48 protein-coding genes and 3 pseudogenes (1 of these 51 running past the window's edge) are annotated in these 57671 nt (G+C 66.2%); 19 read left to right on the forward strand and 32 right to left on the reverse strand.

The genetic code is table 11. The features are described from left to right. The 4 genes and pseudogenes from MAAFP003_RS29990 to MAAFP003_RS27120 all read right to left on the reverse strand — a co-directional run. A pseudogene (locus tag MAAFP003_RS29990) lies at positions 1 to 804 on the reverse strand (hypothetical protein); the annotation flags it as partial. A 191-nt stretch (positions 805 to 995) separates the two neighbouring features. Next, complete coding sequence (locus MAAFP003_RS27110) at positions 996 to 2036, reverse strand: PPE domain-containing protein (protein ID WP_423790962.1); 1041 nt, start codon at positions 2034 to 2036, stop codon at positions 996 to 998. Then, positions 2023 to 2412: a type VII secretion target gene (locus MAAFP003_RS27115; protein ID WP_096290666.1), complete on the reverse strand. Its 390-nt coding sequence runs from the start codon at positions 2410 to 2412 to the stop codon at positions 2023 to 2025. The genes MAAFP003_RS27110 and MAAFP003_RS27115 overlap by 14 nt, the downstream gene beginning before the upstream one ends. A 479-nt stretch (positions 2413 to 2891) precedes the next feature. Then, complete coding sequence (locus MAAFP003_RS27120; RefSeq protein ID WP_096290667.1) at positions 2892 to 3611, reverse strand: FkbM family methyltransferase; 720 nt, start codon at positions 3609 to 3611, stop codon at positions 2892 to 2894. A 163-nt stretch (positions 3612 to 3774) separates the two neighbouring features. On the opposite strand from MAAFP003_RS27120, the gene MAAFP003_RS27125 reads away from it, so the two are divergent. The 5 genes from MAAFP003_RS27125 to MAAFP003_RS27145 are packed head-to-tail and all read left to right on the forward strand — an operon-like array spanning position 3775 to position 8031. Then, on the forward strand, positions 3775 to 4743 hold the full coding sequence (locus MAAFP003_RS27125) for a TauD/TfdA dioxygenase family protein (RefSeq protein WP_096290668.1): 969 nt from the start codon (positions 3775 to 3777) through the stop codon (positions 4741 to 4743). A gap of 13 nt (positions 4744 to 4756) precedes the next feature. Next, positions 4757 to 5599, forward strand: coding sequence for a DUF6065 family protein (locus tag MAAFP003_RS27130; protein WP_207768632.1), 843 nt, complete (start codon positions 4757 to 4759; stop codon positions 5597 to 5599). 14 nt (positions 5600 to 5613) lie between these two features. Next, complete coding sequence (locus tag MAAFP003_RS27135) at positions 5614 to 6597, forward strand: sulfotransferase family protein (RefSeq protein ID WP_096290669.1); 984 nt, start codon at positions 5614 to 5616, stop codon at positions 6595 to 6597. Between the two features lie 4 nt (positions 6598 to 6601). Next, positions 6602 to 7258: a hypothetical protein gene (locus MAAFP003_RS27140; protein WP_096290670.1), complete on the forward strand. Its 657-nt coding sequence runs from the start codon at positions 6602 to 6604 to the stop codon at positions 7256 to 7258. Continuing rightward, positions 7255 to 8031 carry a hypothetical protein gene (locus MAAFP003_RS27145; RefSeq protein WP_096290671.1) on the forward strand — a complete coding sequence of 259 codons (777 nt, stop codon included), beginning with the start codon at positions 7255 to 7257 and terminating at the stop codon, positions 8029 to 8031. The genes MAAFP003_RS27140 and MAAFP003_RS27145 overlap by 4 nt, the downstream gene beginning before the upstream one ends. Before the next feature lie 4 nt (positions 8032 to 8035). On the opposite strand, the gene MAAFP003_RS27150 is transcribed toward MAAFP003_RS27145, so the two are convergent. From MAAFP003_RS27150 to MAAFP003_RS27240, 19 genes and pseudogenes are all read right to left on the reverse strand, one after another. Next, entirely contained in the window at positions 8036 to 8626 is a 591-nt protein-coding gene (locus MAAFP003_RS27150) for a DUF4254 domain-containing protein (protein WP_165796516.1), read from the reverse strand. Next, on the reverse strand, positions 8619 to 9662 hold the full coding sequence (locus MAAFP003_RS27155; protein ID WP_165796517.1) for a glycosyltransferase family 9 protein: 1044 nt from the start codon (positions 9660 to 9662) through the stop codon (positions 8619 to 8621). Before MAAFP003_RS27155 ends, MAAFP003_RS27150 begins: the two co-directional genes overlap by 8 nt. Positions 9663 to 9685: 23 nt before the next feature. Then, on the reverse strand, positions 9686 to 10705 hold the full coding sequence (locus MAAFP003_RS27160; RefSeq protein WP_096290674.1) for a glycosyltransferase family 9 protein: 1020 nt from the start codon (positions 10703 to 10705) through the stop codon (positions 9686 to 9688). An 11-nt stretch (positions 10706 to 10716) separates the two neighbouring features. Continuing rightward, positions 10717 to 11502: a sulfotransferase family protein gene (locus tag MAAFP003_RS27165; RefSeq protein WP_096290675.1), complete on the reverse strand. Its 786-nt coding sequence runs from the start codon at positions 11500 to 11502 to the stop codon at positions 10717 to 10719. 53 nt (positions 11503 to 11555) lie between these two features. Further along, positions 11556 to 11903, reverse strand: a complete 348-nt coding sequence (locus tag MAAFP003_RS27170; RefSeq protein WP_243394239.1) for a YbaB/EbfC family nucleoid-associated protein — start codon at positions 11901 to 11903, stop codon at positions 11556 to 11558. A 148-nt stretch (positions 11904 to 12051) separates the two neighbouring features. Beyond that, positions 12052 to 13452, reverse strand: coding sequence for a type VII secretion protein EccE (gene eccE, locus MAAFP003_RS27175; RefSeq protein WP_096290676.1), 1401 nt, complete (start codon positions 13450 to 13452; stop codon positions 12052 to 12054). Between the two features lie 8 nt (positions 13453 to 13460). Beyond that, complete coding sequence (gene mycP, locus MAAFP003_RS27180) at positions 13461 to 14807, reverse strand: type VII secretion-associated serine protease mycosin (protein WP_096291455.1); 1347 nt, start codon at positions 14805 to 14807, stop codon at positions 13461 to 13463. Between the two features lie 156 nt (positions 14808 to 14963). After that, positions 14964 to 16814 carry a type VII secretion AAA-ATPase EccA gene (eccA, locus tag MAAFP003_RS27185; RefSeq protein WP_096290677.1) on the reverse strand — a complete coding sequence of 617 codons (1851 nt, stop codon included), beginning with the start codon at positions 16812 to 16814 and terminating at the stop codon, positions 14964 to 14966. Beyond that, the gene (gene eccE / locus MAAFP003_RS27190; RefSeq protein ID WP_096290678.1) at positions 16811 to 18364 is read right to left on the reverse strand and encodes a type VII secretion protein EccE; all 1554 of its coding nucleotides are present in this window, start codon (positions 18362 to 18364) and stop codon (positions 16811 to 16813) included. The genes eccA and eccE (MAAFP003_RS27190) overlap by 4 nt, the downstream gene beginning before the upstream one ends. Beyond that, positions 18361 to 19996 (reverse strand): annotated as a pseudogene (gene mycP, locus MAAFP003_RS27195) (type VII secretion-associated serine protease mycosin). The gene eccE (MAAFP003_RS27190) and the pseudogene mycP (MAAFP003_RS27195) overlap by 4 nt, the downstream one beginning before the upstream one ends. 5 nt (positions 19997 to 20001) lie before the next feature. Further along, positions 20002 to 21483, reverse strand: a complete 1482-nt coding sequence (gene eccD, locus MAAFP003_RS27200) for a type VII secretion integral membrane protein EccD (protein ID WP_279304565.1) — start codon at positions 21481 to 21483, stop codon at positions 20002 to 20004. Between the two features lie 11 nt (positions 21484 to 21494). After that, positions 21495 to 22523: a MinD/ParA family ATP-binding protein gene (locus tag MAAFP003_RS27205; protein WP_243394240.1), complete on the reverse strand. Its 1029-nt coding sequence runs from the start codon at positions 22521 to 22523 to the stop codon at positions 21495 to 21497. 35 nt (positions 22524 to 22558) lie between these two features. Then, positions 22559 to 23392, reverse strand: a complete 834-nt coding sequence (locus MAAFP003_RS27210) for an ESX secretion-associated protein EspG (RefSeq protein ID WP_096290681.1) — start codon at positions 23390 to 23392, stop codon at positions 22559 to 22561. 57 nt (positions 23393 to 23449) lie between these two features. Beyond that, positions 23450 to 23746 carry a WXG100 family type VII secretion target gene (locus MAAFP003_RS27215; protein WP_096290682.1) on the reverse strand — a complete coding sequence of 99 codons (297 nt, stop codon included), beginning with the start codon at positions 23744 to 23746 and terminating at the stop codon, positions 23450 to 23452. 43 nt (positions 23747 to 23789) lie between these two features. Next, the gene (locus MAAFP003_RS27220) at positions 23790 to 24113 is read right to left on the reverse strand and encodes a WXG100 family type VII secretion target (protein WP_096290683.1); all 324 of its coding nucleotides are present in this window, start codon (positions 24111 to 24113) and stop codon (positions 23790 to 23792) included. Between the two features lie 141 nt (positions 24114 to 24254). After that, complete coding sequence (locus tag MAAFP003_RS27225) at positions 24255 to 24761, reverse strand: pullulanase (protein ID WP_096290684.1); 507 nt, start codon at positions 24759 to 24761, stop codon at positions 24255 to 24257. A gap of 43 nt (positions 24762 to 24804) precedes the next feature. After that, positions 24805 to 26877 carry a serine/threonine-protein kinase gene (locus tag MAAFP003_RS30185; protein WP_096290685.1) on the reverse strand — a complete coding sequence of 691 codons (2073 nt, stop codon included), beginning with the start codon at positions 26875 to 26877 and terminating at the stop codon, positions 24805 to 24807. A 1093-nt stretch (positions 26878 to 27970) separates the two neighbouring features. Further along, positions 27971 to 28855 (reverse strand): annotated as a pseudogene (locus MAAFP003_RS29805) (serine/threonine-protein kinase); the annotation flags it as partial. 31 nt (positions 28856 to 28886) lie between these two features. Next, positions 28887 to 30329 (reverse strand): CCA tRNA nucleotidyltransferase, encoded by a 1443-nt coding sequence (locus MAAFP003_RS27240; RefSeq protein ID WP_096290687.1) that lies wholly within the window; start codon positions 30327 to 30329, stop codon positions 28887 to 28889. Positions 30330 to 30592: 263 nt separating this feature from the next. On the opposite strand from MAAFP003_RS27240, the gene MAAFP003_RS27245 reads away from it, so the two are divergent. The 8 genes from MAAFP003_RS27245 (at position 30593) to MAAFP003_RS27280 (ending at position 41742) form a co-directional block, all read left to right on the forward strand. Then, positions 30593 to 31324, forward strand: coding sequence for an NUDIX hydrolase (locus MAAFP003_RS27245; RefSeq protein ID WP_096290688.1), 732 nt, complete (start codon positions 30593 to 30595; stop codon positions 31322 to 31324). Next, positions 31321 to 33687 (forward strand): DUF6049 family protein, encoded by a 2367-nt coding sequence (locus MAAFP003_RS27250; protein WP_096290689.1) that lies wholly within the window; start codon positions 31321 to 31323, stop codon positions 33685 to 33687. The genes MAAFP003_RS27245 and MAAFP003_RS27250 overlap by 4 nt, the downstream gene beginning before the upstream one ends. A 141-nt stretch (positions 33688 to 33828) precedes the next feature. Beyond that, entirely contained in the window at positions 33829 to 37455 is a 3627-nt protein-coding gene (locus MAAFP003_RS27255; protein ID WP_096290690.1) for a lipid II flippase MurJ, read from the forward strand. 61 nt (positions 37456 to 37516) lie between these two features. Beyond that, positions 37517 to 38104, forward strand: coding sequence for an RNA polymerase sigma factor SigM (sigM, locus tag MAAFP003_RS27260; protein WP_096290691.1), 588 nt, complete (start codon positions 37517 to 37519; stop codon positions 38102 to 38104). Positions 38105 to 38151: 47 nt separating this feature from the next. Next, the gene (locus tag MAAFP003_RS27265; RefSeq protein WP_096290692.1) at positions 38152 to 38928 is read left to right on the forward strand and encodes a serine/threonine-protein kinase; all 777 of its coding nucleotides are present in this window, start codon (positions 38152 to 38154) and stop codon (positions 38926 to 38928) included. 94 nt (positions 38929 to 39022) lie between these two features. After that, positions 39023 to 40039 (forward strand): thioredoxin-disulfide reductase, encoded by a 1017-nt coding sequence (gene trxB, locus MAAFP003_RS27270; RefSeq protein ID WP_096290693.1) that lies wholly within the window; start codon positions 39023 to 39025, stop codon positions 40037 to 40039. Then, positions 40036 to 40389, forward strand: a complete 354-nt coding sequence (trxA, locus tag MAAFP003_RS27275) for a thioredoxin (protein WP_090597962.1) — start codon at positions 40036 to 40038, stop codon at positions 40387 to 40389. Before trxB ends, trxA begins: the two co-directional genes overlap by 4 nt. 132 nt (positions 40390 to 40521) lie before the next feature. Further along, positions 40522 to 41742, forward strand: a complete 1221-nt coding sequence (locus MAAFP003_RS27280; protein WP_096290694.1) for an N-acetylmuramoyl-L-alanine amidase — start codon at positions 40522 to 40524, stop codon at positions 41740 to 41742. Here MAAFP003_RS27280 and MAAFP003_RS27285 read toward each other — a convergent pair. The 9 genes from MAAFP003_RS27285 to rpmH all read right to left on the reverse strand — a co-directional run bounded on the left by MAAFP003_RS27285 (position 41739) and on the right by rpmH (position 48293). After that, positions 41739 to 42503 (reverse strand): acetyltransferase, encoded by a 765-nt coding sequence (locus MAAFP003_RS27285; RefSeq protein ID WP_096290695.1) that lies wholly within the window; start codon positions 42501 to 42503, stop codon positions 41739 to 41741. The genes MAAFP003_RS27280 and MAAFP003_RS27285 overlap by 4 nt on opposite strands. Positions 42504 to 42788: 285 nt before the next feature. Further along, positions 42789 to 43772, reverse strand: coding sequence for a ParB/RepB/Spo0J family partition protein (locus tag MAAFP003_RS27290; protein WP_096290696.1), 984 nt, complete (start codon positions 43770 to 43772; stop codon positions 42789 to 42791). A gap of 23 nt (positions 43773 to 43795) precedes the next feature. Beyond that, entirely contained in the window at positions 43796 to 44815 is a 1020-nt protein-coding gene (locus MAAFP003_RS27295; protein WP_096290697.1) for a ParA family protein, read from the reverse strand. Continuing rightward, positions 44812 to 45597: a 16S rRNA (guanine(527)-N(7))-methyltransferase RsmG gene (gene rsmG, locus MAAFP003_RS27300; protein WP_096290698.1), complete on the reverse strand. Its 786-nt coding sequence runs from the start codon at positions 45595 to 45597 to the stop codon at positions 44812 to 44814. The genes MAAFP003_RS27295 and rsmG overlap by 4 nt, the downstream gene beginning before the upstream one ends. A 69-nt stretch (positions 45598 to 45666) precedes the next feature. Further along, positions 45667 to 46233, reverse strand: a complete 567-nt coding sequence (locus MAAFP003_RS27305) for a Jag family protein (protein ID WP_096291456.1) — start codon at positions 46231 to 46233, stop codon at positions 45667 to 45669. A gap of 84 nt (positions 46234 to 46317) precedes the next feature. Continuing rightward, the gene (gene yidC / locus MAAFP003_RS27310; protein ID WP_423790963.1) at positions 46318 to 47367 is read right to left on the reverse strand and encodes a membrane protein insertase YidC; all 1050 of its coding nucleotides are present in this window, start codon (positions 47365 to 47367) and stop codon (positions 46318 to 46320) included. A 43-nt stretch (positions 47368 to 47410) separates the two neighbouring features. Further along, positions 47411 to 47773 (reverse strand): membrane protein insertion efficiency factor YidD, encoded by a 363-nt coding sequence (yidD, locus tag MAAFP003_RS27315; RefSeq protein ID WP_096290700.1) that lies wholly within the window; start codon positions 47771 to 47773, stop codon positions 47411 to 47413. Beyond that, positions 47770 to 48126 carry a ribonuclease P protein component gene (gene rnpA / locus MAAFP003_RS27320; RefSeq protein ID WP_096291457.1) on the reverse strand — a complete coding sequence of 119 codons (357 nt, stop codon included), beginning with the start codon at positions 48124 to 48126 and terminating at the stop codon, positions 47770 to 47772. The genes yidD and rnpA overlap by 4 nt, the downstream gene beginning before the upstream one ends. A gap of 23 nt (positions 48127 to 48149) precedes the next feature. Further along, positions 48150 to 48293 carry a 50S ribosomal protein L34 gene (gene rpmH, locus MAAFP003_RS27325; protein ID WP_003874369.1) on the reverse strand — a complete coding sequence of 48 codons (144 nt, stop codon included), beginning with the start codon at positions 48291 to 48293 and terminating at the stop codon, positions 48150 to 48152. A 623-nt stretch (positions 48294 to 48916) separates the two neighbouring features. On the opposite strand from rpmH, the gene dnaA reads away from it, so the two are divergent. The 6 genes from dnaA to gyrA all read left to right on the forward strand — a co-directional run. Next, the gene (gene dnaA / locus MAAFP003_RS27330; RefSeq protein ID WP_096290701.1) at positions 48917 to 50437 is read left to right on the forward strand and encodes a chromosomal replication initiator protein DnaA; all 1521 of its coding nucleotides are present in this window, start codon (positions 48917 to 48919) and stop codon (positions 50435 to 50437) included. Positions 50438 to 50974: 537 nt separating this feature from the next. Beyond that, positions 50975 to 52174, forward strand: a complete 1200-nt coding sequence (gene dnaN / locus MAAFP003_RS27335) for a DNA polymerase III subunit beta (protein WP_096290702.1) — start codon at positions 50975 to 50977, stop codon at positions 52172 to 52174. Then, the gene (recF, locus tag MAAFP003_RS27340) at positions 52175 to 53341 is read left to right on the forward strand and encodes a DNA replication/repair protein RecF (RefSeq protein WP_096290703.1); all 1167 of its coding nucleotides are present in this window, start codon (positions 52175 to 52177) and stop codon (positions 53339 to 53341) included. Further along, entirely contained in the window at positions 53338 to 53907 is a 570-nt protein-coding gene (locus MAAFP003_RS27345; RefSeq protein ID WP_096290704.1) for a DUF721 family protein, read from the forward strand. The genes recF and MAAFP003_RS27345 overlap by 4 nt, the downstream gene beginning before the upstream one ends. Positions 53908 to 54173: 266 nt before the next feature. Next, the gene (gene gyrB, locus MAAFP003_RS27350; RefSeq protein WP_096290705.1) at positions 54174 to 56204 is read left to right on the forward strand and encodes a DNA topoisomerase (ATP-hydrolyzing) subunit B; all 2031 of its coding nucleotides are present in this window, start codon (positions 54174 to 54176) and stop codon (positions 56202 to 56204) included. Between the two features lie 47 nt (positions 56205 to 56251). Beyond that, on the forward strand, positions 56252 to 57671 hold the 5' portion of the coding sequence (gyrA, locus tag MAAFP003_RS27355) for a DNA gyrase subunit A (protein ID WP_096290706.1). It continues 1100 nt past the right edge of the window; 1420 of the gene's 2520 nt are visible here — the first part of the coding sequence; it begins with the start codon at positions 56252 to 56254; the stop codon falls past the right edge of the window.

Consider the following 57671-nt stretch of genomic DNA (forward strand, 5'->3'; position numbering starts at 1 on the left):
CGTCGACGGCACCGCCGCGCAGATCATGGTGAGCAAGTCGTGGAAGCCGCCGGCCAACGCGCTGCAGGATCTGCTCGACCAGAAAACACCACCGCCGGTCAACATCCCGGATGGTCCCACCCCGTCACCGTCGCCTTTCCCGTCTCCGCGGCCCATGCCACCACCCCCCGGGGTGACGGGGGCCGGCGGTGGCATGGGCCGCGGAGACGGGAAAGGCGACGGTGACGGGGTGGGACCATCCGGGATGTTGACCGGCGGTGGTGTTTTCTGGTCGAGCAGATCCTGCAGCGCGTTGGCCGGCGGCTTCCACGACTTGCTCACCATGATCTGCGCGGCGGTGCCGTCGACGATGCTGACGTTGGCTCCGAGTGTGGTGGTGACCACCGTGTTGATCTGCTGGGTGCGCTCGGCTTCGTCCAGGCTGGAATCCTTCTCCAGGCTCTCGATCGTCCGATGCGCCTCGACCACGTTGTCGATGACGTCCGACTTGGCCTGCACGACTGTCTGGGCAACGTATTTGTGCCAGGTGATCACGGTGGCGAGACCGTTTTGCAGCGTCACCAATCCGTCGATCAGCGTGCCGAGTTGACTGTTGGCGGCTGCGGCCGCGCTACCCGACCAGGACTCGGCGTCGAAGAGCGCGGTCCGCTGCGACTGGCAGGCCTCCAACACGTCAGTGACCTGCCGCAGCACCTGGAGGTATTCCTGGGCGCGGTCGTAGTAGGCCTGCTCATCGACGTCGGGCCACCCGCCCGGGACGAGCATCTGCTCGGCATATCCCCCCGTTGGCTTGGTGAGGCCCATCAGCTACTCCTCGGCAAGGCGGGGCGCGCTGCATCGGTGCCGCCAATCGCGTGGGCGATAGCGGCTAGCAGGTTGCCGGACATCATGAGTAATAAGCGTAATCGAGGTCGGGACAGGCTAACTGCGCCAAAATTCCGGCTCGGCGACGACGAAAACGGGTGTGTCACCCGTGGTCGGACCGTCGTGTCGAGTCATTGCTTTTCGGACGGGCCCTTGCGTGGACGGTTACCGATCACGCCCTCGGTCCACGACCGCTCCTCGGTGTAGAGGGCGTCCTCGTCGGCTCCGGGTATGCGCTTGCCTTTGCCGCCGCCCTTGTCGCCCTGCCCGCCCATCGGCATGCCGCCCATTCCGCCGCCCGCGCCGCCGGCGCCCGGGAGCCCCTTGCCCAGGCCTGCGGTGGCCGGACCGGGGGCCGCGGCCGCAGCCGGGCGCGACGACGCTTCTCCCGCGCCCGCGGCATCTTGCAGCGGCATCTTGGGCATACCGCCCATGCCGCCGACGGACGCCGGCTTGATGCCTCCCGCGCCGCCCTTCGGGGCGCCTTGCTTCTGCATCGCCTTGTCCACCAGCGCCTGAGCGTCCGGGGTTGGCGGTGTTTGCGGCGTGCCACCGCCCAGCCCCGACGGCAGCGTCGGCATGGCCGGCATCATCGGCATGTTGGCCGACGGGTCGGTGGGGACGTTGATATCGGGGACATCCGGAACGTCTGGGACGTCGGCGGGATCGGGTATGAAATACGCGCCGAAAGGTGCGGTGGGGTTCGCCGGAGCCAGCGGAATTCCGCCGGTCGACATGTAGGTCTGCAACGCGGTCTCGGACCTTTTCTGCAGGTTCTTATACCAGTCAATAGCCATATACATGTACGGGCTTTTGTTCTGGACGTAGTACCTGTACCAATAGTCGCACTGCGATACTTCGTAGGAGGAAGGATGCTCGCCCTCCAGGCCGTAGGGTTCCCTCCCACCCCATTCGCTGCCGCCCGAGGCCCTGACTTTTTTGTGCGCGTCGGCGACCATCTGAGCTTGCTTGGCCAACGTCGTGAACTGCGTCACCATGCCGAATATCCACTGCTTCTGCTGCGTGAAGTTCGACTCGACGGACGCCCTCGCGTCGCCCTCCCAGTTGACGAACGGGCGGAAACGGTAGGCGAGCTGCTGGAATTTCAGCTGGTAGCTGTTCCAATCCGCGGCGAACGCGCGAAACGCCGTCCCCTGGTCAGGAGATTCGATATCCGTCGCGGCCGATGTAGTCCGGGTCGCACATCAGCGACACCTTGTCGTTCGCCGACACCTTCGCCGACGAGCCGCCGGACGTCCCGTCCATGTTGATCGCGTTGATGTCGTCGGCCGCGCCCTCGTCGGCCTCCTCGTATGCCTTGGCCGCATTTCGTAGGGACTTCGCCAGCGAACTCCATTCCCGCTGGCACGCTTGAACGTATAACCGCAACGAGTCCGCGTTGATCGCGATTTGCACGGCCGAATCGCGGACAAATGACAGAGCGCACGGCGCCTGCGGGTTGCCCGCGGGCATCTTCGGCAGCGGCGCCTCGATTTCGTCGGCCCGCGCCATGAGTTCCTGGTATTCGACGTTTACCGTCTGCGTCATATCGGCTCATTCTCCTCGTGCCCAAGCCATTGTGCTCGGTAGCTCACTTCCTCGGCAGCACCGGCCCGATCGGCGAGGTGCGCGGCCAAGGAATGCCAATTCTGTTGTGCCGCTATCTTTTTCGTTCGGCGCACGTGGCGCGGCGACGCTGTCGTCTGAAACGGGCGACCCGCATCGCCGTCTCGCCTTGCAGCAAGATGCGGTGCGATCACCGGCCACCTCTTTCGTCTTGCGAGGACATGCGGCGGTGCGGCGGTGCTCCGACCACGACCGAATGCAATCGTAATGCACCAAACAGGGCCCACGTGCACCGATTTCGCACCCGATCATTGCGGCTCTTGCGGATTCGCGGGCCTGTTTTCCGAGACGGCAGCCAGGCGGCCGACTCGATGACGTCGGATTCAGGTCGCCGACATCACCCGTTAAGCTCAGGTCCCCTGTCATTTACCCGCAGTCCATTTCTGCGGGCCGCTCGGCGGTCAATCATCGCCGCGGAAAAACACACCATCGGCTTGCAGCACCTGGCTCGTGCGGATGTCGATGAAACCGGGCACCAATCCCTTCAACATGAAACCCAGCGAGTCCATCAGGTCGAAAGCCTCTTGAATCAGCATTCCCCCGTCATAAAGGGGCTCGAACGACAGCTCTAATTCGACGCCGACACAATGGCTGTTGACGGTTGCGGTGCCGCCGTCGATCACTTGCTTCTCAAACCCCTGGACATCGATTTTGAGAAACGCCACCTCGTCTGGCGCCAAGACTTCCGATGCGACCGAGTCGAGCTTGGACACGGTCACGTCCTCAACGCCGATGTAATTTGCCCTGGGAAACAGGTCACGATGTCGTTGCAGCATCGGCAGGATGGAACTGCTTTCGCCCGCGTTGCCCGCGACATTCATCGAAATCGCTCCGTCGACATCACCCAGCGCACAGCGCCGGCAATCCCACCGCAGGCTCTTCGAGGCGTTGCGGTGCAAGCGGGTAAACGGCCCGGAAAGGGGCTCGAACGAAACGATGCGGCCGGCGAAACCCGCCTCACGCAGGCGCCCGGCATACTGGCCCGAATTGGCACCGACGTCGAGAACGACGTCGACGCCTCGGAATTGGAGTTCGTCCACGAATCTGCGCCGCCACTCCGATTCGGAATGGTAATTCAGCACCTCCTTCTCGGCCCGATTCGCGATCCAGTACAAACCCATTGCGTAACACTAACATTGGTCTATTCGGGGGCCTGTGTGCTTACGACAGGCGGCGGCCGCGGTCGGTGTCGTTATCCCCGAATCGCGATATGCCCCCGGAGCGGCCATTGATGGGTATATTTCGCATCGCCACGCCCATCCGCAATCAGGAGGGACCACCGCGATGGTAAGGCCGGCGGAAATCGCCCTCACCGTCACCAAATTGGGCACCCACATTGGTGCGCGCATCGATGGGGTGCGGCTCGGCGGTGATCTCGATCCGGGCGTGGTGGATCAACTGCACACGGCGCTGCTGCGTCACAGGGTGATCTTCTTCCGGGATCAGCACCACCTCGACGACGAGCTGCATTTCGCCTTCGCCAAGCGGTTAGGCGCGCCCATCCGGGTGTTCGGCGCCAATGCGATTCCCGATGGCCCACCCGGGGTGTCTGTGGTCGACTCTCAACGGGGTAAGGCAACGCGCTGGCACACCGACCACACGTTTACCCTCAATATCCCGAGGGCCTCGATCCTGCGTGCGGTGACCCTGCCCAGCTACGGCGGATCGACGTTGTGGGCATCGACCGCGGCGGCCTACGCGTCGTTGCCCGCGCCGCTGAAACAGCTCACCGAAAATCTCTGGGCACTGCACAGCAGTAACCGCTACGACCAGCTCGGCTACGTCGAGGGGGTGGGCGCCGTGTTGACGCCGGGTGGGACCCCCACCCCGTACCACGCGCTGGAAGACACCAACATGCTGAGCAATCAGCTGCAGGCCGCGCGCGACGAGGAATCCACCTTCCGGGTCGAACATCCGGTAGTGCGGGTGCACCCCGGGACCGGCGAGCGCACGCTGCTGCTCGGGCAGTGGGCGCGCGGATTCATCGGCCTCGAGAATTACGAGTCACAGACGCTGTTCGAGTTGCTGCAACGTCGTATCACGATGCCGGAGAACACTATCCGGTGGGATTGGCAGCCGGGTGATGTAGCGATATGGGACAACTACGCCACTCAGCACCGCGCGGTCGACGACTACGACAAGGAGTACCGCCTGATGCACCGGGTCGCGTTGATCGGCGAGGTACCGGTCGATATTCACGGGCGCCCCAGCCGGCAGCTCAGCGGTGGGACACCCGAATCGATAACGGACTAGGAAGCGGAATCTCATGTCAGCGCAGGAGTCCGGCGGTAGCGAGCTTGCCGCGAGCGATCGCGAACTCATTGCCTACGAGCTGCATAGCGGCCACGGAATCGAGTTGATCCCGGCTGCGCGCGATCGCGGCTGGATGGACTCGACGCACGACCGATTCGCCAATCGTTGCCTGCCCCTGCTCATGGCCAACCAGGCCGGTTGGCTTGTGCTGAATACCGCGCGCGTGCGGGCGCGGTGGAATGGCGGGCCGGGGCAGGACTCCATCGAGTTCGACCACGGCGACAGTGCGCCGACGTTTCGGCCGGCCAGTCACTTCGGGCACGGGATCATCACTTGGAGCCTGCCGTTCCTGTTCCGCACCCCACCCGGTTTCAACCTGCTGGTTCGGGGCCCGGCCAACTGTCCCAAGCACGGTATCGCGGCTCTGGAAGGACTTGTCGAAACCGACTGGTCGCCTGCGACTTTCACCCTCAACTGGAAGTTCACCCGGCCCCGGGTCTGGGCGACCTTCGAAGCGGACGAGCCGGTCGGCATGCTGGTACCGCAACGGCGCGGCGAACTCGACGCATTCGTGCCGAAGACGGTGTCGATCGCGGCGGCGCCGGACGAATTGCGCACGGCCTATCACACCTGGTGGCAGAATCGCCGCGCGTTCAATACGGATCTGCAGTATCGCGGGTCGTTCGCTCGCCAGGCGGGTTGGCAGAAAGACTACTTCCGCGGCAAGCTCCCCGACGGCTCGGCGGCAGCCGAACACGAAACCCGGATGCGCTTACGGCCTTTCACGCGCATCGAGGCGGAGATCACCGGATGGCCGGTTCCGACTCTGGTCACGCGCCCCGACCCTGTCCGCTGAAGTTTGGACAACTCATGGGCCGTACCGAACTCGCCGACTGGACGCCGGTCCGACTGGATTTCTCCGGTCCAGCCCCGGCGGTATGGTGGGCCGATCTGTCGGCCGAGCGGTTCACCGATCCCTTCTTCGACCAAACCGTCGCTCGCTGGGAATCCGGCCCGACCGCGCGGCCGTTGGTACGCACCGGGCTCGACGAGCTCGAGAGTCTCGACGGCGCAGCGTCGCTCGATCCGGCGGGCATGATCTTTCATCTCTCGCGGTGCGGATCGACCCTGGTGTCACGGCTGCTCGGCACGCAACTCGGCCTCGTCGTGGTGGCCGAGCCTTCACCGCTGAACTCGCTGCTCGGCCTCGATCCCGCCCACATCGACCCGGCCGACCTGGTCAAGACGGTGCGGCTGCTGGTGCGGGCGCTGGGCCGCCGCCATGGCGACGAATGCCGATTCGTGCTCAAATGCACGAGCTGGAACATTCTCCGCCGGGAGGTTCTGGCCGCGGCGTTCCCCGAAACTCCGTGGATCTGGGTCCAGCGAGACCCGGCTCGCGTCCTGGCCTCGCTTCTCGCCGAACCGCCGGGTTGGCTGCAGCCACCGGCCGATCTCGTTAAAGCCGCGCAGCTCTTCAAGATTGATCCGACTTTGGTGCCGACGATGGAGCATGCCGAGTTCGCCTCCCGCGCCCTGGCCGCGATGCTCGAGGCGGCGGCGACCCAACCAGCCGGGCGGCTTGTCCTCGACTATGCCGATCTGCCCGACGCCGTATGGACCCGCGCGGCACCGCATTTCGGGCTCCAGACCGGTGCGGGCGCGATCGAGCGCATGGCCGAGCAGTCCCGGTTCTACTCGAAGGACCCCACACCTCGGCCCTTCACCGGCGCCGAAGACCGCCCGGTGTCCGGTCCAACGCGCGAGATCGCCGAGCGATTCGCCGGACCGGGTTATCGCGGGCTGAACAGCCTGGACTTGACCCGAGCCGCACTCCCACGAGACGGGGGCTGACGAAATGGCGTTGTTGAGTGCCGACGTCGCTCTGGTGAGCCTCGGCATGTCGTGCCAGGGAGCAATCCAATTGCAGGTGCACCGTGCACTTGTGGCCGATATCGTCGGATCCGCTGCGGTCATCAAGCGCACGCCATTCGACTGGCTGATCTGCCCGCCGGCGACCGCGGCGACCATGATCGCCGGCGATCGGTACTACCCGGAACACGTCGCCGACTTGGAATGCTGCCCCGAAGCGCCGCCACGCTGGCCTGACGTGGGTGACTGTTATTTCTGGCATGAGCCGAAAAACCTTGCCTCCTGCCCCGGTTCATTCTCGGCCAAGTTTGCCCACACGTCGCAGACGCTCAGGGGCGTCCGCGAATTCACGCGCCGGATATTCTTCGTCGCCAACACCCAGGACAACCTTGCCGACGAAGTTCAGGCCGTCGCCGCCATCCCGTACGTTTTCACCGACGACGCGATCGACCGGCTCGCCGCGGCTGTTTCACAACGCTTTGACGCGGCGCTCTATGTGGTGTCGACGCCGACGCGCCACGAACTTACGACGTCGGCCAACCTGGATCGGTTGCTGCTGATGGACATCACCCCGGGGATTCGTGGCTCGGATTCGGATTGGGCCGCGGTCTTTCGCGCCATGCTGCGGCGGTCGGCTACATGAAGCTCGACATTCACCTGCAGACCCATTCCGACATCAGCGTGCACGGTGCACACCGCTACGTCGATGCGCCCAAAAGTGAGATCCTGCTCCGCTGTACGCAGTCGCTCGTCACGTCGATCAATCACGCCGAGGGCGACATTGTCTTGCGGGTCTTCGACGACCACTCGTCGCGCGAAGTCCTGTCGACGCTGCACCGGATACTCGAAACATGCAGCCATCCGGTCGAATTCATCGCACTCGATGATCGCGGGTACAACGCATCCTGTCTCTCCTCATTCTCCCGGGCGCGCGACGACGGCCGCGAACTGGTGTATCTCGTCGAAGACGACTACCTGCACACGCCCTCGGCGATCCAGGAGATGCTCGACGTCCACGTGTTGCTGCGGGAGAAGCTCGGCGGCGGTGAGGTCGCCCTGCATCCGTATGACGATCCGAAGAATTACTGGAGCCCGATATTCAGCCGGGAGGACTGTCGCGTCGTATACGGCACCAATAGGCACTGGCGCACCAACACGCATACCACCAATACCTGCTGGGTAGAGATCGAGACGCTGCGGCGAAACTGGGAGCTGTTCGAGCTCCTCGCCCGCTATTCGAGCACGCCCTATGGCCAGCGGCACCACATCTTCGAGGCATCGACGATCAATAAGATCTGGCGAGAGCAAGTCACTCTGTATACCCCGATACCCTCACTGGCACTGCATCTTCAGTACGAGGAACACATGGACCCTTACCTCGACTGGAGGCAATGGTGGGCAGGGGCGGCCTATTGACGCTTCAGGCGTCGTGGCGCTCGAACAGGTCGCAATAACTGCGTTGGGCTGCGGACTTGAACTGCCGGTACACCTTGAAGCGCACCTCTCCCGCCCGCATGCGTGCGAGAAGTTGCTCGAGCCCACCGAACAGGTCGCCGTACTGCTCGTCGAGCACGGCCAGGCGTGCGCCCGACTGGTCGTCACGGTTCGTGTGCACGATCCGCAGGGCAAGGACGGACAGCCGGTCGACGATGGTGCCGGGAGTTTCGGTGTGCAGCGGCGCGTTTGGGTTCAGGTCGACGCGATCAAGCACATTCGCGTCGATGTCTTCGATCGCCGCATTGCGCCGGGCATTGACGTCGTCGATGCACCGTTTCCGGCGCGCTACCTCCTGGTCGTCGGTGCCGGGCCGGCGAACGGCGTCTTCGTGGTGCCACAGCGCGAAGTTCAGCGCATGCAGGTGCAGCGCCTTCGCCGCGATGCCGTCCCGAATGGGAGCCTCGGTGGAGTCCTCGGTGTGCCACAGCATCGCGATGTCGTGGAACCGGCGCACGGCGGAGAGCAAATCCGCGCCCGTCGAATCGCGCAGGCCGCCGTCACCAGTCTCAGACATGCTCTGCCACAATATCTTCCAATGCCTCGAGCACTTCATCCACGGTGATTTCTGTCATGGTGCTCCGGTCGATGTGACGGTGCGGCCCGAATCGGAACCCCCATAGCTCCGGCCGGGTCGGCCCGAAAAGACCGACGCCGGGCACCCGCGCCAGATCGGCGGCGTGCAGCATCGCGGAGTCGACGCCGAGGAAAAGGTCCGCGTTCGCGACCATGCCCATGGCGAGGTCCAGCGGTAGCCCGAGATAGGGAAAGACGCGCTCGCTCTCGCGCCCGACGTTGAGTTCCTCGTCGCCCATCCCGACCACCCACGCCACGAAATCACGGTGCCGCGCCAGGAAACGGTCCAGCACATCGATGAACCTGGTTGCGGGCCAGCGCTTGTCTGTCCAGCCGGCGTCGGCGTGCACCACCATTACCTTGGTACCGGCGGGTAGGGCGGCGCGAATGGACCGGGCTTCGTCCTGCACGGATTGCGCGAGAGGCACGGGCTGGGCGTAGCTTTCGACGCGCAGCGACGGATCGAACAACCGGGCCAGCTTGAACGTCAGGTCGGCCGAGTGCGGCAGATCTCGCGGAACGATGATGTCGTAGTCGTCGTCGGTAGGGAAGCCGATACTCATGGTAGGAGCCAGGCGCCGCCACAGGGAACGGGCGAAGATATTCGACGGGATGTCCCACGGGATGGCGTTGATAAAGACGTCGACGGCGCCGATGTCGGACACCAATTTGTCGTAGTCGAGGGTCCGGCTTGCCTGCCGCCCTATCGGGGGTCCCCCCGGAGCCGTGCCGGTGATGTCGATCAAACGCGGGCTGACCGCATGGAAGCAGAGGTCGAACGCGTCCTTGGGGCAGATCAATGTGAGTGGCGCGGTGAACATTTCGGCCAGCGCGCGCAACGTGGGCAGCGTCAGGATGGAGTCCCCGAGCAGGGTGGAGAAGTACACCACCGGGGTGCGTGCCCGCAGCAGGTTGGCGAGCACGTCGGGCTCAACGTTTGACGTGCGGCCGCCTCGCAGAACTGTGATCTCGTTCAACCCGACCAACCTCCAGCGAGAGCTTAAACGGCCGGGCCATCGCGTCGCACCACAATGTCGTGGTCGACCAGGTCTTCCAACGCAGCCAGCACCGATTCCACGCTGATATCGGCCATTTTGGTCATATCGACGTGCCGGTGTGGCGCGAACCTGAAACCCCATTGCTTGGCGCGGGTCGCGCCGAAAAGCCCGACGCCGGGCACTCGCGCGAGATCGGCGGCGTGCAGCATGCTGGAATCAATCCCGACGAAAAGATCTGCGGTGGCGACCAACCCCATCGTGAGGTCGAGTGGCAGCCCGAGATGCGGGAATACGCGATCGCGGTGCCGGCCGACATTGAGAGGCTCGTGTCCCATCCCGACCACCCAGGCCACGAAGTCGAGGTGGCGCGCCAGGAACTGATCCAGCAGATCGATGAATCTGGTGACGGGCCAGTGCTTCTGCGTCCAACGGCTGTCCGCGTGCACGACAAGCACCTTGGCGCCGGCGGGGACCGCGGCCCGGATCGACCGGGCTTGCTCCTGCACGACCGCGGGGATGGGCACCGGCTGGGCGTAGCTTTCGATGCGCAGCGACGGATCGAACAGCTGAGCCAGCCTGAATGTCGAGTCCGCGGCGTGACAATCCCCGGTGCGGATCACAATGTCGTGGCCGGCGGTGGTGAAGCCGATGCTCGTCGTGGGCGCCAGACGTTGCAGGAGCGGGTGAATGATGATTTCGGACAGCGAGCTCCACGGCAGCGTGTCGATGAAGACATCGACCGGACCGATCTCCGCCGCTAGTTCGTCGTAATCGGGGGGACGTTCCGGACTTCCCGGCAATGGTGGTGGGCCCATCAGGGGCAGGCCCGTGACGTCGACCAGTCGCGAGCTTACCTCCCGAAAGCACAGGTCGAATGCGACCTTGGGGCAGATCAATGTGATTGGTGCACTGAACATTTCGCCCAGTGCGCGCAGGGTGGGCAATGTCAGCACGGCATCGCCGACATTGGTGACGAAACAAAACGCGGGTCTTTGCGCCTGCAGCAGTTCGCGTAACGCCATCGATGCCCTGTTCAGTTGTAACCGAAGCGCTGCGCCAGGGCATCGACGTGGGACCAGGCCGGGTCGTCGGCGTCGATGCGGGCCCGACTCGTTGGCGCCGGGCGAAGTGGCGCGAGGTTGCCGGCCTTCCACGGCAGCGGAGCGCCACCACGGTAGAACTGGTTGTCGCCGACCGTCTCGGGGGCATGATGAGCCAATGCGACCGCGGTGTCGGAAAAACTCAGACCCCACCGCTGCAGGGCGCGGTCGAGGGTCTGCCTGGGCCGAGCCGCAAAGGCTTCGTAGCGCAGCATCACCAATTCCGCGTCGTCATCCGTCAGCGGGTCCAGGGAACCTTCCACCAGCGTGAGGGCTTCGGCAACCGTGTCCTTGATCCAGAAGTCCAAATCGGTGCGCTGGTCTGAATCCCGGTGCAGCAGGTACGAATTCACCACCTCACGCGGATCTCGGAGCACGAACAGGAAGACAGCTTCGGGAAAGCATCGCCGCAGGATCTCCAGCCGCATCGCATACCTCGGGTTCTTCTCGCCCCAAACCGAGCAGGGCTCGGCAATTTCGCTCATGATCGCCCGCAGGGCCTGGGCCGGGTCGGTCTTTTCCTGCAAGCGGCGGCGATAATCCTGGTAGCGGCCGCGCTCGAGCAGGAAGGCCGCCAACGTACCCACGACCGGCCCCCCGGACCGGTGGACGTCGATCAGATCGATCTCGTCGAAGATCTTGACGTCTTCGTGGTCGTTGAGGAATTGGGTGACGATGGTCAACCCGGACCTCGGCGGCCCGACGACAAACAGCTGCACGGCCTGACCGTATCCCCTGAACGGTCGCCCGCTGCAGCAGAATGTCGGTTCGCCTAGTCCTCCCCGGCGATCTTCTGCAGCGAATCGACGATCTTGGACAGCTTTTCGAACGTCGCCGCCTGGCCGGCCTCGATGCTTGCCGCGGCTTCGGCGCTGGCCTTCGCGAGTGCCTCATTGATGCGCTCCTGCACCGTTTCGGCACCCAGCCGCAGCAGGCCATCCTCGATGTGAACCTGGGTCACACACATGTCACCGTTGATGACCACCTCGACGGTCTCCGATTCGTCCTTGGCCGTGAAGGACCCGGTGCCCCTCTGCTTCAAGGCGCCCTCGAGGACGTCGCTGAACTTCTTGAACTCGTCCATCACCGCAGTGGCCTGCGGGTGCTCGTGTGGTTGCACGTCAGATCTTCCTTTGCGTCGGGGATAGCCAGCCTGCCTGGGCGAATGCTTCGGCCACGCAGACTCTTAGTGTAAGGCGGCGCGCGGTACCCCGAAGACAGTTAAATACCTGTTCATCTGGGCCAACCGGGTGCCCCGAGCTAAGGCGTCAGGAGCCTTCCCGCCTACCGGGCAGCGCGGTCAGATAGCGACTCTCGTCGGGCTGGGAAACCGGCTGGATCGGCAGTTGGCGGTGCCGCGGGGTGCTGATCACGTTGTTGCGCAGGATCACCCGGTCCACCCCGGAATGCCGGCCCAGATACGTTGTCGCGTGCGGCCACGACACCTTGGACTCCGGCCCCACTTCGGCGCCGATCAGGTCGGCGAATTCCTGGAAATGCGCTGCGAGCGTGACGGTTCCGCCGGCGGCCGCCGCACGGACGGCGAATTGCATGAATGCCCGGGCATCACCCAGGTTGATGCTCGCGTCGACATCGTCGAACGGCATGTACACCGGATACTCGCTCGCCGTCTCGCCGACCAGTACTCCCGCGGACCCGATCGGCAATTGCCAGTGGCGGCCGGAGACGACGGTCTGGCCTTGCAGCGCGGCACGCTGCCCACCCGATACGCGCGAAAAGCCGCGCGGCCTTTTCGCCTTCTTCGGTGTGGTGAGCAGCACGGTGGAACGGGGCGCCATCCCGGCAGCGATGCGGACCCGGGTGATGGTGTGATCGGCCGGCACCGACCACCACACATCCGGGCCCCCGGGTGCGATGTAGGCGGCGGTGACGTTGTCCTGCCCCTTGATCGTCGACCACTTCTCCCGCACGAAGCTGATCTCGGTCGCATGGTCGAAATCGTCGAAACTGCGCGCACATTCGGCATCGACACCGTGGCTGGCCAACCGGTCGGCGATCCGCGTGGTCGACGCCACCAGGTAGCGGGCGATACCCGCGACGCCCTCGTCGCGCCGCCGCGCCGACGCCTGGGCCCGTCGCGGATCGGCGCGCATCACGATCCAGGTCCGCCGGTACGCCGGCGCCGGGTCACGACCGATCACTTCCCGGTACAAATTCAGCACATCCGGGGACGCGGTCTTGCCGACCCGGTATCCGGCCGACACCACCTCGGCCTCCAAGTCGGGACAGTGCACCGCGAGCAGCTGCTCCAGCAACCGCGTGTCGACCACGTCGTCGGTGTTCGCCTTCCCGTCGACGACCACCGTCGGCGTGAACGGCCGCGGAATGAGCTCGATGACCGCCACCAGCTGCTCGGCTTGCCAGCGCACGGCTACGTGGTCGCCGGGCAGGACGGTGGCACCGACCTCGGCCTCGGACGGAAGTTCGGGTGACCGGCGATGGCGCAGCAGCCACGCGAACATCGCCACCACCCAGCCGGTGAGCCGCCGGCCGCGGAAGGTGACCGTCGCGATCACGGCCCCGACCCCTACCAGGGTCGGGCCGGCCCACTCGTAGCGCGTCCCCATGAACAGCAGGATGCACAGCGGAGCCAACACGGCCGCCCACACCGCGTGACCGCTGCTGAACCGGAGTCGTAGGGATCGCATGGGCGTCGTCAGTGCCGTTTCAGGGCTCGCCCGACGAGCGCGGCGAGTCCCAGCGCGACGATCAAACCCATGACCCCCATCGTGACAGCATCGATCGGCCCGTGATCGGGGCCCGGAACCGGCACCGGAGCCTGAATCGCTTTGACCGGATCCAACGGCGTCGGCGGGCCGGCCGGGACATCCCAGGTCAGCGCGGCGACCGCGTCGATGATGCCCGCCCCGACGGCATCGTCGACACCACCCCCGGGGTGGCGTGCGGTCGCGGTGATCCGGTGCATGACCTGCGCCGGCGTCAGGTCCGGGAACTTCTGCCGCACCAGTGCCGCCAGACCCGACACGTACGCCGCCGCGAACGAGGTTCCCGCGATCGGCACCGGACCCTCCTTGCCCGATAACGCATCCACCGGGTCGCCGCCGGGTCCGAGCGCGATGACGTTGTCGGCGGCCGCGGCCACACTCACCCACGGTCCGTGCATCGAGAACTCGCTCGGTGCCCCGTTTTGCCCGACACCCCCGACGGTCAGCACCAGCGGTGCGTACCAGGCCGGCGTGACGATCGTCTGAACCCCTTGCCAGCCGCGGGGATCGGAGGGAATGGCCGCGTCGGGCGGCGGATTCTGCTGGCAATCCCCGCCGACGTTGCCCGCCGCGACGACGACCACGGCGCCCTTGACGTTGACCGCGTAATTGAGCGCGCCACCCAAGGTGGTCTCGTCGACCTGCTTCTTGGCCTTGAAGCAGGCCGCCTCGCTGATGTTGATCACGCCGGCGCCCAGATTGGCGGCGTGTACCACCGCGCGGGCCAGGCTGCGGACGGAGCCGGCGGCCGGCGTCGCGTTCGGGTCGCCCTGGTCGGGTTGGGAATCTTTCGGCTCGAACGCCTCCGACGTCTGGCGCACCGAGACCAACCGGGCGTCGGGTGCGACACCGACGAATCCGTCGGTCAGCGAGGGCCGCCCGGCGATGATCGACGCGGTCAGCGTCCCGTGCGAGTCACAGTCGGAGAGCCCGTTGCCGTCCTTGACGACGAAGTCGCCGCCCGGATCGGCCGGAACGCGGGGCGAGGCGTCCACCCCGGTATCGATTACGGCCACCGTGACGCCCGCGCCGGTCGCGAACTTCTGGGCCTGGGTGATCCCCAGGTAGGTGTTGGGCCACGGTGCATCGTGGAAATTGGTGCCCGGCAGCGATAACGGCGCCTTACAGACACGCTTTTGTTCGAGGGGCTGATCGGGACCCGTCACATCGGGTGGAACCGCCGTCGAGTCGATCAACGGTGGCGATACCGCCACGGCGGGAGGTGCACTGACCACGGCTAGCATCAACGCCACCGTGATCAGCAAGATACGGTGCACCGCCGGACGCTCCATTCGTCAGCCCTGTTTCGCCACCGCACTATCCCGGTCGCGGGCCTGCGTGCATCTTAAGCTTTCCCGCTGCGCCGACAACGGGTTTCCCGCAACGCTGGCCACCCGCGCGCCCGCGCGCATCGGCTCAGGAATCGGGCCTGATCAAAGCACTATCGGCACATGCTTTTCCGCACACGCGTCCTTCACCGCCGCAACGACGTCCTGGGTACGGAGCGTTTGCAGATCCTCGACCGTCACCGACCCTTTGTCGACTCGGTGCTGCGCGGCCACCCGCGAGTCGCGCAATCGTTCCGCGCGCTCAACGACATTGCGCGCGAACCGGCCGTTGTGCATGACGTCGATGCCGTGCTGGCCATCGGGGGCACGATAGGCGCGCAATGTCGCGCAGGCGGCGGCCAGCGCCTCGGCGGTGGCGGGGTCGAGAACCGTGGCGCGGGGCTTGCCGTAGCGGACCGCGATTTCCACCAGCTCGTCGGGTGTGTAGGACTCGAACCGCAGTTTGCGGTTGAACCGGCCCGCCAGACCCGGGTTTACGGTGAGGAATTCGTCGACTTCCTTTTCGTATCCGGCGCCGATGAAGCAGAAGTCGAACCGGTGCACCTCGAGTGCCACCAGCAGCTGGTTGACCGCCTCCATGCCGATCATGTCCGGCCGACCGTCCTGGTGGCGTTCCACCAGCGAGTAGAACTCGTCCATGAACAGGATGCGGCCCAGCGACCGGTTGATCAGCTCGTTGGTCTTCGGCCCGGATGCACCGATGTGCTCCCCGCAGAAATCCGCCCGCTTGACTTCGACGATCTCGGGATGGCGCACGATGCCCAGGCCGGCGTAAATCTTGCCGAGCGCCTCGGCGGTGGTGGTCTTACCGGTTCCGGGCGGTCCGACCAGCAGCATGTGGTTGGTCTGATTGGCCACCGGCAGGCCCGCCGCCAGACGCAGCGCACGAACCTCGATCTGGTCTTCCAGTTCGGCGACCGCGCGTTTGACGTCGGCCAATCCCACTTGGTTGTCGAGCAGCGCGCGACCCTCCCGCAGCAGTTCGGTGCGGCGCTCCTGATGCTCCTCTTCCTGTCGCTGCTGCTCCGACAGCTCGGTGGTCACGTCCCACTTGTTGGTGCGAGAACTGATCGCGTCCTCGTCGGTGACGACCAACTGCAGCGCGGGGTCGGCCAGCGCTTCCTTGGCCGGCTCGATCAAGGCGCCGTTGATCGTCGCCTTGGACAGCCAGATCTGCGCCTTGGGCTCCTCGCCGAGCTGGCGATGTGCCATCCCGCGCACGTAGGCGAGGTCGGCGGCGATCAGCGGGAAGTCGGTGGGATCGACTGCGGTGACCGCGGTTTCGAGGTGCTGACGACGCGTCTCGGTCGGGCCGCCGAACCCGGCGCGCAGCTCGACCCGGTCCGTCCATTCCAGCGCGACGCGTGCCTGCCCGAGATGGGCCGCGGCATGGGCCGCCAGCGTGCAAGTGGCCGCGGTCACCGCGGACATGATGATCGCCTGCGGTGGCAGGATGGCCGCGGCGACCGAGATGACGTCCGGCCACCGTTGGGTGGCGAACATCAGATACGACTCGATGTACTGCTTCCACTGGTGGTTCTCCCAGGTGTCCAGCAGCGTCGAATCCCCCAGCAGCGCTTCGGCTTTCTCGTATTGGCGATCGTCGATGAGCGCACTCGCCAGCGCCAGGCCGGCATGCGAGGCCTCGGTCACCGAAATCGACAGATACGGCCCGGCTTTGATCGGGGCGGACAGACGCGCCCCGATCCGGTTGGTCTCCCGGTGCAGCCGGCCGCCGTAGTTGTAGAGCTGTTCGATGGTCGACAACGCCTCGTCACCCGCGGCGATCCGGCCCAGCCACGCGTCGGCCATCGACGGGTCGACTTCGGTTGCCTCTCGGAACCGGGCCGCGGCCGCGGCGGGATCGCTGTCGAGCAACGCCATCGCCGCGTCGAAGTACTTTCGCGCGGCGGCCGGCGTCGTGCTGCTGGTCATGGGGTGTCCGCCGGTTCGAGATCAGGGGTTCGCAAGGCCATCGGTTCCGACGATACGTATCTGTTCTCGGCGCGGAACAGCTCCACTTCGACCGTGTGCAGGCGACCATCGGCCGCGATCACGTCGACCGTCGCCGGACCCGTCTGGGTGATCAACACGTTGGCGGTGCCCCGGTACGGCTCACCCGGCCCGCCGATCGAGATGAGGGTGTTCGGTCGCGGCGCCGGCGACATGCTGCCGTCGACGACGCTGACCGTGGTGCCCGATACCGGCTTGGGCTGATCGGTCACGGCCACGTCCGGCATCCGAACACTGGCCCACCGCTGCATGTTTCGAGTGTGCACGGTGATCCGCTCGCCGGCACCGGCCAGACGGATGATGAACCGCTTGGCCAGCGCGTCCTCTGCGGCGATGTGCACCCGGCTGAACTCCCCGGCGTCGTCGAGCGGCAGCAGCATCCGATTCCCGCCGGCGACCTTGCCGAGCAGCACACCCGACGGTCCGATCGGGACGATCAGCGGACCGTCCAGCACACCTCGACGGATGCCACGCAACGGCGGCAGCGGACCGCACAGACTGGCGGCGACGGCTTGGGCCTGCTCGCCCCGCAAGGTCTTCAGCCGCATGCTCAACGATGCCGACGGTGGCTGGGCGCTGCGTACGGTGACGGTCGCCGTCGCGGTGGCCACCCCCTCTTCGGAGCTGAAAAGCGTGACATTCTGCACGATCCCGTCGACACGCGCCGACCACGCCTCGGCCAGCGCTTCCGAAGTGATGTCACCGGGGCGGTACCAATAGGTGGTCAACCACCCGCTGTCGCCGCGCACCGATCGCCACCGCCGATTCGAGACGTCCAGCGCGGAGCGGCCCAACCGCCGCTCCATCTCGACGATGTCGGTGGCCGTGGCGACCTTGGCGCGGATGCCATGCTGGCGCAGCGCCGCGCTGATCCGCTGGGCGGCCGCGAGGGTGGCGGTACCCACCGAGGTGCGACCGCGCAGCGCCTCGACATTGTCCAGGGCCGCGATGCGCACGATGAGCCAGGTCTCGCGCTGGCCGGCGTAGGGCGGCGTGCCGATCAGCGTGTCGTACACCCGCGGATAGTCACCCGTGCTGCGGCGGCGGGCGCCCGCCGTGACGACGCTCAGCGAATCCAGGGTGAGGCCCAGGCTCTGGTGCAGCAGCGGCATCAGCTCGGTGATGTCGAAAGAGTTGTCGGTATAAGTCGCGGTCGAGCCGGTGAAAAGCGTTGGCGTGTGCGCCTTTCCGAGCAGCTGGACCGCGGCCGCCGCGACCCCGTCCTGGTAGCGGATGCCGCCGCCGGCACGGTCGTTGGCCACCGTGAGGGGCTCGGTCCACGCGATCGGGCGGCGGCGCCGGAGCCAAAGTATCAGCCAGGACCACATCGGCTGGCCGCGCCACCGGACCACGCCGACTGCGATCCCGATCACCAAACCCGCTACCGCACCGGGGTATCCGCCGAGCGCCCAGCCGATCGTGGCGGCGATGAAGATGGCGACGATGATCGTCAGCTTTGTGGCGGCGCTCATCGCTCACGCCTCGCCCGCGCGATCAGTGCGACGACGGCGATCGTCGCCGCCACGACACCGGCGAAGATCATCGCGACATTGCGGGCGCGGTGATCCGGCAGCGGTGGCGGCGGTGCTGGATGGAGAACCCGACTGGCGGCCGACGGTGAAAGCCGTTCCCCGGCAGGCACATCGAAGGTCAGGGCGGCCACCGGGTCCACCACGCCGTAGCCGACCTGGTTGTCTACCCCGCGGGGTGGATTGTGCGCGGTCTGCAGAATCCTGTTGATGATCTGGTGCGCGGACAGGCCCGGATATTTGGCCCGCACCAACGCTGCCACCCCGCTGACATACGCCGCGGAAAAGCTGGTGCCCCAGAACGGCATGTTCTTCTCGCCGGGCCGGATCGGCGGATAGGCATTGACCGGTCCCCCGGTTTCCGGCGACAGACCCATGATCCCGACGCCGGGTGCTGCCGCGGCGACCCAGGGTCCGGCCAGACTCTTGTTGATCGGCGCGCCGGTGTTGTCGACCGCCCCCACCGACAACACGTAGTCGGAGAACCAGGACGGCGACGATACGGTCTTGACTTGGTGCCAGTCGCGCGGATCGGCGGCGTTGAGCGGGTCGAAGGTCGGATTTTGGGCGCAGCCTTCTTCGTTGTCATTGCCGGCTGCGGCGACGATGACCGCGTCCTTGACCGTGGCCGCATACCAGACGGCGGCGCCGATGGCGGTCTGATCCAGCGGGTCGGCGGCCGAAACACAGGCTGTGACACTGATATTGATCACCTTTGCACCCATGTTCGCCGCGTGCACGATGGCGCTGGCCAGCGTCGCGATGGTGCCGGCCTTCTTGCGCCCTTCAAAGTCGCCGCCGCCGCCGGGGTTCACCGGCTCGAAGGCACGCGAGGACTGGCGGATGGAGATGACGGTCGCGTGCGGCGCGACGCCCGCGACTCCATCGGGCGCGCCTGGGGGCGGTGGTGGCACCTCGGGGTCGTCGGGCTGTATCCGAGATGGCGTGGCGTCTGGTGGGCTGGGGAGTGTGTATAAGAGACAGGTTTTGGGTGATCGGCACCGGGGGGGGCGGTGGCGGGGGTGGGGGGGGGGGCGGTGGTCCGCCGGGTGGCGGCGCTCCCGCATCGGTTGGCGGCGGGCCCGCCGGTGGCGGGAAGGCGGGGGCGCTCGGCATCGGGGCCGGCATCGGAGTGCCTTGCGGCGCAGCGCCGATCACGGACGCCACGACGGTGCCATGCGCATCGCAGTCGCTCAGACCGTCGCCGCCCATGATGTAATCACCACCGGCCACCACCGGCAGCCGGCGACTCGGGTTGATGCCGGTGTCGATGACCGCGACGGGCACCCCGTTGCCGGTCGAGTACTGCCAGGCCTTGCTGATGTTGAGCATCGTGAAACCGGGCGCGGGCAAGGCCACGTTCGGATCGGCGACGGTGATCGTCCGTGCACAGGTGAACGCCTGCCGCATCGGCTGATCGGACGCCGGCTTACCGTCCGCCGGTACCCGGCCGGGATCAACGGTCGGCGGTGGAATCGCTTGGGCCGCAGGTAGTCCCGCGATCAGGGTGACCAGCAGGCTCGTCAGCGCCGTGGCGGCGACCCGCTGGGTCATTGCGCGAGCGGTGAGCGCCATCGGGGTCATCGCATGCGCACCCAGGTGAACAGTCCGCCGATCCATGCGGCCAGCGGCAGGGCCGCGATGATCGCTGCTATCTCCACCCATTCGGCGGTCATCCGCACCAGCGGGGTGAACCGGGTGATCGGCACGAGCAGGGCGGCCAGCAGGCCGGCACCGCCGAAGACGGCCAGCACCAGCGTGCCCCACAACAGCCCATAGCCCGACGAAGTCGGTTCGTGCAGAACGTATTTCGCGACGCCGACGCACAGTGCCGCGGCCGCGCCGCAGACCAGCGCGATCGCCTGTCGTTTGTCGGCGAAAGCCCGCCCCCGGCTGATGAAGATCACCACGAACAGCCCTGCCAGCACGGCGGCCGGCAGGCTGCGGTCGTGCCCCGGCATCAGGGTGGCCCACACCGCGACGGGAAGGGTCAGCCCTGCTCCGACGCAGATTCCGGTCAGCACGTTGTTGGCGTGGACCGCCGCGAGCGCGATCTGGGCGCCGCGCGGCGTGGTGTCGGAATTCGCGTCGTCGTCGGCGCCTTCCTCTACGGGCGACACCGCGTCAGCGGGCAGGCCCGCGCTGCGCCGGAACAGATCGCGCCCGGTGATCGAGCCGAAATAGGGCGGCCGGATCCGCGCGACCCACAGCGCGATCGTCGGGGCCATGGTCAGCAGCAGCAGCAGGACGACAAGCGCACACATGCCCAGCCATTGCGCGGGCAGGGGCCACCACATCCGGGCCGCGGCGGCCGCGCCACCGAGCCCCAGTACGGTCACCACGGTCGCCGCGACGTTCGCGTGACGCCCCGTCGCAGAAGTGATTCCACACGTCAGCATCGCGCCCGCCAGTGCCGCGATAAAGGCGTGCGGAGCCCCGACCGGACCCGGCGCGCCGGATGCGAGGCAGGCCGTGAGCAATGGCAACGCCGTCCAGCCGAGCCCGTCGACCATGTCGGTGCGTCCCGGCCACCATCGCCACACCGTGGTCGCACCACCAGCGATCAGCAGACCGGCCGTCCCGGTCACGATGGTGGGCATCAGCGAGTCGGTTGAGAAGCGTTGGCGCACAGCCAGTCCCAACAGGGTCAGGGAGACCATCGCCAAGATCACCAACGCGGTATGCGCGGCGGTCTTGAGCGTGACCGGCTCGAACAGGGCCCTGCCGACCCGGGCCAACCCGGTCGACAGCGACTCGTACTGCGGCTCAAACGATTCGCCCGCAACCGCGGGGACCAGTGTGAGTGTGGCGCCGTCTTCGACACCGAGTTCGTCGAGCGTCTTCGTGACGTCCAGCCGTACTCCGTTGGCCTTGTGGAGTTCGTATCCGATGCCGGACTCGAGTCCGATGAAACCCCGGCGTTTGAGTTCCTCGTTCAGTAGCTCGACGACGTTGTCGATGAAGGCCTCGATCGGGACCGAGGCCGGATAAACCTGCGAAACCAGATGTTCTCCACATACGACCGCGACCGCACAGCGGGCTGGAAACGAGACCTTACCCACGTATGGGGTCATTAACGCGGCCTGTCGGCATCTGGAATGTATTTGTCGGCCAATGCCGCGGTGATTTCGAATATACGCAGGCGGGTTTTCTTCTTCAGCTCATGCCGGGTGTCAATTATCCCGCCTTTTGCGAGGAATGGATCGTACGGCATGAATTCGACGGTTGCGCCCGATTGAGCGAAACGCTCGGTGAGATAGGTGCGCGCCTCCGCGTCGTATTTGTCGCGACTGTCGTTCAGGATGACCATGCTGCGGGACACCAGCTCGTGATAGCCCATCGAGCGCAGCAGGTCGATCGCGCGGGTCACCGGCAACGAGGTGTCGGCGGTGAGACCGGACACGAAAACCAGGGTGTCGCACGCGTCGAGCACCGCCTTCATCACGGGGTGCTCAAGGTCGTCGGAGGTATCCACCACAATCACGGTGTGGGTGCGACGCAGCCGCGACAGCACACCGGAGAACATCGAGGCCACCAACGGCCGCGGCTGGTCGGACGCGCGGTTGCCAGCCAGCACGTCAAGTCCAAGACTGTTCTGCCCCAGGTGTTCTCGGATATCGGCGTAGCCCTGCACGTCGGTGTCGTTGAGCACCGCCGCGTAGTCGCCCGGCGGAGATTCGTCGATTCGCCCGGCCAGCGTGCCGAAGCCGGGGGCCGCGTCGATCGCGACGACATTTTCGGGCCGGCATTCCCGGAACACCGCGCCGATGCAGGCGGTCATCGTGGTCTTACCGACGCCACCCTTTCCCGAGACGACCCCGACCACGTACTGCTTGCGGATGTGGCGACGGATGCGCTCCTGCAGCTCGCGATAGTGTCTTTCCGACGGCGATTCGCCGAAGTTGATGGCATGGCCCGACACCTGGTACAGGAATTTACGCCAGCCTCCGCCGGGCGGAATTTTGCGCGGCGCGACCATATCGGAAATGCGTAATGTTCCGGATACGGAATCTTGATTTTGGTACTGCGCGGCTGGCGCTTCTCGCCGAGTCGGTCCGCCCTGTTCCGGAGAATTGGATGAGCCCGCCCACGGATTCGTCACGATGCCGATGCTATCATTTTCGGACTGCCTTTCGACTACACGACTTTTCGGTACGAATGCCATTCCTCGCTGGCCGGTAGCCGCCGCACCATCTGGTTGATCGCGGTACCAATGTTGTTCTTGGTCCCCGGCGCGACGATCATCCAGTTCTTGCCCCCGGACGAAACCTGTTCGGCGACAACACGTCCCTCCGTCGTATCGATGATCGTCACCGCGCCCGGGTCGAAGTGGGTCCGGGTCGGCAGGCCGGTTTCCACCCCGGACTGCAGGGCGACGAACGAGGCCTGAGCCGAGCGGCTGGGATCGGTGGCCAGTTTCAGCATGTGCACCTGATCGGCATCGAGCCCTTGACTGTCCAGGAACTCGTGCAGTGATCGCTCGTCGGTGGCGGTGGCGCGCATCGCATCCGCATCCAGCGTGACCGGACGCAACGGCGCGGGTTCATTTGCGCCGCATAGTCTTTCGATCTGTGCATTGAGCGCCGCGCTGGCCGTGCCCTCATTGTTCGCGATGCCCGCCCCGCTGATGCGGACCAGGTCTCCCGATCGTTCGATGGCGACCCACCACTGCGCGAACCTGGCGAGCAACGCCCGTGCCGGTTCGCCGTCGTCGGCCAGCCGGAAGTGCACCAGCAACCCGATGTCGCGGCGCGACAACACGGTCAGCCACTCGACGATCACGCCGTCGACGGAGTCGGTTTCGTCGATCGCGCCGGCGGCGCGCAGCTCGGCGGTCACCGGATGGGCCAGCGCCTGGTGCTTGGGCTCGACGCGGGGCAGATGGGGTCGCAGCCCCATCTCGGGAGCCAGGACCTCGATGCCGGTGAGTACTTGTAAGACCCAGAGGCCGTCTAGAGAGGTGGTCAGCACGGTCTTCCCTTGAAGCCAAGCGCGGGGCGCACCTAGGTGCGCCCCGCCAAGCCCGGACTACGCCTGGTTGAAGAAACCCGCCGTCAAACTGTCGGCGTTTATCGCAGCCTCGTGCACATTGCCCACGGTGTGCCCGTGCAGGGTGACGGTCTGAATCATGTCCTGCAGTCCGTGCAGCATCTGCTGCTGCGCGTCGAAGAACGACGTGGCGCCCTGGCCCTGGAAAAACTCGGCCAGCGACTGGGTGATGTGCAGAACGTCGTCGTGAATTTCCATCAACTGCGCGGCTTGAGTCGCGATGTCACCGGTGAGGCCACTGACGACGGCGTGGTTGTACGTAATCTGATCTGACATTTTGGTAATTCCTTACGGTAAATAAGCTTTGGGGATTGCCGGACTAGGCGGACTGGGTTCCGCCGAACACACCATTGAGGTTGTGGGCCGAATCGGCTTCGTGGTGTTCCATCAGGGTGGCCGTCTTGCCGAGACCGTGCGCCAAGCGGTTGCCGCCGGTCATGATCTGCTGCAGGTCGTGCTGGATTTGGCCCGCGGTGTTCAGCGACGTAGTCCCGGCCTGGCCGGTCCACCCGGCGGCGCTGACGACGTTCTCGTGTCCGCTCAGGTACTGGTTGGCGATGGCCGCCGCCTCTTGCAGTCGCGACTCGATCTTTTGCTGTGAAGCGCGCAGCAGTTCGGGTGTAACAACGGTTGAACTTGCCATGTTTTTCTCCCTCGATTTCCTAGGCCTCCCCGACCGGATATGGATAAGAGTGTAGACAGGGATCGGGGTCTGTCACTTCAGTTGTTCTGCCTGCTGCACAGGCGTTGATTTACCCATTCGCGAAAGCAGCAAAACACCTTGTCAAAGGCGGGTCGCGCCGTCGGCCGACCCGTCACCGTCGGTGTCGGATAATCGGACATCCCACCGCCCGTCGCCGTCGGTATCCACATAGCCGGTCACGCCGGTCTCGTCGGCGCACAGCACCCGGTCGGCCACCCCATTGCCGTCGACGTCCACCAGTCGATCGTCCGCATGCCCGTGTCCGTCGAAGTCAACCAGCGGGCCACCGGTGTGCTCGATCCCGTCGAGCCCATACCAGCGCAATCCCCCGGCCCGGTCCGCCGCTACCGCCCAGGTTCCCGACCCGTCGTCGGTGAAATACGCCTCGGGCGTGCCGTCATTGTCGAGGTCGAGTACCGCGTGATCGACCACACCATCGCCGTCCTGGTCCGCAAGCGCGTCGTCGCGCATGCCGTCGTGGTCGAAGTCCAGCCCGATCGATTCGAGACGGCCGTCGTGATCGAGGTCGAGGTCGGGTTGGCCGTGCCACATCACCGCGCCACTATCGCCTGCCAGGCAGTAATCCATGAACGTTCCGACGCGTGTCGACCGCTAATGGTTCCGAGGCTGGTCAGCTCCCCGGGTTGCGAAACCATACCGGTGGGTCTTTGGTCAGGTCGACATGGCTGTCCTGCACGGTGACGGCGTCCCGGAAGATCGCCGGTTTGGCGTACTGAGTCACCTGCGCCCGGTAGTTGAAGACTCCCGAGACATGAACGGTCATGGAGTTGGGGTCCAGGTCGTAGGTCATGCTTTGAGTGTTCTCCAGGTCCTCGAGTGTCTCGCTATCCGGCTCGACCCCGGGAGGCGGGGCAGGCTGCGGCTTGCAGCCATCTTTAGGACAGCACTCCGGCGGCTTGGGACCGCTTTTGAAACAGATACGGAGCTGGCCATCCACGGCGGCCAGGGCCGCCTGGCGCCCCGCATCGTTGAGTGCGACGGTCGGGTGGATGACCGGGCGGTTGGCCGCCGGTGCGGTGAGCGCCTCGAGCAGTACTCGTTCCGGCGGCGCGGTGATATCGATGAAGCGATTGGTCGATCCCACCTGAACGATGCCGGGGAAAACCGAGATGGGATTCGCGCCGTTCGTCCCCACGCCATAGATCGCAACGGTTTTCATTGCTTCGACCGCATTGGGCGGATTGTCCACAGCCAGCGCGGCGGTGGTGGTGTCGAGCTTCCACTGACCGCCCTTCTTGTGCGCCCAGATCACTACCTGAGTGGGTGTGACGCCAAACTTCGCGGCCAGGACCAGCCGCTGGGCATCGGATGGGGTGCCCGGGTCCGGAGCCGGATCGGTGGTGACCTTGATGTCGGTGATTGGTGTGGTGGCCAATTGTGCGCGCAGCACCTTGTCGGTCAGCAGCTGCGGTGTGGCCGGTTGATCTGCCGCCAGAGACAGCGCGGTGCGGGCGTCACCGACCGCCAGCGCCTCGAGGTAGTGCTGCCCGGCCAACCGGGCGGCTTCGCGGTCCTGCTCGGCACGTTTCGTGTCGTCGCCGGCGATGATCTTGTTCGCCGCGAAGATCCCCACTCCCGCTACCACGGTCAGCACCGCCAGCACCGAAAGGGCCAGCGTCACAGTGCGTTTGCGGCGACGCGACGGCGCTGGAACGGGATTGAACGGCGGGCTCCACGCAGGCGGCGGTGGCATGGGTGCAGCGGCATAGCCGGCCGGGGCGGGCGGCGGGTACTGCGGGCGTGGTGGCGAGATCGGACGAGTCGTCTCGAATGCTGCCGCAGCGACGGGCACCGTCTTTTCCGATGCGGGCCTCGGCGGGGTGGGCGCCGCGGTGTGGCCGTGCGGCAGCTGTGCGGCCAGGGCCGCGGCGAAGTCACCACAACGCTCGAACCGCTCGGCGGGGTTCTTGGCCAAGGCGCGTGCGAAAACCCCGTTGGCGCTGGCCAAATCGGGACGCAACCCACCGAGTAGCGGTGCGGGCAATGTCAGGTGCGCGTTGATCACCGCGACCGGGTTGACGTGAGGAAACAATTTGGCGCCCGTGAGCAGGTAGTAAGCGGTCGCGGCGAGCGCATACTGGTCGGCGCGACCATCGAGCGGGCCACCCGAAAGTTGCTCGGGAGCGCAGTACGGCACGGTGCCGACCGTCATATTGGTCACCGTCAGACCGGTGGTGTCATCGACGGGACGCGCGATACCGAAGTCGCACAACAGGATTCGCGGAGGACTGCCGTCGTCGGGCCGGCTGATCATGATGTTGCCCGGCTTGATGTCGCGGTGTAGCAGACCGCGGTGATGCGCATGGTCCAAGGCCGCGCCGACCGCGGTCACGATCGCCAGCACTTCCTCGGCCGGCATCCCGCTCGGGTATTGCTCGTCCATCAGCGCGTCGAGGTCGGTCCCGTCGACGTAATCCATCGCGATCCACAGCCGGCCCTCGAACTCGCCGCGGTCCTGCACGCCCACAATATGGGGGTGCCACAGCCCGGCCGCGAGTTCGGCCTCACGGTTAAACCGTTGCTGGTAGCCAGGATCCGCCGATACCTCGGGGGCCAACACCTTTAAGGCTTCGAATCGCGGCAGTCGCGGGTGGCGCACCAAATACACCTCACCCATACCACCGGCCCCCAGCAGCCGCACCACGGTATAGCCCGCGAACTGTGCCCCCTCACTTAACGGCATGCGCGCATCTTAAGCTCGCCGAACGACGGCCGGACGGGGTTTATCCATGCTTCTCCGTGCGCACATATATCGGGGGTTCCTTAGTCAGGTCGACGATGCCGATGGGTTTCTCCGTCACGGTGTAGTCGGGTACGCCGGCCGCGTGTCCCTGGTAGACGATGGTGCCGCCGATCGCGACCACCATCCTGGCGGCGTCGAAGTTGAAGGTGGCCTTGCTGAAATCGCCGGGGCCATCGGTAGCGATCGTAGGGTTGTCGGGACTCAGGCGTGCGCAATCGTCGGCCGGTTCCACGCCGTGGTAGCAGTTGTGGGTCCATGTGTCGAAAGCCGCCTTCGCGGCCTGGCTGCCCGCATCGTTGAGCATGGCCGCCGGCTTGATGGCCGGCCGGTCGGTGGCGCCGCCGAGTGCGTCGAGCAGCACCGGCGGAGTCTGCGCGGTGATGTCGACGTAGCGGTTACTGGACGACACCGACATTGCACCGGGAAACACCGCGACCGGCGACGCACCGTCGGTCGCAACACCCCACACGGCAACCGCTTTCAGCGATGCATCCTTACTGCCGGATGGTCCGACATCGACGGCGACGGTGGCGGTGTCGAGTTTCCATTCGTCGCCCTTGCGATGCACTTCGATGCGGGCCTGTGACAGCGTCGGGCCGAATCTGGCGGACACCATCAGGTACTGCACCTGCTGCGGATCGTCGCCGGCCGGCACCGGTGCCACCGTGGCGGTGATATCGGTGATCGGCGCGGCCGCGAGCTGGGCCCGCAATACCTCGCTGGTCGCGAATTGTGGTGTCGCCGGCGGGTTTACGCTCAACGCAAGTGCGGCCGGCGCATCACCGCGGGCGAGCGCCTCCAGGTAATGCTGTCCGGCCAGCCGGGCAGCTTCTTGCAGCTGTGGTTCCGATTGCGCCGCAGGGTGCCCGTGATCGATCACTCGTGGGATCGCAATGGCGGCAACGATGCCAACGACGGCAACCCCGGCCGTGACCAAAGCAGCGGCTCGCCATCGACGCGGACGCGGACGTTGTTCCGGGCCCGACCAGGCCGGCGGGCCGAACTGCGGGGCCGGCATCGCCGGGGTGTGCATCGGCTGGGCAACGGGTGCCGGTCGAGCAGGCTCGGCGGGCGGGGCGTGATGCAGCTGGCGGGCCAGCGCCGTGGCGAAGTCGCCGCAACGGGCGAACCGCTCGGCGGGGTTTTTGGCCAGCGCCCGCGCGAAAACCGGGTCGGCGCCGGCCAAATCGGGACGAAGCGCACCCAGCAGCGGCGGCGGCGCGGTCAGGTGCGCGCTGATCACCGCGACCGGGCTGGCACCGGTGAAAAGCTTGGTGCCGGTCAGCAGGTAGTAGGCCGTGGCGGCCAGCGCGTACTGGTCGGCGCGGCCGTCGATCGGATGTCCCAGCAGCTGCTCGGGCGCGGAGTAGTCGACGGTGCCCACCGTCGCGTTGGTCACCGTCAGTCCCGTGTTGTCGTCGACCGGACGTGCGATACCGAAGTCGCTCAACAGGATTCGTGGTGGACTGCCGTCTTCTGGGCGGCTGATCATGATGTTGCCCGGTTTGACGTCGCGGTGCAGCAGCCCGCGGTGATGGGCATGGTCCAGCGCCGCGGCGACCGCGGTCACCACCGCCACGACCTCGCCCACCGGCATACCGCCCGGGTGCTGATCCATCAGCGCGCGGATATCGGGCCCGTTGACATAATCCATCGCGATCCACAACTGACCGTCGAATTCACCGCGGTCGTGCACGCCGACGATGTGGGGATGCCACAGGCTGCCCGCCAATTCGGCCTCGCGGTTGAACCGCTGCTGAAAGTCGGGGTCCGCCGAGACGTCGGCGCGCAGGATCTTCAAAGCTTCGAAGCGCGGCAGCCGCGGATGGCGCACCAGATACACCTCACCCATACCGCCGATCCCCAACGGCCGGATCACGGTATAGCCCGCGAATTGCGCCCCCTCCCCCAACGGCATGGGCAAATCCTAGAACTCGGGGCCGCCCCGGCTATGCGTTCCCGCGCGAATGCCACCAGGCCAGCAGCTCCGCGGTGGCTTCCTCGTCGGTCAGCGGCCCACGATCCAGGCGCAGCTCTTTCAAGAACCGCCAGGCCTCGCCGACCTGCGGCCCGGCCGGGATGTCCAGCAGCTCCATGATCCGGTTGCCGTCCAGATCGGGACGCACCCGCGCCAGATCCTCCTGGGCGGCCAGCTCGGCGATGCGCGCCTCGAGCCGGTCGTAGTTGGCCTGCAGCCGCGCGGCCCGGCGTTTGTTGCGGGTGGTGCAGTCGGCGCGGACCAGCTTGTGCAGCCGCGGCAGCAGCGGGCCGGCGTCGGTGACGTAGCGGCGTACCGCGGAGTCGGTCCACTTCCCGTCGCCATAGCCGTGGAACCGCAGATGCAGATACACCAACTGGGAGACGTCGTCGACCATCTGCTTGGAGTACTTGAGCGCCCGCATTCGCTTGCGGGTCATCTTGGCGCCGACGACCTCATGGTGGTGAAAGCTCACGCCGCCGTTTTCCTCGTGGCGTCTGGTGGCGGGCTTGCCGATGTCATGCAGCAACGCCGCCCAGCGCAGCACCAGATCGGGGCCGGCATCTTCGAGCTCGACGGCTTGGCGCAGCACGGTCAGCGAGTGCTGGTAGACGTCCTTGTGCTGGTGGTGTTCGTCGATCGCCATCTGCATGGCGCCGACTTCGGGCAGCACGATTTCGCCCATCCCGGTCTGAACCAGTAAGTCGACGCCGGCCACCGGGTCGGCGCCGAGAAGCAGCTTGTCCAACTCGGCCGCCACCCGCTCGGCGCTGATCCGGGCCAGCTGCGGGGCCATCTCCTCGATCGCTGCCCGCACTCGGGGGGCGACGGCGAATCCGAGCTGCGAGACGAACCGCGCCGCGCGCAGCATCCGCAGCGGATCGTCACCGAACGACACCGACGGCGCCGCCGGGGTGTCCAATACGCGGGCCTTGAGCGCCGCCAAGCCGCCGAGCGGATCGAGGAATTCGCCCGGGCCGGCCGATGTGATGCGCACGGCCATCGCGTTCGCCGTGAAATCGCGGCGCAACAGGTCGTCTTCGAGGCGGTCACCGAACTTCACCTCAGGACTGCGTGACACCTGGTCGTAGCTGTCCGCGCGGAACGTGGTGATCTCCAGGCGGTGCTCGTCCTTGCCGACGCCCACGGTGCCGAATTGGATGCCGGTATCCCAGACCGCGTCGGCCCAGCCCCGCACCATCTGCTGCACCTGCTCGGGGCGCGCGTTGGTGGTGAAGTCCAGATCGGGGCTCAACCGGCGCAGCAGCGCGTCGCGCACCGATCCGCCGACCAGATACAAGTCGTGCCCCGCGGCCTCGAACAAGGCGCCCAATCCGCCCAGCACCGCGGCATGCTGATTCAGGGCAACCCAAGCCGACGTCAGCAGCTCTACATCGTCGGCGGCTTCAGACACGTTCGGTCAGCCTAGTCGTGTGACGATGCGGGCAGGTACGGCCCGCTGAGGAGCACGACAATTCAGCCTAGTCGTGTGACGGTGCGGGCAGGTACGGCCCGCTGAGGAGCACGACAATTCCACCTAGTCGTGTGACGGTGCGGGCAGGTACGGCCCGCTGAGGAGCACGACAGTTCAGCCTAGTCGTCCACGGGCCGTCGTCGCGCCCGCACCAGCGGCGAGTGTGTCCGGAAGAACAGCTCGTGCCAGCTACTATCGCTTGGGTGTCGGATGGCGAACAAGCCAAACCACGTCGGCGGCGGGGGCGCCGTCGCGGTCGTGGCGGTGTAGGCGCGTCCGAAAACGACGCCGACGCCAAAGTGACCGCCGACGCGGCGGCAACCAACAGACGTCGACCGCGCCCGCCCCGCCGGGTGCCGGAGCGGCTGCGGACCGTGCATGAAACGTCCGCGGGCGGCCTGGTCATCGACGGCCTCGACGGCCCGATGGACGCCCAGGTCGCGGCCCTGATCGGACGCATCGATCGGCGGGGACGGATGCTGTGGTCGCTGCCCAAGGGGCATATCGAGCTCGGCGAGACCGCCGAGCAGACCGCCATTCGGGAGGTCGCCGAGGAGACCGGGATCCGCGGCAGCGTGCTGGCCGCACTCGGACGCATCGACTACTGGTTCGTCACCGACGGTCGCCGGGTGCACAAGACCGTGCACCACTATTTGATGCGTTTCTCCGGCGGCGAGCTGTCCGACGAGGACCTTGAAGTCGCCGAGGTGGCGTGGGTGCCGATCCAGGAGCTGCCGTCGCGGTTGGCTTACGCCGACGAACGTCGACTCGCCGAGGTCGCCAATGAGCTGATCGGAAAGCTGCAGACCGACGGTCCCGCCGCGCTTCCGCCGCTGCCGCCCAGCACGCCCCGGCGCAATCCGCAGACCCATTCCCGAACCCGGCATTCCGACAAGCCCCGCGGTCGTAAGAACGGTCACGGGCCGGGGCCGTGACCGCGCCACGCCTCTGCTGCGCCGCCGCGTTGCGCCTTGCCGTCGTGATCGGCATCGTGGCCGGTTTTGCGGTGGTGCTCACCGGCCCGATCGGCATGCCCCGCGCCGCGGCCAACGAACCCGGTTCGACGCCGTTCGTCCGCGTCCGCATCGACCAGGTGACGCCGGACGTCGTCACCACGACCAGCCCGCCGGTCGTGACGGTCAGCGGAATGGTGACCAACATCGGTGACCGCCCGGTGCGCGACGTGATGGTCCGGCTCGAACATGCCGCTGCGGTCACCGCATCGGCGAGCCTGCGGACCTCGCTGGACGGCAGCACCGATCAATACCAGCCGGCCGCCGACTTTCTCACGGTGGCGCCGGAACTCCAGCGAGGCCAAGAGGTCGGCTTCACCTTGTCCGCGCCGCTGCGCGCGCTGGCCAAGCCGTCGCTGGGCATCGACCAGCCGGGCATCTATCCGCTGCTGGTCAACGCCAACGGCACACCCGACTACGGCGCCCCCGCCCGGCTGGACAATGCGCGGTTTCTGCTGCCGGTGATCGGGGTGCCACCCGACCACGCCGACGCGTTGGAGTCCGCGGTCGCGCCAGACACCTCCAAACCCGTGTGGGTCACCATGTTGTGGCCGCTGGCCGACCGCCCCCGGTTGGCCCCGGGCCAGCCGGGCGGCACCATCGGAGTCCGGCTGGTCGACGACGACCTGGCCTCCTCGCTGGCCACCGGCGGCCGGCTGGACATCCTGCTGTCCGCGGCCGAGGTCGCGACCAGCCACGACGTCGACCCTGATGGCGCCGTTGGCCGCGCGCTATGCCTGGCCATCGACCCGGACCTGCTGGTGACCGTCAACGCGATGACGGCCGGCTATGTCGTGTCGAACTCCCCCGACGGGCCGGCGCAACAGCCGGGGACCCCGACGCACCCCGGCACCGGGCAGACCGCGGCGACCGGCTGGCTGAACCGGTTGCGCGCGCTGGCCCACCGCACCTGCGTCGCACCGCTGCCCTACGCGCAGGCCGATCTCGACGCGTTGCAGCGCGTCAACGATCCGGGCCTCAGCGCGATCGCCACCACTAGCGTCGGCGACATCGTCGACCAGATCCTGGACGTTTCCTCGACCCGCGGTGCCACGCTGCTGCCCGACGGTCCGCTGACCGGCGACACGGTCAACCTGCTCAGCGCCAACAACAGCACGGTCGCGGTGGCCGCCGGCGGGCTGGTCGCCCCGGATCCGCAGACGTCGTCCGGGCCCGACAACGTCGACACCGCACCGCGGCGGCTATCCCCGCAGGTAGTGGTTGCGCCGTTCGATCCCGCGGTCGGTGCGGCGCTGGCCGGGGCGGGCAACAACCCCGGCGCGCCGACCTATCTGGACCCGTCGCTGACGGTTCGGCTCGCGCATGATTCCAACACCGCGCGCCGCCAGGACGCCCTGGGCTCGATGTTCTGGCATGCGCTGGACCGAGACGCCCCGCCGCGCACCCAGCTTCTGGTTCCGCCGGCGACGTGGAACCTCGGCGCGGACGACGCACAGGTGATCCTGACGGCGCTGGCGACGACGATCCGGTCCGGCCTGGGGGTGCCGCGGCCGCTAACGGCAGTAATCGGCGAAGCCCAGGCCGTTGACCCGGCTCGCGCCCAGCCGGCGCAGCCGCTGGACGTCGCCGCCCCCGAACGCGGCCGGTTCGGCGAGAACGTCATCGCCGACATCAGCGGCCAGACCGCCCGGCTGTGGAAACTGACCTCCGCGCTGAGCACTGACGAGCGCACCGGCCTGACCGGCGTCCAGTACACCGCTCCGCTGCGTGAAGACATGCTGCGCGCGCTGAGCCAGTCCAATCCTCCCGACACCCGCAACGGGCTGGCCCAGCAGCGGCTGGCGGTCGTCGGTAACACGATCAACGACCTGTTCGGCGCGGTGACGATCGTCAACCCCGGCGGCTCCTACACCCTGGCCACCGAGCACAGTCCGCTGCCGTTGGCGCTGCACAACGGTCTGGCCGTGCCGATCAAGGTCCGCCTGCAGGTCGACGCCCCACCCGGGATGACCGTGACCGACGTCGGGCAGATCGAACTGCCGCCCGGCTACCTGCCACTGCGGGTGCCGATCGAAGTGAACTTCACCCAGCGCGTCGCGATCGACGTCACGCTGCGCACCCCGGACGGCACCCGGCTGGGCGACCCGGTGCGCATGTCGGTGCACTCCAACGCCTACGGCAAGGTGCTGTTCGCGATCACCATGACCGCGGCAGCGGTGCTGGTGCTGCTCGCCGGCCGCCGCCTGTGGCACCGATTCCGCGGCCAGCCCGACCGCGCCGACCTGCGCATATCTTTCTTGCTTTGTAGGTCTAACTATCTTTGATGCGCACCCTCGTCACCCCATCCTAACCTTCTCTTTGATCTCTTTTTTTTTTTTTTTATTACTACCGCCACCCCCGACTCCTACACACGGGGTTTCGTCGCCACCTTCAGATTTTTATAAGAGACAGGAAGAGCCCCGCGTATGAAACCCGCCTACCGGCGGTCCGATCCTCAGCAACCGCCGCGGCGGCGGCAGCCGCCCCCACTACCGTCCAGGCCGCCCGGCCGGATTCCGGCGCCGACGGGGCCCCTACCACCGGTGACCGACCTGCCCACCCGGCGGGTGGAACTTTCCGACGCCGCCTTGGTATCGCGGTCGTGGGCGATGGCGCTCGCGACGCTGGTCAGCCGGATCACCGGGTTCGGCCGGATCGTGCTGCTGGCCGCGATCCTGGGTGCGGCGCTGTCCAGCGCCTTCTCGGTGGCCAATCAGCTGCCGAACCTGGTCGCCGCGCTCGTGCTGGAAGCGACGTTCACCGCGATCTTCGTGCCCGTGCTGGCCCGGGCCGAGCAGAGCGACGCCGACGGCGGCGCCGCGTTCGTCCGGCGCCTGGTCACGGTGACCACCGCGCTGCTGCTGTTCGCCACGCTGGCGTCGGTGGCGGCCGCGCCGCTGCTGGTCCGGCTGATGCTGGGCCGCCCCCCGCAGGTCAACGAGCCGCTGACCACCGCGTTCGCCTACCTGCTGCTGCCGCAGGTGCTCGCCTACGGCCTGACGTCGGTGTTCATGGCGATCCTGAACACCCGCAACGTTTTCGGGCCGACGGCGTGGGCGCCCGTCGTCAACAATGTCGTCGCGCTGGTGACCCTGGCGGTGTATCTGCTCGTCCCCGGTGAGCTGTCGGTCGATCCCGTCCGGATGGGCAACACCAAGCTGTTGGTGCTCGCCATCGGCACCACGCTGGGCGTCTATGCGCAGACCGCGGTACTGCTGGTCGCGCTGCGCCGCGAGCGCGTCAGCCTGCGCCCGCTGTGGGGAATCGACGAGCGGCTCAAGCGGTTCGGCGCGATGGCCGCCGCGATGGTCCTCTATGTGCTGATCAGCCAGCTCGGCCTGGTGGTGGGAAACCAAATCGCCAGCACCGCGGCGGCGTCCGGCCCGGCGATCTACAACTACACCTGGCTGGTGCTGATGCTGCCGTTCGGCATGATCGGCGTCACGGTGCTGACCGTCGTGATGCCGCGCCTGAGCCGCAACGCGGCCGCCGACGACACCAAAGCCGTGCTGGCCGACCTGTCGCTGGCCACTCGGCTGACGCTGATCACGCTGATTCCGATCGTCGCATTCATGACGGTCGGCGGACCCGCGATCGGAAGCGCGCTGTTCGCCTACGGCCACTTCGGCGGGGTCGACGCCGGATATCTGGGCGCCGCGATCGCATTGTCGGCGTTCACGCTGATCCCGTACGGCCTGGTCCTGCTGCAGCTGCGGGTGTTCTACGCCCGCGAGCAGCCCTGGACGCCGATCGTGATCATCCTCGTCGTCACGGCCGTCAAGATCGCCGGTTCGGTGCTCGCGCCGCACCTGACCAGCGATCCTCAACTGGTGGCCGGCTACCTCGGGCTGGCCAACGGACTCGGGTTCTTCGCCGGTGCGCTCGTCGGCTATTACCTGTTGCGGCGCACGCTGCTGCCGGCCGGCGGTCAGCTGATCGGGTCCGCGGAGATACGGACGATCCTGGTGACGATCGTCGCGTCGATGCTGGCCGGCCTGATCGCCCACATCGCCGACCGGCTGTTGGGGCTGGCCGCCTTGACCGCACATGGCGGCGCCGCCGGTTCGCTGCTGCGGCTGTTGGTGGTGGGCTGCATCATGGCGCCGATCATGGTGACGGTCATGGTTCGCGCGCACGTTCCGGAGGCGGTCGCGGCGATGGCGGCCGTTCGCCGCCGAGTCGGCGGTCGCGGCGCCAGACCGGCCGCGGTCCTGGAATCCTCGCCGCCCGCCGCCCCACGGGGATCGTCTCAGCCGGGCCCGGTCACGTACCCTGAGCAGAGGAATTCGTCCCCGCCGGGGGTTGATGCGGTCCAGGAGCCGATCCGGCGCCGGCCTCCGGATCGAGCAGGCGACGCCCGGCTAGCGAAAGGACCGGAGGTGACCGACCGCCCCTTGGAGAGCGCTGCCGCGGGACCTGGGTCCGGTTTGGGTCCGGGCGGCGACCGACCCTCCCAAATACCAAGGCCGGCTGCCGACGACTTCCAGCCCGACATTCCGGCCGGGCGCAAGCCCGAACCATCGCCGCCGCGCAACGGAGATCTCGCGCGCGATCGGGCGGCGGAATCGTCGGGCGATGACGTCCACTTGGTTCCCGGTGCCCGGATCGCCGGGGGCCGGTATCGGCTGCTGGTCTTCCACGGCGGTGCGCCGCCGCTGCAGTTCTGGCAGGCCCTCGACACCGCGCTGGACCGGCAGGTGGCGCTGACGTTCGTCGATCCGGAGGGCGCCCTACCCGAAGACGTCCTGCAGGAGATCCTGTCCCGCACGCTACGGCTGAGCCGGATCGACAAGCCCGGCATCGCCCGCGTGCTCGACGTCGTCCGCTCCAGTCATGGTGGCCTGGTCGTCGCCGAGTGGATCCGCGGCGGCTCGCTGCAAGAGGTGGCGGATACCGCGCCCTCGGCCGTCGGCGCCGTCCGCGCGATGCAGTCGCTGGCCGCGGCCGCCGACACCGCTCACCGCGCCGGCGTCGCCCTGTCGATCGACCACCCCAGCCGGGTTCGGGTCAGCATCGACGGCGATGTGGTGCTGGCCTACCCGGCGACCATGCCGGACGCCAACCCCGAGGACGACATCCGCGGCATCGGCGCTTCGCTGTACGCCCTGCTGGTCAACCGGTGGCCGCTGCCGGAGTTCGGGGTGCGCAGCGGGCTCGCGCCGGCCGAGCGGGACGCATCGGGCCTACCCGTCGAACCCAACTCCATCGATCGCGACATCCCCTTCCAGATCTCGGCGGTCGCCGTCCGTTCGGTTCAGGAAGATGGCGGGATCCGCAGCGCGTCAACGCTTTTGAACCTTTTGCAGCAGGCCACCGCGGTCGCCGACCGCACCGAGGTGCTCGGCCCCATCGACGACTCGCCGCCGCCCGAAGCCCCGCGGGCGACCGGGCAGGAATACGCGACGTTGGCCCGCCGGCGCCGCAACCTGATCATCGGCGGCGCCGCGGCACTCGCGATCATCGTGGCCGCGTTGTTGGTGCTGGCGTCGATCGTGAGCAAGATCTTCGGCAATGTCGGCGGCGGCCTCAACAAGGACGAGCTCGGGCTCAACGGGCCGAGCTCGTCGAGCGCCTCGTCGTCGCCGAACCCCGCGCCGGCGGGCAGCATCGTCAAACCCACTCGGGCGACGGTCTTTTCGCCCGACGGCGATGCCGACAATCCGGGTACGGCCGGGCAGGCGATCGACGGCGACCCCACCACCGCCTGGGCGACCGAGGTCTATACCGACGCCGTGCCGTTCCCCAGCTTCAAGCAGGGCGAGGGGCTGATCCTGCAGCTGCCGAAACCCACGGTGATAGGCCAGGTCAGCATCGACACGCCGAGCAGCGGCACCAAGGTCGAGATTCGCGCGGCGTCCACGGCGTCGCCCTCGAAGCTGGACGACACCACCGTGCTGGCCCCGGCGTTCACCCTGAAGCCCGGTCATAACGTCATTCCGGTCAAGGCCGGTGCCCCGACGTCGAACCTGCTGGTGTGGATCTCCACTTTGGGAACCACCAGCGGCAAGAGCCAGGCCGGCTTCTCGGAGATCACCGTTCAAGCCGCGTCCTGAGACTCACAACCACGCCCTCGGGTGAAGTGCCGCGGGGCAACCGATTGGATACTGTCCGGCCGTGGGCGTCGGGGGGTATATCCAGCAGGAACGCAGTGATGCCGAGCTGCTGGCCGCCCATGTCGCCGGGGATCGCTACGCGTTCGGCGAGCTGTTCGGCCGCCACCGGCGCCAGCTGCATCGCCTTGCCCGGCTGACCACTCGCACACCCGAGGACGCCGAAGACGCGCTGCAGGACGCCATGCTGTCGGCACACCGCGGCGCCGGCTCCTTTCGGTATGACGCCGCGGTCGGCAGCTGGCTGCACCGGATCGTGGTCAACGCCTGCCTGGATCGGCTGCGGCGCACCAAATCTCACCGGACGGCGCCGCTCGAGGATGTTTATCCGGTGCCCGATCGTACGGCTCAGGTCGAAACCGCGATGGTGGTGCAACGCGCGCTGATGCGGTTACCGCTCGAGCAACGCGCCACGATCGTGGCCGTCGACATGCAGGGCTATTCGATCGCCGACACCGCGGCGCTGCTGGGCGTCGCCGAGGGCACGGTCAAAAGCAGATGCGCGCGTGCCCGAGTGCGGCTGGCCCACCTGCTCGGCTATCTGGATGCAGGCGCCCACACCACCCCCGACCGCCCCGGCGGCCAGCGTTAACGGGCCGGGCGCGACCGCCGGTCCGGGCATGGCGGACACTGGGGCGGATGGGCGAGGCGGAGAACGAACCGGCGGATCACGATCCGGATCCGCGGAATGCGGGAGCGGACCCGGCGCTGACGGCGGAGTCGCTCGCCGACCTGCAGGCCGGTCTACTGGACGACGAAGCCGCCGCCCGGCTGCGCCGGCAAGTGCGCCACGACCCGGACGCCCAACAGGTCCTGAGGGCGTTGAACCAGGTGCGCCGCGATGTTGCGGCCCTCGGCGCGGATCCGGAATCGGCGCCTGAACCACCGGCCGAGACGACGCACCGGATCTCCGCGGCGCTGCGGGCGGCGTCCCCCGGTGCCTCGGCGACCGTGCTGACTCACGCCGCACGCCCACGCATCCGCCCTGCGCGGATCGCCGCCGGCGTGGCCGGTGTCGGCGCGGCGCTCGCGGCGGTCGGTTTCGGCACGGCGGCGCTGCTCAACGAGCCCGAAGCCGCCCCGAGCACCCCGACCACCGCCATGCACATCACGGTGTCGACCCCACCGATGGCGATCCCGCTGTCCGCGTCCGAAATCGGCGCCCTGCTGGGCCGTGCTCCCGATTACGGTCCGCTCGGCGACCCCGGCCGGCGCGCATCCTGCTTGGGCGGTCTCGGTTATCCGGCTTCCACGCAGGTGCTCGCCGCGCGGCCGATCGAGATCAACGCTCGTCCCGGCGTGCTGCTGGTGCTGCCCGCCGATAGTCCGGGCGACCTTGCGGTCTTTGCGGTGGCCCTGAACTGCAGCGCCGCCGATACGGGGCTGTTAGCCAGCACCCAGGTCCCCCGCCCTTAAGGTGGTGGCACGTGTTGCGCGACACGGCCGGGAACACCCGCGCCTAGGCTGGCGTTCGACACGATTGAGAAATCTGTATCCCTGAAAGGCTCGCATGACCGATACCGCTCATGACAAAGTCCACGACGTCATCGTCATCGGTTCCGGTCCGGCCGGGTACACGGCAGCCCTCTACGCGGCGCGCGCGCAACTGGCCCCGGTGGTCTTCGAAGGCACGTCGTTCGGCGGCGCGCTGATGACCACGACCGAAGTGGAGAACTACCCCGGCTTCCGCGACGGCATCACCGGCCCGGAGCTGATGGACCAGATGCGCGAGCAGGCGTTGCGCTTCGGGGCCGACCTGCGGATGGAAGACGTCGAATCCGTTTCGCTGGACGGCCCGGTCAAGTCCGTTGTGACCGCCGAAGGTGAGACCTTCAAGGCGCGCGCCGTCATCTTGGCGATGGGGGCCGCGGCGCGTTACCTGCAAGTGCCCGGCGAGCAGGAGTTGCTGGGCCGCGGGGTCAGCGCATGTGCCACCTGTGACGGGTTCTTCTTCCGCGACCAGGACATCGCCGTGATCGGCGGCGGTGATTCGGCGATGGAAGAGGCGACGTTCTTGACCCGATTCGCCCGCAGCGTGACGCTGGTGCACCGTCGTGACGAATTCCGGGCCTCCAAGATCATGCTCGAGCGCGCACGCACCAACGACAAGATCAAATTCATCACCAACCAGACCGTGCTGGCGGTGGACGGCGAGACAACCGTCACTGGATTGCAGTTGCGCGACAACGTAACTGGTGAAGAGACCACGCTCCCGGTCACGGGTGTGTTCGTCGCGATCGGCCATGAACCCCGGTCGGCTCTGGTGCGCGACGTCATCGATGTCGACCCGGACGGCTACGTACTTGTCAAGGGACGCACCACGAACACCACGATCGAAGGTGTCTTCGCGGCGGGCGACCTGGTGGACCGTACCTACCGGCAAGCCGTCACCGCGGCGGGCAGTGGCTGTGCGGCGGCCATTGACGCCGAGCGCTGGTTGGCCGAGCACGAAGAGACCGAAGCCGCCGGCGAAAAGCCGGCGGCCGGAAATGCGGACGACACTGATTTGATTGGAGCACCACGATGAGCGACGCCGAAAAAGCCGGGGCCACAAAGGAAGTCTCTGACGCTTCCTTCTCCGCGGACGTGTTATCCAGCAATAAGCCTGTGCTGGTTGACTTTTGGGCGACATGGTGCGGACCGTGCAAGATGGTTGCACCCGTTCTCGAAGAGATCGCGGCCGAGCGGTCGGATCAGCTGACCGTCGCCAAGCTCGACGTCGACGCGAATCCGGAGACGGCGCGTGACTTCCAGGTGGTATCGATCCCGACGATGATCCTGTTCAAGGACGGCCAGCCGGTGAAGCGCATCGTCGGCGCGAAGGGCAAGGCGGCGCTACTGCGCGAGCTCTCCGACGCGGTGCCCAACCTCACCTGATCGCGATCCTGTTTGCGGCGGCGCATCGCCGTTCAGCCTGGGGTTTTCCGGAAATTGAGAAGAATCTGCGACAATACCGGTTAGCTGTAGTGCGTTTGTCAGCCTGTCAGTTTGTCCCGGAGGGCCCTTGGTATGTCGAGTCCGCGCCGCGAAAACGGCGACGCTCTGCGCTGTGGTGACCGCAGCGCAGCGGTGACCGAAATCCGGGCCTCACTGGCTGCATTAGGGCTACTGGACAGCGCTGGCGAAGATCTGACGACGGGCCGGCATGTGGCCCTCGAGGTCTTCGACACGCAGCTTGACCATGCCGTCCGCGCCTTCCAGCAGCATCGTGGGCTGCTGGTCGACGGCATCGTCGGCGAGGCGACTTACCGGGCACTCAAAGAGGCGTCCTACCGGCTCGGCGCGCGCACGCTGTACCACCAATTCGGCGCTCCGCTCTACGGCGACGACGTCGCGACATTGCAGGCCCGGCTGCAAGATCTCGGTTTCTACACCGGCCTGGTCGACGGCCATTTCGGCCTGCAAACTCACAACGCGTTGATGTCGTACCAACGCGAGTACGGGATGTCGGCGGATGGCATTTGCGGGCCGGAAACCTTGCGCTCCTTGTACTTTCTGAGTTCACGGGTTAGCGGCGGTTCGCCCCACGCCATTCGCGAAGAAGAACTCGTCCGGCGCTCCGGTCCCCGGCTCTCGGGCAAGCGGATCATCATCGATCCGGGTCGCGGCGGTGACGACCATGGTCTGATCGCACACGGCCCGACCGGCCCGGTCAGTGAAGCAGATATCCTGTGGGACTTGGCGAGTCGGCTGGAAGGCCGGATGACCGCGATCGGCATGGAGACCTTCCTGTCCCGCCCGACCAACCGCAGCCCGTCGGACGCCGAACGGGCCGCCACCGCCAACAACGTCGGTGCCGACCTGATGATCAGCTTGCGCTGCGAAGCTCAGGTCAGCTCTTCTGCCAACGGCGTGGCCTCGTTCCACTTCGGCAACTCGCATGGGTCGGTATCGACCATCGGCCGCAATCTCGCCGACTTCATCCAGCGAGAAGTGGTGGCCCGCACCGGGTTACGCGATTGCCGGACGCATGGGCGCACCTGGGATCTGCTGCGACTGACCCGGATGCCCACCGTCCAGGTCGACGTCGGCTACATCACCAACCCCGGTGACCGGGACAGGCTGCTTTCGACGCAAACGCGCGATGCGGTGGCCGAAGGCATCCTGGCCGCGGTCAAGCGGCTCTACCTGCTCGGCAAGAACGACCGGCCCACCGGCACCTTCACTTTCGCCGAGCTCCTTGCGCACGAATTGTCGGTCGAACGGACGACCCGCCTCGGCGGTACTTAACCGTTTCGCTTGTTCTGCAACGTATTTCCGGCCTTCAAAACATTGCAAGACCCGGCGCCGACCGGCTGCTGAAGCTCGGCGTTCTGCAGTAGGCGCTCCAGGGCCGCTTCCACCTCTGCCTTCCAGCCCAGGCCCTTGTCGAGCTCGAGGCGTAGCCGCGGGAAATACGGATGTGGCGCTACCACAACGAAACCCACGTCTTTCAAGAACTCCGCATCGATGATGCAGCGGTCCACCGAGCAATCCCCCAGGGACTCCAGCACCGGCCGGACGTCGGGGTCGGCGAGCGTGGGGTCCAGCGACTCCGACGCCGCCGGGGTGCGACCGAATGCTTCCAGCGCGCGGACCCCGCGACGCATCAACTCGTCGATCACCCGGGCCAGCAGATCATGTGGCAAGTCGTCGGGGGCGTGGCCGAGTTCGACGCCCATCGAGGTCAGCAGGACGGCATCCGGAGACACCGGAGCGGTAGGAAACCGATGCGCTCGCGGCACCGCCCCCGGCGGCGCGTACAGCACATAGCCCAGACACGGCGGATCGGTGACGCTTTGCTCGTCGGGAATCGCGGTCGCGACCTGGCCGCACGACCCCCACTCCAGCATCACCATCGACAGCCATGCTTCTTTTTCGAATTCTGGGTCGGCGAGGTGGTCTTGATCGCCGAGGGTCGCGGGATCGACCTCCCAGAAGACACAGCGGCGCGCATGCTTGGGCAGCTGCTCGAAGCCTTCGAGCCGCAGGGGCGTGATTCGAGCAGACACTAGCCTCCTGGCTTCCGTGCGTATCGCAGCCCATTGCCGCAAGCCCGGCTGTACCCAGGCTGACGTGCACCACCAACCGCTCCAGGATAGGAGAGTTTGTTGTTCTCGGGCCAGTGTTGACCCGGCCACTCCGGCGCCGCGTCCGAAACGCTCCGAATCGCGCCAGCGGCGGCGGCCGGGCCTCGAAAAGGCTTGTTGTACAACGGAACTCCGCGGTCGAGGTGGTCAGGTCGGCCTTCGTAACACACCCGTTGTCACAGTGACGTAATTACACCGTGTAACGGGTCATGCCTTGGGCGGGGTCATGGTGTCGATAATCCGCTGTAGATCCTCGACCGAGGCGAACTCCACCACAATTCTGCCCTTGCGCTTGCCCAGGCTGACGGTGACCCGGGTGTCGAAGGTGTTCGACAGCCGCTCGGCAACGTCTTGCAGACCGGGCATCTGGATCGGCTTGCGGCGCGGCGCTGCCGGGGCCGCCGCATCACCACGGTTGGCCAATGTCACGGCCTCCTCGGTGGCGCGCACCGACAGACCCTCTGCGACGATCCGGCTCGCCAGCTCCTCCTGCGCTTCTGGCCCGGATTCCAGCGACAGCAGCGCGCGGGCGTGGCCGGCGGACAGCACTCCGGCGGCCACTCGGCGCTGCACGGCGATCGGCAGTTTGAGCAACCGGATCATGTTGCTGATTAACGGCCGTGACCGTCCGATTCGCGAGGCCAGTTCGTCGTGGGTAACGCCGAACTCATCGAGCAGCTGCTGGTATGCGGCGGCTTCTTCCAACGGGTTCAGTTGTGCCCGGTGGATGTTCTCGAGAAGAGCGTCGCGCAACAGGTTGTCGTCGGTGGTCTCTCGCACAATGGCGGGAAGGGTCGCCAGCTGCGCCTCCTGGGCTGCCCGCCAGCGCCGCTCCCCCATCACGATCTGGTACCGCGCGCCGCCCGGTGCCGGGGTGACCGCACGCACCACGATCGGCTGCAAAAGGCCGAACTCGCGGATCGAGTGCACCAACTCCGCCAGTGCCTCGTCGTCGAATACCTGCCTGGGCTGCTTGGGGTTGGGTTCGATATCGGCCGGCGAGATCTCGCGATACACCGCACCCATCTCGTTGGCTACTGGTGCCGGCCCGCCGATCAGCACATCGGCCGCGGCGTCGCCCATCCTCGGACCCAGCGTCGCGGGTCCCCCGTCGGCTTCGGCGGGTCCGGTGGGAATCAGGGCCGCGAGACCTCGGCCGAGCCCGCCCTTCTTTTTGCCCGCACTCGTCATTGTCGTCCCTTCACGAATGGTGGTTAGTCGCGCTGTGCGAGTTCGCGGCTCGCGTCGAGATAGCTCATCGCCCCCCGGGATCCGGGGTCGTAATCGATGATCGTCATGCTGTAGCCGGGCGCCTCCGAAACCTTGACGCTGCGCGGGATGACGGTGCGCAGCACCTTGTCGCCGAAGTAGCGGCGCACCTCCTCCGCGACCTGATCGGCGAGCTTGGTCCGGCCGTCGTACATCGTCAGAATCACCGTCGCCACTTCCAGCTGCGGGTTGAGGTGCGCCTTCACCATCTCGATGTTCCGCATCAGCTGCGACACCCCTTCCAGGGCGTAGTACTCGCACTGAATCGGGATCATCACCTCGGGCGCCGCGACGAGAGCGTTGATCGTGAGCAGTCCCAGCGACGGCGGACAGTCCACGAAGACGTAGTCGAAGTCGAAGTGGTCCAGCTCCGCCAAAGCGTTACGCAATCGGTTCTCGCGCGCGACCATGCTCACCAATTCGATCTCGGCGCCTGCCAGGTCGATGGTCGACGGAACGCAGAAGAGTCGGTCGCTGTGCGGGCTGCGACGCAGCGCGGTCTCGATCGTCTCCTCGCCGAGAAGCACTTCGTAGGACGACGGTGTGCCCGATTGCCGGTCGGTGATGCCCAGTGCCGTGCTCGCATTGCCTTGCGGATCGAGATCGATAACGAGCGTCTTGAGTCCCTGCAGCGCGAGCGCGGCGGCGAGATTGACGGCGGTCGTGGTCTTCCCGACGCCACCCTTCTGGTTGGCGACGGTGAACACCCGACGATGTGCGGGGCGTGGCAGCGGCGGGTAGGTCGTGTGCAGCACCCGCATGGCGCGTTCCGCCGCGGCACCAATCGGGGTGTCAAATTCGTTCGATGTTTCACGTGAAACATCCGCCGTGGTGTCACTCGGCGATTCATCCGCCAGGGGCGCCGTCTCGTCCGGCGCGAGTGGGGGCGCCAGGGGCGCCGGCGCCAACTGCGGGTGCTCGACGCTTGGACCCGAGGCTGTGGACCGATCCTGGGGCGAGCTCATCGCTTTCTCCTGTCCGCCCTTGGTGCCGACCCGCGTCGCGACCGCGTTGCGCGCTGCGCTACCACCACGGTTGCGGGCGGACGCAAATAGCTCGCGCCACATGTCACCACCCTGACATCAACTGCCTCCAGCGCGGCCATCCCACGCCGGTGTTCTTCGACTTCGTCGGGAGCGCGCTCCCCCTTGATCGCAATCATGCGTCCGCCCGGTCGTAGCAACGGCATGCTCCACTTCGTCAACTTGTCCAGCGCCGCGACTGCTCGCGAGACCGCGACATCGCGCTCGCCGAAACGCTTCCGTACCCCCGGCTCCTCGGCTCGGCCGCGCACCACTTCGACGGTTAACCCTAGTTCGGCAACGACCTCTTTGAGAAACTCGCTGCGGCGCAGAAGTGGTTCCAGAAGCGCGATATCCAAGTCGGGGCGCGCGATCGCCAACGGTATGCCCGGCAATCCCGCTCCGCTGCCGATGTCGACGATCCGCTCGCCCTCGTCGAGCAGTTCGGCGACGGCTGCACTATTTAATAGGTGGCGGTCCCAGACACGGTCGACCTCGCGGGGCCCCAGCAATCCGCGTTCGACGCCAGCCGTTGCGAGGATCTCCGCGTACGCCTGAGCGATGTCGAGCCGCGATCCGAAGATCTCGGCCGCCGCGGCCGGTGCATGACCCGGTCCGCCGGATGTCGACTCGGTCGGAGCGCCGGTCGGCGATCCCGGCTCCACGGGCTCCGCTGCCGGCGCCACTGCCCGATCAGATCCGCCGACATGTTTCACGTGAAACATTCCTCCGGTCTTCGGATCTACAGCACCGTGCGCGCGGGGGTGAACTACACCGCTGTAACCCGGTCCCAACTAGTCGTGCAGCACAACAACGCGACGGCTCGGCTCCACGCCTTCGCTCTCGCTGTGGACGCCGGCCACCGCGGCGACGGCGTCGTGGACGATCTTTCGCTCGAACGGAGTCATCGGCTTGAGTTCTTCACGCTCGCCGCTCTCCAGCACGCGTCGCGCGACCTTGTCGCCCAACGCGGCCAATTCTTCGCGGCGCCGCCGGCGCCAACTCGCGACGTCGAGCATCAGCCGGCTGCGCACGCCAGTCTTTTGGTGAACCGCCAGTCGGGTGAGCTCCTGCAGTGCATCGAGCACCTCGCCGCCGCGACCGACCAACTTGTTCAGGTCGTCGCTGCCGTCGATGCTGACGACCGCGCGGTTGCCCTCGACATCGAGATCGATGTCACCGTCGAAGTCGAGCAGATCCAACAGCTCTTCCAGATAGTCGCCGGCGATCTCGCCCTCGGCGACCACCCGCTCCTCCAGGTCGTCGCCCTCGTCGGCACCGGTCTCCGCCGCCGTCGACTCCTCGTCCTCGACCGCCACTTGGGTGTCCAACTCGCGTTCGGTGGTGTCAGCGTCCGTCATTTTCTCTCCCTCATCCATGGGTCCGTCCCTGTCTCATTCGGGTCACTCTCCGGAGACGGCCCGGTAAAGCTGTGGCGCTATTCGTCAGCGCTTCCGCCGTTTCGGTCGTGCCCCTGGCCGGGGCGTGCGGCTGGCCGGACCGTCCGTGCTGCCGGTCGTATCCGGTTTGTCGGGCGCCGCTTCCGTTGTCTTTCCATCGGCCACGTCAGGCCGCGCGTCTGCCTTCGGGGCACCGCCGTCGTCAACCGTCGACGCGCCGTTGCCGCCCGGCGCCGCCTTGCGCTTCGGCTTGGCTCCGGGCAACGGTGCGTTGGCAGCCCGGCGTTCCAGCACCTCTTGCTTCTTGGCCTCGTCCTCTTTCTCAATCATGTTGAAGACGTAGTGCTGCTGCCCGAACGTCCAGATGTTGTTCGAGAACCAATACAGGATGATCGCCAGCGGAAGGAACGGACCACCGACGACGACACCGAGGGGAAACACGTACAGCGCGAGCTTGTTCATCATCGCGGTCTGAGGATTCGCGGCCGCTTCCGCACTTTGGCGGGCAATCGATGCGCGGCTGTTGAAATACGTGGCGACGCCGGCAAGCAACATGACCGGCGCACCGACCAAGATGACGGAGGGGCGGCTGAAGTCGATGAAGGCGTCCAACCCGGTGCGCTGCGTCATGGATGCCCCGATCGGCGCACCGAACAGATTCGCGTCCAGGAAATGCCCGACGTCGGTCGGGCTGAACACGTAGTTGCCCGTCAATCGGTTCTGGATCACCGACATCTGTGGCTGGCCGAAGCCGCCCGTCGTGCGGTTGAAGGAACGCAACACGTGATACAGGCCGAGAAACACCGGGATCTGAGCGAGCATCGGCAAGCAGCCGAGAATCGGATTGAATCCGTGCTCGCGTTGCAGCTTCTGCATCTCGAGCGCCATCCGCTGACGATCCTTGCCGTACTTCTTCTGCAGTGCCTTGATCTGTGGCTGCAGTTCTTGCATCTGGCGGGTGGTGCGGATCTGGCGCACGAACGGCTTGTAGAGCAGCGCCCGCAACGTGAAGACGAGGAACATCACCGACAGGGCCCAGGCGAAGAAGTTCGAGGGCCCGAGCAGTGCCGCGAACAGCTTGTACCAAACCCACATGATCCACGACACCGGGTAGTAGACGAAGTCGAGGCTAAACAGATCAAACGACAAAAGATTCACTCTCCCCTCGCGGCGCCGGGACGTCCCCGACGGCGCTGGTGTCTGCAAAGTCCACCCGGCAGCCCCGCTCTACCGAGGCGCGTTCCGGTATCGGGTCCCATCCTCCCCGATGCCACGGCCCGCACTTGGCGAGCCTGACCGCCGCCAGCCAGCTACCGCGAATCAACCCGTATTCGGTAAGAGCCTCTACGGCGTACTGACTACAGGTCGGCATGAAGCGACATGTCGCCGGTCGCAGCGGGGAGACCATATGCCGGTACAGCTGAATCAGGAAAACCAGACCGCGCACCACGGTCCGGCTCGCGCTGCCCAGTCCCGAGCGCACCGGCGCCGTGACGGTCACTGGTCAGTCCCCGCACGTTCGAAGGCGCGCCGCAGACCCTTGCGCAACTCCTGCTCCAACCGCGCCGACGACACCTGCCGACTACTCGGCAGCGCCCGGATAACCACCCGGTCGTGTCGATGAAGATCAGGCAACATGCCCCGGACAGCGTGGCGGAGCCGACGCGAAACCCGGTGGCGGTCGACCGCCGAGCCGACCGACTTCGCGACGATCAACCCCACGCGTGGACCCGGTTCGTCATCGTCTTCCCGGCGTACGTGGACGACGAGATCGGGCTGCGCGGTGCGCATCCCCTTCTTCACTGTCGCGTCGAATTCCCGTGACCGCCTCATGCGGTTGCGCGCGGGAAGCACCGCCAACACGCCTGTCGGTCAGATCAGGCAGATAGCGCGCGACGACCCTTGCGGCGCCGGCCGGACACGATGGCGCGCCCAGCCCGAGTGCGCATCCGCAAGCGGAAACCGTGCACACGAGCACGGCGCCGGTTGTTCGGCTGGAAAGTCCGCTTGCCCTTGGCCACGGCGTTCTCCTCGTTCTGTCTCGCTAGAAGCTTGTCCCCGCCGTCCGGCCGGTCACGTTCAGCTCAGCTGGATTGCGTCGTGACTCGGTCGAAAAGTGGTTCTTGCTGCTGGCCGGCGCGGTCCCCGGGCGAATTACTTCCCGGTCGCAGCCGTATCGCCGACTTTCGGGCGACTGTATGAGGGTACTGACGAGCGTTGCCTTGGTCAAACCTGGCCTGCCCCAACGAACCCGCTACCACCCAAGTTGAGATTTTGGCTGCCGGCGCGGGCGATCGGCACGACATCATCGACAAGCCGCAGCACGCCCCGATGAACTCTAAAGAACGCGACTGGAATACAACAGAACTGTTGGCAGCCGCACGGAAAACTGTTAGCTTCGGGCAATGCTGTTTCAGAGTCGGAACGGCGCTCGACAACGAAGCATGATGGCGGATCTACTCGCTGTGCAGACGACCTGACCGGGGTTGTCTCAGCCCGCGGATCGCGAGCCGTCGCCAGTAGGTTGCGGCCCGTGTACGTCTATCCTGTCCACACCTGTGTATAACTATGTGGACAGTTGCTTTGTCGCCAAGCGTGGTTTGTGGCTCGACCCGGGACGTTCTAGAACCAGGGAGATGCGTCGTTGACCGATGACTCCGGTTCTGGTTTCACGACAGTGTGGAATGCGGTCGTCTCTGAACTCAACGGCGATTCCGACACAGACGGTCTGGGCAATCGCGCGACGCTTGTCACCCCGCTCACTCCGCAGCAGCGCGCGTGGCTCAATCTTGTTCAGCCGCTGACGATCGTCGAGGGGTTTGCCCTGCTGTCGGTGCCAAGTAGTTTCGTACAAAACGAAATCGAACGGCATCTGCGCACCCCGATCACCGATGCACTCAGCCGCCGGCTCGGGCAGCAGATACAGCTCGGGGTCCGTATCGCTCCGCCGGCCGATGACGCCGACGACGCAGCCTTTCCGCCGGGTGACACCTTCGCCGAGGACATCGGTCTAGAAACGTCAAGTGACGCCGACGAGGCCGACGAAAACGGTGAAGCGATCGGCGTCGAACAGAGCTGGCCCAACTATTTCGCCGAACGTCCACACAGCACCGACTCCGCCGCGGCCGCCGGCGGGACCAGTCTCAACCGGCGCTACACCTTCGAGACTTTCGTCATCGGTGCCTCCAATCGCTTCGCCCATGCCGCGGCCCTGGCCATCGCCGAAGCGCCGGCGCGTGCCTACAACCCGTTGTTCATCTGGGGTGAGTCCGGCCTCGGCAAGACCCACTTGTTGCATGCCGCAGGCAATTACGCGCAGCGACTGTTCCCCGGCATGCGCGTGAAGTACGTATCGACCGAGGAATTCACCAACGACTTCATCAACTCGCTTCGCGACGATCGCAAGGTCGCGTTCAAGCGCAGCTACCGCGACGTCGACGTACTGCTGGTGGATGACATTCAGTTCATCGAGGGCAAGGAAGGTATCCAGGAAGAGTTCTTCCACACCTTCAACACGTTGCACAACGCCAACAAGCAGATCGTCATCTCGTCGGACCGGCCGCCCAAACAGCTCGCCACTCTGGAAGACCGGCTGCGAACACGCTTCGAGTGGGGACTGATCACCGACGTCCAGCCACCGGAACTGGAAACCCGCATCGCGATTCTGCGCAAGAAGGCCCAGATGGAACGGCTTGCGGTCCCCGACGATGTCCTCGAGCTCATCGCCAGCAGCATCGAGCGCAACATTCGCGAACTCGAGGGAGCCCTGATCCGGGTCACCGCGTTCGCCTCGCTGAACAAGACGCCAATCGACAAGTCCTTGGCCGAGATCGTCCTGCGCGATCTGATCGCTGATGCCAGCACGATGCAAATCAGCGCGGCGACCATCATGGCCGCCACCGCCGAATACTTCGACACCACCGTCGAGGAGTTACGCGGTCCCGGCAAGACCCGAGCCCTGGCTCAGTCGCGGCAGATCGCCATGTATCTGTGCCGCGAGCTCACCGATCTTTCATTGCCCAAGATCGGCCAGGCGTTCGGCCGCGACCACACCACGGTCATGTATGCACAGCGAAAGATCTTGTCCGAAATGGCCGAGCGGCGTGAGGTGTTCGATCACGTCAAAGAACTCACCACTCGGATTCGGCAGCGCTCCAAGCGCTGATTCTGCGGTTTCGGCCACCGCGCGCCAAACTTTTTCCAAAAAACTTCCCACACGTCCGTAACTCCAGTCACAGCGGAGCGATGTGCGCAGCATTGTGTACAAACGTCCCAAACAACAGTGCAGCAATCGGCCGTGACGTGCACACCCCTGCCCCATCCCCAGTGGCCCAACATCGACTACACAGTTACCCACGCCGTCATCCACAAGCCGATCGACGCGCTAGCTGGGCGGGGCCGGACCTGTCCCCAGATTGCACAGGCCTTAATACTGGTACTGAGATCTATCCGTTGTTTCTTCTTTGAAGAACAGCTTTGGGGACGCGTCGCTGCACAGCGCTCGCGGACCTCTCGTTGACTCGGCTTGTCGGCCTTCACGATTAGCTTTCAAGATGGGCGCAGAAGCTCTACGGTTGTGATTCGACTCCCGTTGCGGACGTCGTGGCAGGTGCGTCGCCGCGGCCGTTCGTTGCGGGGCCCAAGCTGGCGGGGCGAGAAGCCGGCTACCGGATTTTGAACTTTGGGTAGGTGAAGGGACGCTATGGACGTGGCGACGACAAGTGCTGGTCTCACCGATCTGAAGTTTCGCCTGGTCCGAGAATCTTTCGCCGACGCGGTGTCGTGGGTTGCGAAGAATCTGCCGAGCCGGCCGGCGGTTCCCGTTCTTTCCGGCGTGCTGCTCACCGGTTCGGATGAGGGCTTGACGATCTCGGGATTCGACTACGAAGTTTCGGCCGAAGCACAGATCCCAGCCGAAATCGCTTCTCCGGGAAGCGTTTTGGTGTCGGGACGGCTGTTATCCGATATCACCAGGGCGTTGCCGGACAAGCCGATCGATTTCTACGTCGACGGCAGTCGTGTCGCGTTGACATGCGGCAGCGCCAAGTTCTCGTTGCCGACGATGGCGGTCGAGGATTACCCGACGCTGCCGACGCTGCCCGAAGAGACCGGAAGCTTGCCGTCGGATTTGTTCGCCGAGGCGATCAGCCAGGTCGCGATTGCCGCCGGCCGGGATGACACGTTGCCGATGCTGACCGGCATTCGGGTCGAGATCTCGGGTGAGACGGTGGTTTTGGCCGCGACCGACCGGTTCCGTCTGGCGGTTCGCGAGCTGACGTGGTCGGCGTTGTCACCCGACATCGAGGCGGCCGTGCTGGTGCCGGCGAAGACGCTGGCTGAGGCCGCGAAGACAGGAACGGACGGTTCCGAGGTTCGGTTGTCATTGGGGGCGGGCAGCGGGGTCGGCAAAGAGGGATTGCTCGGGATCAGCGGCAACGGCAAGCGCAGCACCACGCGACTGCTGGATGCGGAGTTCCCGAAGTTTCGTCAGCTGCTGCCGGCTGAGCACACCGCGGTCGCGACGATCAACGTGGCCGAGCTGACCGAGGCCATCAAGCTGGTTGCGTTGGTGGCGGACCGGGGTGCACAGGTGCGCATGGAATTCGCCGAGGGGCAGTTGCGGCTCTCGGCCGGCGCCGACGATGTCGGTCGCGCCGAGGAAGAACTCGCGGTCGATTTCTCGGGCGAACCGTTGACGATCGCGTTCAATCCGACCTACCTGACCGACGGACTCAGCTCGGTGAAGGCCGACCGGGTGTCGTTTGGCTTCACCACCCCGGGTAAGCCGGCGTTGCTGCGTCCGGCATTTGACGACGACAGCCATCCAACGGGCACCGGTCCGTTCTCCGCGTTACCGACGGATTACGTTTACCTGCTGATGCCAGTTCGGTTGCCCGGATAGGTGTACGTCCGGCATTTGGGACTGCGTAATTTTCGGTCCTGGGCACAAGCCGACCTCGAGCTCGAACCGGGCCGGACGGTGTTCGTCGGTCCCAATGGTTTCGGGAAGACGAATTTGGTTGAGGCACTGTGGTATTCGACCACTTTGGGTTCACATCGAGTTGGAACCGACGCGCCGTTGATCCGGGCGGGCGCCGATCGCGCGGTGGTTTCGACGATTGTGGTCAGCGAGGGCCGGGAATGCGCGATCGATTTGGAGATTGCCGCGGGACGGGCGAACAAGGCTCGGTTGAACCGCTCGCCGGTGCGCAGTACCCGCGAGGTGGTCGGGGTATTGCGCGCGGTGTTGTTTGCTCCCGAAGACTTGTCGTTGGTCCGGGGTGATCCCGCGGACCGGCGTCGCTATCTCGATGATTTGGCGACCGTGCGGCGCCCGGCGGTCGCCGCCCTGCGCGCGGATTACGACAAAGTGTTACGGCAGCGCACCGCACTATTGAAGTCACTCACCGGCTCCCGGCATCGCGGCGACGCCAGTGCGCTGGAAACACTCGACGTGTGGGACAGCCGATTGGCCGAGCACGGAGCCGAATTGATGGCTGCGCGTATCGATCTGGTGAATCAGCTGGCCCCCGAGGTGGAAAAGGCCTACCAACTGCTGGCGCCGGGATCGCGGCCGGCGGGCATCAATTACCGAACAAGCATCGATGGTTTGGGTGTGGACGGCGCGCAGGAGAGCGCGAGCCCCGACCGCGATTTTCTGGAGGCGGCGCTGCTGGCCGCATTGGCGGGCCGCCGCACCGCCGAACTGGAACGCGGCGTGTGTCTGGTGGGCCCGCATCGGGACGACCTGGAACTTCGTCTGGGCGATCAACCGGCGAAAGGTTTTGCCAGCCATGGTGAATCGTGGTCTTTTGCGATCGCGCTGCGGCTGGCCGCGTATGAGTTACTGCGCGACGACGGCAGCGAGCCGGTGTTGTTGCTCGACGATGTCTTCGCCGAACTCGACGCGGCGCGGCGCCGCGCCCTGGCCGCGGTAGCGGAATCGGCCGAACAAGTATTGGTTACCGCGGCGGTACTGGAAGATATCCCGGCAGGCTGGGACGCTAGGCGGGTGCACATCGACTTGCAAGACGATGACAGCGGCCGGGTTTCGGTGATGCAACCATGATCGACAACGAATCAGACGAGTCGGCGCCGGCCGAACTGCCGGAATCATCGAGCGGGCTCAGCGGTATCGACTTGGTGCGGCGCACTCTCGAGGAAGCTCGCGCGGCGGCGCGTGCGCAAGGCAAGGATGCCGGGCGTGGCCGCGCCAGCAATCCGGTTCCGCGCCGGGTTGCCGGGCAGCGGCGGAGCTGGTCGGGCCCGGGCCCGGATGTCCGGGATCCGCAACCGATGGGAAGGGTCGCCCGCGATATCGCGAAAAAGCGCGGCTGGTCGGGACGCGTCGCCGAAGGCACGGTGCTCGGTCACTGGGCGTCGGTCGTGGGCCATCAGATAGCGGATCACGCGACACCGACCGCGCTGAGCGAGGGCGTGCTCAGCGTGACGGCCGAATCCACCGCTTGGGCCACCCAATTGCGGATGATTCAGTCTCAGTTGTTGGCCAAGATCGCCGCGGCGGTGGGCAACGGTGTGGTGACATCGCTGAAGATCACCGGTCCCGCGGCCCCGTCCTGGCGGAAGGGGCCCCGACACATCTCCGGCCGCGGCCCGCGCGACACCTACGGCTGACACAATCGCGGGGCGCGCCGACGTCGAAGACATGCGTAGACAAGGCGTCAAGGTTAGCCCTCTCAGATCCGCGAGAACGAAACGGACCCGCGCGGCGCACGTCCGGACGCGGCGTCAATAGAGAAATTAAGCGCACGGCGCGTCCAGATAGGTAGAAACGCGCCCAGAAAATCGGTCCAGACCCCCGATCGCGGTAGAGTGGGCTGATGCGACTGCTGCGGTGATTGGAACCGCCCGCATGAAACCCCGAGGAGAGCATTCCGACCGTGGCTGCCAAGAAGAAGGCGCAAGACGAATACGGCGCGTCAGCGATCACCGTGCTCGAAGGGCTGGAGGCGGTCCGTAAACGCCCCGGCATGTACATCGGGTCCACCGGGGAGCGAGGTCTGCACCACCTCATCTGGGAGGTGGTCGACAACTCCGTCGACGAGGCGATGGCCGGCTACGCCAACCAGGTCGACGTGCGCATCCTCGACGACGGCAGCGTCGAGGTCGCCGACAACGGCCGCGGTATTCCCGTCGCCATGCACGCCACCGGTGCGCCGACCGTCGACGTCGTGATGACACAACTGCACGCCGGCGGCAAATTCGGTGGCGAGAACAGCGGTTACAACGTCAGTGGCGGTTTGCACGGCGTCGGTGTGTCCGTGGTCAACGCACTGTCGACACGGCTCGAGGTCGAGATCTCCCGCGACGGCCACGAGTGGTCGCAGTACTACGAGCGCGCGGTACCCGGGACCCTCAAACAGGGTGAGGCCACCAAAAAGACCGGAACCACGATCAGGTTCTGGGCCGACCCCGACATCTTCGAAACCACCGACTACGACTTCGAGACGGTGGCGCGGCGGCTGCAGGAGATGGCATTCCTCAACAAGGGATTGACGATCAACCTCACCGACGAGCGCGTCACGCGGGAGGAGGTCGTCGACGACGTCGTCAGCGACACCGCGGACGCACCGAAGTCCGCCGAGGAAAAAGCCGCCGAGTCCACTGCCCCGCACAAGGTCAAGCACCGGACGTTCCACTACCCCGGCGGCCTCGTTGATTTCGTCAAGCACATCAACCGCACCAAGAGCCCGATCCAGCAGAGCGTCATCGATTTCGACGGCAAGGGTCCCGGCCACGAAGTCGAGATTGCGATGCAGTGGAACGGCGGCTATTCCGAGTCGGTGCACACCTTTGCCAATACGATCAACACCCACGAGGGCGGCACCCATGAGGAGGGTTTCCGCAGTGCGCTGACGTCGGTGGTCAACAAATACGCCAAAGACAAGAAGCTGCTGAAGGAAAAAGACGCCAACCTCACCGGGGATGACATCCGCGAGGGCCTGGCCGCGGTGATCTCGGTGAAGGTCAGCGAGCCGCAGTTCGAGGGTCAGACCAAAACCAAACTCGGCAACACCGAAGTGAAGTCGTTCGTGCAGCGGGTCTGCAACGAACAACTCACCCACTGGTTCGAAGCCAACCCCTCTGAGGCGAAAACCGTTGTGAACAAGGCGGTTTCGTCGGCGCAAGCGCGTATTGCGGCGCGTAAGGCGCGCGAGTTGGTGCGCCGCAAGAGTGCTACTGATCTCGGTGGGCTGCCCGGCAAGTTGGCGGACTGCCGCTCGACCGATCCGCGTAGGTCGGAACTGTATGTGGTGGAGGGTGATTCGGCCGGCGGCTCGGCGAAGTCCGGGCGCGACTCGATGTTTCAGGCGATCCTGCCGTTGCGCGGCAAGATCATCAACGTCGAAAAGGCGCGCATCGACCGGGTGTTGAAGAACACCGAAGTCCAGGCGATCATCACCGCGTTGGGCACCGGCATCCACGACGAGTTCGACATCACCAAACTGCGCTACCACAAGATCGTGCTGATGGCCGATGCCGATGTTGATGGACAACACATTTCCACACTGTTGCTCACCTTGCTGTTTCGGTTCATGCGGCCGCTGATCGAGCACGGGCATGTGTTCTTGGCGCAGCCGCCGTTGTACAAGCTGAAGTGGCAGCGCAGCGAGCCGGAGTTCGCTTACTCCGACCGTGAGCGCGACGGCCTGCTCGAGGCCGGGCAGAAGGCCGGCAAGAAGATCAACAAGGACGACGGCATCCAGCGCTATAAGGGTCTGGGCGAGATGGACGCCAAGGAGTTGTGGGAAACCACGATGGATCCGACCGTGCGGGTGCTGCGCCAGATCACCCTCGATGACGCCGCTGCGGCCGACGAGCTGTTCTCCATCCTGATGGGCGAGGACGTCGATGCGCGTCGCAGCTTTATCACCCGTAACGCCAAGGACGTTCGCTTCCTAGACGTCTGAACGATCAGCCTCAGACCCGACCCTGCTGACCTACCGACGAGGACTACATGACTGACACCACGCTGCCGCCGGGGGACGACTCCCTGGACCGGATCGAACCGGTTGACATTCAGCAGGAGATGCAGCGCAGTTACATCGATTACGCGATGAGCGTGATCGTCGGCCGCGCGCTGCCGGAGGTGCGCGACGGCCTCAAGCCGGTGCACCGCCGGGTGCTCTACGCGATGTACGACTCGGGCTTCCGGCCCGACCGCGGCCACGCCAAGTCGGCGCGGTCGGTGGCCGAGACGATGGGCAACTACCACCCGCACGGCGACTCGTCGATCTACGACACCCTGGTCCGGATGGCCCAGCCGTGGTCGCTGCGGTACCCGCTGGTCGACGGCCAGGGCAACTTCGGTTCGCCGGGCAACGACCCGCCGGCCGCCATGCGGTACACCGAGGCGCGCCTGACGCCCCTGGCGATGGAAATGTTGCGCGAAATCGACGAGGAGACAGTCGATTTCATTCCCAACTACGACGGCCGGGTGCAAGAGCCGACCGTGCTGCCCAGCCGGTTCCCCAACCTGCTGGCCAACGGCTCCGGTGGCATCGCGGTCGGCATGGCGACCAACATCCCGCCGCACAACCTGCGCGAATTGGCCGAGGCCGTCTACTGGTGCCTGGACAACCACGAGGCCGACGAAGAGGCGACCCTCAGTGCGGTCTGCGAGCGGGTCAAGGGCCCGGACTTCCCGACCCACGGTCTGATTGTCGGATCCCAAGGGATCCACGACGCCTACACCACCGGCCGCGGGTCGATCCGGATGCGCGGAGTCGTTGAGGTGGAAGAGGATTCGCGCGGCCGCACCTCGCTGGTGATCACCGAGCTGCCGTATCAGGTCAACCACGACAACTTCATCACCTCCATCGCCGAGCAGGTCCGCGACGGCAAGCTGGCCGGCATCTCCAACATCGAGGATCAGTCCAGTGACCGCGTCGGCCTGCGCATCGTCGTCGAAATCAAGCGCGACGCCGTGGCCAAGGTGGTGCTGAACAACCTCTACAAGCACACCCAGCTGCAGACCAGCTTCGGCGCGAACATGTTGTCGATCGTCGACGGAGTGCCGCGCACGCTGCGGCTCGACCAGATGATCCGCTACTACGTCGCCCACCAACTCGACGTCATCATCCGGCGCACCACGTACCGGCTGCGCAAAGCCAATGAGCGCGCGCACATCTTGCGCGGTTTGGTCAAAGCCCTCGACGCACTGGACGAAGTCATCGCGCTGATTCGTGCGTCGGAGACCGTCGACATCGCGCGGGCCGGCCTGATCGAGCTGCTCGACATCGACGAGATCCAGGCCCAGGCGATCCTCGACATGCAGCTGCGGCGCCTGGCCGCCCTGGAGCGCCAGCGGATCGTCGACGACTTGGCCAAGATCGAGGCCGAGATCGCCGACCTGGAAGACATCCTGGCCAAGCCGG

Source organism: Mycobacterium ahvazicum (assembly GCF_900176255.2).
Taxonomy (GTDB): Bacteria; Actinomycetota; Actinomycetes; order Mycobacteriales; family Mycobacteriaceae; genus Mycobacterium; species Mycobacterium ahvazicum.

Coding starts and splice junctions, on each gene's coding strand:
- eccA (WP_096290677.1), bottom strand. CDS start 16,814: ATGACCAGCAGCACGACGCCGGCCGCCGCGCGAAAGTACTTCGACGCG.
- rsmG (WP_096290698.1), bottom strand. CDS start 45,597: ATGTTTCACGTGAAACATGTCGGCGGATCTGATCGGGCAGTGGCGCCG.
- trxA (WP_090597962.1), top strand. CDS start 40,036: ATGAGCGACGCCGAAAAAGCCGGGGCCACAAAGGAAGTCTCTGACGCT.
- eccE (WP_096290676.1), bottom strand. CDS start 13,452: ATGCGATCCCTACGACTCCGGTTCAGCAGCGGTCACGCGGTGTGGGCG.
- MAAFP003_RS27120 (WP_096290667.1), bottom strand. CDS start 3,611: ATGGGTTTGTACTGGATCGCGAATCGGGCCGAGAAGGAGGTGCTGAAT.
- MAAFP003_RS27115 (WP_096290666.1), bottom strand. CDS start 2,412: ATGACGCAGACGGTAAACGTCGAATACCAGGAACTCATGGCGCGGGCC.
- MAAFP003_RS27160 (WP_096290674.1), bottom strand. CDS start 10,705: ATGGCGTTACGCGAACTGCTGCAGGCGCAAAGACCCGCGTTTTGTTTC.
- MAAFP003_RS27135 (WP_096290669.1), top strand. CDS start 5,614: ATGGGCCGTACCGAACTCGCCGACTGGACGCCGGTCCGACTGGATTTC.
- MAAFP003_RS27145 (WP_096290671.1), top strand. CDS start 7,255: ATGAAGCTCGACATTCACCTGCAGACCCATTCCGACATCAGCGTGCAC.
- MAAFP003_RS27255 (WP_096290690.1), top strand. CDS start 33,829: ATGAAACCCGCCTACCGGCGGTCCGATCCTCAGCAACCGCCGCGGCGG.
- MAAFP003_RS27215 (WP_096290682.1), bottom strand. CDS start 23,746: ATGTCAGATCAGATTACGTACAACCACGCCGTCGTCAGTGGCCTCACC.
- MAAFP003_RS27220 (WP_096290683.1), bottom strand. CDS start 24,113: ATGGCAAGTTCAACCGTTGTTACACCCGAACTGCTGCGCGCTTCACAG.
- MAAFP003_RS27125 (WP_096290668.1), top strand. CDS start 3,775: ATGGTAAGGCCGGCGGAAATCGCCCTCACCGTCACCAAATTGGGCACC.
- yidC (WP_423790963.1), bottom strand. CDS start 47,367: ATGTGGGTTTGGTACAAGCTGTTCGCGGCACTGCTCGGGCCCTCGAAC.
- MAAFP003_RS30185 (WP_096290685.1), bottom strand. CDS start 26,877: ATGCCGTTAAGTGAGGGGGCACAGTTCGCGGGCTATACCGTGGTGCGG.
- MAAFP003_RS27305 (WP_096291456.1), bottom strand. CDS start 46,233: ATGACGGACGCTGACACCACCGAACGCGAGTTGGACACCCAAGTGGCG.
- MAAFP003_RS27130 (WP_207768632.1), top strand. CDS start 4,757: ATGTCAGCGCAGGAGTCCGGCGGTAGCGAGCTTGCCGCGAGCGATCGC.
- eccE (WP_096290678.1), bottom strand. CDS start 18,364: ATGAGCGCCGCCACAAAGCTGACGATCATCGTCGCCATCTTCATCGCC.
- dnaN (WP_096290702.1), top strand. CDS start 50,975: ATGGACGTGGCGACGACAAGTGCTGGTCTCACCGATCTGAAGTTTCGC.
- MAAFP003_RS27280 (WP_096290694.1), top strand. CDS start 40,522: ATGTCGAGTCCGCGCCGCGAAAACGGCGACGCTCTGCGCTGTGGTGAC.
- MAAFP003_RS27345 (WP_096290704.1), top strand. CDS start 53,338: ATGATCGACAACGAATCAGACGAGTCGGCGCCGGCCGAACTGCCGGAA.
- trxB (WP_096290693.1), top strand. CDS start 39,023: ATGACCGATACCGCTCATGACAAAGTCCACGACGTCATCGTCATCGGT.
- MAAFP003_RS27290 (WP_096290696.1), bottom strand. CDS start 43,772: ATGACGAGTGCGGGCAAAAAGAAGGGCGGGCTCGGCCGAGGTCTCGCG.
- MAAFP003_RS27140 (WP_096290670.1), top strand. CDS start 6,602: ATGGCGTTGTTGAGTGCCGACGTCGCTCTGGTGAGCCTCGGCATGTCG.
- MAAFP003_RS27295 (WP_096290697.1), bottom strand. CDS start 44,815: ATGAGCTCGCCCCAGGATCGGTCCACAGCCTCGGGTCCAAGCGTCGAG.
- MAAFP003_RS27265 (WP_096290692.1), top strand. CDS start 38,152: ATGGGCGAGGCGGAGAACGAACCGGCGGATCACGATCCGGATCCGCGG.
- MAAFP003_RS27150 (WP_165796516.1), bottom strand. CDS start 8,626: ATGTCTGAGACTGGTGACGGCGGCCTGCGCGATTCGACGGGCGCGGAT.
- MAAFP003_RS27225 (WP_096290684.1), bottom strand. CDS start 24,761: ATGGATTACTGCCTGGCAGGCGATAGTGGCGCGGTGATGTGGCACGGC.